This window comes from Oceanobacter sp. 5_MG-2023 (assembly GCF_030548165.1).
Taxonomy (GTDB): Bacteria; Pseudomonadota; Gammaproteobacteria; order Pseudomonadales; family Oceanobacteraceae; genus Oceanobacter.
In genome coordinates this window covers 1-57,671 of sequence record NZ_JAUORS010000022.1, presented here as the reverse complement: position 1 = coordinate 57,671, position 57,671 = coordinate 1, and the positions used below count along the sequence as shown (strand labels likewise).

Here is a 57,671-nt window from a genome sequence, read left to right as displayed (position 1 = left end):
ATACTGCGATCATCTACAACAAAATAACACCTACTTATACCAAAAAATGAAAAACCGGCCATAGCCGGTTTTCTTAAGGTAAATCTGTGATTTTACTAGCAATTGATTTTTAAACTTAAAAAACAATTAAAACACCCACTTATTATCTTCAAAATCACAATTCATCCGCCCCAAACATAAAAATCAGTTCCTTTTACCCTAACCGTAAAACTATCCAGATCAGTATCTTTTGGTACTGGATATTTAAATCCTGACATCATTATATCTGTCATGTTTTTTTCTACGAGATCTGGGCGTTTTATATTTAGATTACACTCTTCTTCTTCGTCATTATAAGCTATCACAAGCACTATGTCGGCCATTGAATCAGAAATCACCCAACCCGCAATATTTTCAGCGGATTTATCAATAGCAAACTGAATATACGAGTAATAATGAGTTTTCTCTGCCAATTCTTTAATCAGAAAAGATATCCCAGTACGAATAGATAAAGAGTGTTTAAACAGATCAAATGATATGGCCTGATTCAAATCATGCTCTTTAAAATATGCCAATCCTTTCTCTCGAGTCGCTGAGCCTGCACCGGATCCTTTTCGACTTTTCTTATCGAAGTGTTCTTTATACGATTTAACAACAAAGTGAGCGACGTAAAGTTTTTTATTATTAATATTTACCGTAAATGGAGATGGTTGATCAATCACATTAGCAGATCGTTCTAACATTGCTGATGAAAAAACTGCACGTTCAATGTTCTCATTATAAAAAGAGCCCGATGTAATAGCACAATGATGTATCCGCATATCACCAATAAGGTCACATTTAACCAGTGTTTTTATATGAGAATTCCGTGGCTCATTAACCCTGGAGCAGCGACTGAACCTTTCAACAACAAGCCCTTGCCCAGGCAGTTTTCGACCAGATGATCCAAATATTCTCCAATTTAATACAAACCCAGCGAAATCATCATTATTTTCCGCTCGTTTTATCCAGTCTTTTAAACCCTTACCAGTTTCATTAACCAAAAACTCATCGGCATCCAGAAACAAAAAGTAATCATAGTCTTTTGAATACTCTTTTATAATTCTGTCATATGCTGGTTTTTGAACACCAATTTCTTGAGAAACACGCGGATGATGGATACGATGTATAATCCCTGCCTGATCCAATGCTTCCAGCAACTCGCTGCTACCATCATCACTGACATTATCAGCAATAAAAAAATCATCTACACCGAGCACATAGCGATGATACGCAATCCACTCCAGTATATATTCTGCTTCATTTTTAAGAATTGAAACTATTGCAACCTTCATCTATCACGCCCCTAGCAAAGATATATCGGTATAATCGAATCGGCAACCATAAAGGGACTTTTCACCAATCAATGAAAGATTATTATTATAAAATTCATCTGTTTTAAGACGGTCTCCCCATTTATTCTGCATAAACTCAACCTCACTGGCAAAACGCTGCTGTTTCTCCGGAGTATCTTCGTATCCCCGACTCAAAGACTCATGATGATACAAAAGTACATGGGGAGTCCAGATATTTCGGTAACCGGAAAAATGCACTTTGACGCAAAAGTCTACATCATTGAAGGCGACAGCAAGATGATCCTCATCAAACCCTTCCACCTCATCAAAAACGGTTTTTTTCACCGCAAGACATGCAGCCGTCACCGCGCTGGTCTGCCGAACGACTGCTAACTGTGCATCTTCACCCGGAGAATCCTGGGGTAGCAGCTTGAATTGATGCCCTGCAACACCTCCTGATCCCAAAAGAATGCCAGCATGCTGAATCAGCCCATTGCTGTACAGTAACTTTCCGCCCACGCAACCCACCCCGGGACGCATGGCATGGGCAACAAGCTCTTCAAGCCAGGCACCGTCAATCACCTCTACATCATTATTCAACAGAACAACAACGTCACCCTGAGCATATCGAACGGCATAATTATTAATCGCAGAATAGTTAAATGGGTGAGGATACTCCAGCAGTCTCACCATTCCTTTTGAATCAAGTTCTTTGAAATACGCAATATCCTTTGGATCATCAGAATTATTATCGACAAGGATTATTTCAAAATTATTATGCGTTGTTTTCTCATATATAGACTCAACTGCACAACGAACCAGATCGCCACCATTTTTTGTTGGCATTATAATAGATACCTTGATATCGGGGCGCCTTTTCCATATCACCCGATATGTATTTGGAACATCACCAGGTTCCACGCTATCAACCAAAGTATTACTGGAAAGTACATCCGATACCGCTTTCAAACCAGACACAGCAGTATAACTTTTCTGATCGGATGCCAAGGCTGTAGAGCCTTCAACCATACGCCAATGATATAAAATAAATGGAATATGAATAACACCTTTCCGATTCCAGTTAATGGCATCAAGACACCGCAAAACAAGATCGTGATCCTGACTCCCTTCAACTCCTTTTCTAAGCCCTCCAACACGACGCACCAAATCCGTTCGAATCACAGACATATGCGACATATAATTTTGAGCCAATATTCGCTCAGGATCAAAACCAGACTTGAAATGGGGATCTATTCGACGCCCCAAAGCGTCTATTTTATCTTCGTCCGAATAAAAAATATCCGCCTCAGGATTCCTGACAATTTCATCTGCGACAACCTCCAGAGCATACGGCGATAATTCATCATCATGATCCATAAATACAATATAATCACCTGTTGCCAATGCTAGTGCATCATTGGTTGCGACAGAGATATGACCATTTTGCTCCCGAAAAACGACTTTGACCCGATTATCTTGGCTTTGAAGGTCAACCATCATTTCCTTCAACTCATCCAAACCAGAGCAATCATCTGCCAAACACAGCTCCAATTTCTGATAGCTCTGCGATAGCACCGATTGCACACATCGACGAAATAATTCCAGGTCCGGTTTATACACCGGAATCACCACAGACAACATTGGCATATCAGTATCTGATGCCAGCGTATTACATTGCTCCAATCGTTTTTGAACGAGTCCACCCTCTACCAGGGCCATCCACTCTGAATACCCGGAAAATTTGAGTTTAAATATTTCATTATATTCTGACATGCCACCCGACAATTTTCTGGATGCCAATTTTTTGTCAATCAAGCGCTTGGCATTAGAAGAGCTTAGCTTCACCATAGAGAAGTGCTCAATATCGAAATTGCACTGACAGCTCATAGGATCAAATCTTACCCGTGAGCCTTTGGGAAAATAGGCAACGCGTTTGACAAGTTTTCCTGTCATGTAAATCAAGTTATAGCTGTTCTCTTCCGAACAACCATCTCCGACATCGTAATAGAATTTCGACTCTTGAGCAGGAATATCTGAGTTAATGCATAATTCTATCATGTACCAACCACTTAAAAGTTTCGGCAAATAGAATTGAGGATCCGATCCAGTAGCTGTGTAATGGCCAACATCTCGCTCTGCCAGATCTCCACCCATCTCCATGGAAAATCTGAAATCTATTTCAAAAAACTTCTTTCTAATTCCTTTCAACATAAAACCAATCCCTTTACAAGGCAAGTGCGACAGCCGCAGACACTGCAATTTGATATATAACCTGACTTATATCCTTGGTCAGCTGCAGAGCCTTAAGCTTGGGCTTGGCAAGAACAAATATTTCATCACCGGGCCGGACTAGTTTTCTATCACCCAAATCAGATGACGCTTGAACAAAGGTACCATTACTTTTCATAATTAAAACATTTAGTCCTGATAATTTACTCATTGCGCCACCAGCCTGATCTACATAATTTTTAACATTCATTTTCGGCTGGTAAGAAACAGCAGTAGGAAACAGAACCTCCCCATGAATCATGACGAGGTTTCTTTTAATTGGCACAACAACTTTATCACCCTGGTCAAGCACAATTTGAGCTGGATCATACCCGTCAAGCAATACAACCTGCCCTTTCGGCTGTATTTTTTTTGCCCGCTCAACCCATTGCAAAACTGTCTCTGCTTCCGCTTTTCTAAGTTCTGCGGTTTCTTTTGTTGCCGATCTGGCGGTCAACACACTTTGCTCAAGAGCAGATAGCGATGCCATCAGCATTTCTTTCTGACGATTGGCCACAGATTTCCGATAAAGCTGAAGGGAATTACGATCAGACAGAGTCGAAAATTCAATTCTATTAATAAGGTCATCCAAGGTACTGCCCCATGGGAGCACCATTTCTGTAGAAGAGTTGTGCTCACCGAGCACCTCAACACTGATACTCTTAGGCCGCAATTGAGATGATATTTTCACGGTTGAACCAGCTTTGACAACCACATCATTTATATCATCAAGAGAATACTGATAGGCATTGATATCCGTCCCACTTGGCTCAAGCAGAGTAACGTGTGTCGCTGACTCGTTTAACGCTACATAATCTATAATTGTTGTTAACAGCTCCCTGTCATCCCTCAATTCAAACTTGCCATTAAACCCGGCTCCACCTTCAACTTCTATATAACCAGAACGAGAGCCAACTAAAATCAAATCTCCGTTCTGAAGTTGAACATCGGGCATTTCCCCTCTTTTCAAAAACCGATACAGGTCTATTCTGGAAACTTCATCCCCCTGACGAATAACCCGTACGTTTCTATAACCACCAAGATCTCTTTTAATCCCGCCTGCGGCGTCAATATATCGTAGAATGCTATCGGCACTTTGCCCTTCATATACACCTGGTTTCTCTACCATTCCGGACACAAATACTTTCACCGTTTGGCTACCCATCAAGGTAACATAGGCATCGACATTAGACTTGAAAACGCGCTTTATCGACTTGAGAACGACCTCGTTAAGTGATTTATTCTCTACTCCCTGAACATTAATAGGACCAACTCTGGGAATAAATATATTTCCTCTCGGGTCAACGATAACTTCCCCTTGAAAGTCAACTCCTCCCCAAATTTGGACTAACAAAGTATCACCCTGGCTCACCTTGTAAACCGGGTTAAGCCCATTAAAAGAAGTCTCACCAAACCCTCCCTCAAATAGCCAATCAGCGTAAAGCGGTGCAGAGGGAGTGGCATCCAATTGCATACTGGATTCAGAATCATCTACCCCTTGGGATACTTCAAGAGCATTAACGACCACCCCGAAAAACAACAGCATTGAAGCCAACAGAAAATTCATCATTTATTCCTTATGCTCCCTGATAATAGCCACCAAAAGAGAAATCAGACCAAATATTAATATTAGAATAAGTAACCATGTCACCAACTTATGAAGCTTATTAGGATATTTCGGCTCATCCGTCACACTAGGATTTTCTACAATAAGCAGATGCTTTAATTTTTGAACAGCCTGACTCCTGACAGAATCCAGACTGACTAGCGCCGAGCGATATAAATCAGATGTCATTTCTACCGACATCGAAAGCTCCTGATACTCAACAGTAAGGCGATTTAAACCATTATTATCTGAATCAGTCACCTTCTTTTTCTCCTCTTCTAACTGACGATTCAAAGCTGAAAGAAGATTTTTCTGTGCCAATACCTCGGTTGTATTATCATGCATAACAGCCTGAAGCTCTTTAAGCTTGGCCTTCTGTTTGATAATCGAGATTTGAAGCTCGTTTATACCAGTTACGATACCCCCACCTTCTTCTTGAGGACTCAACAGTTTATTAGTTTCCTGAAAAACAATCAGCTTTGTCTGCCATTCAGATAGCAGACCATGAGCGCGAACAACCTCTTCTCTGGCATACTCAACTTGTTCTTTGAACATTTTATCGCCAATATTATTGATAAACACTTCACTGAGATCAATTATTTTATCGGCAACCAATTTCGCATATTCCGGATCAAAAGCCTGAACTTCAACCGTTAATATACCCGACACTTCGTCATGGGAGATGAGAATATGTTTCTTATAATACTCATAATATTTCTCCATCGTAGAATCGATTGGCAGTTTACTAAAAAAATCTATATTTTCATTCTGGTAGTGAGCTCTCAAGCCCACTTCTGAATCCAGTTTCAGAGCCAAATTTCTTGAGCTAATATAGGCTTTGACAAGCAGTGCGTCATTGGTACCGGAACCAAATCCAGCAAAAATTGACAGACCACTCACACTGGATTGAGAACCCGATTCTTTAACCACGAATTGAGATTCTGAAATAAACCTTGGAGAAGAAAAGGCCAAGTAATATATCGCAATCAAGGAATACAAAACAAAGAATGCAATAAAAAACATATTCTTTTTAAAGAATACCCCCATCCAATTGCTTTCATTTTCCTTGCTTGCATCTTCTTTGATCACATCTGCCTTAACATTATCCTCACGCACTTTTTCATCATCGGCAGGATCTTTAGAAACATTAAATTCTGGGTGTACAAAACGTTCCCGGATCAGCTTGGCACGCTCATACTGATTTTGTTTATGTGTTCTATTCTGCTTCATAATAGCAATCCACCCACCTCATTATGAAGCATTTCCATAATAACTAATTGCATCATCAATATTTTCAAAATATTTAAGCCCACCATTATGTATAACCAACCCGGCACTACAAAAGTTCTTAAGCTGGCTAATAGAATGATTAACCATAACAATACGAGTTGAAGCAAATCGTTTTTTAAGCAAAGTCGCTGCTTTATTTTTAAATTTCGCATCCCCAACTGCGGTTATTTCATCAATCAGGAGTACATCAAAATCAAAATCTAAAGCTATAGTTATTCCCAACAAGACCCGAGATCGCATACCAGACGAATAACTTTTCATTGGCTCATCAAAGTATGATCCAATTTCAGCAAACTCTTCTACCTTGGCTTCCATTTGACAGGTATTTTTAATACCATGAATACGGGCAACAAAACGAGCGTTTTCTCTACCAGTCATGCTACCTTGAATCCCCCCCTGAAGACCAAGAGGCCATGAAATCCTTAAATCAGAGATAATATTTCCAGAACTTGGATACTCAGACCCACCCAGCATTCTAATAAATGTGGATTTACCTGCGCCATTCCTGCCAAGAACACCAATATTCTTATCCATTGGTATTTGGAAATCAATATTTTTGAAAATATAATGACGTCCAGATTTTGTTGGATACCATTTTGATATATTTTCAAGCCTTATCATGATGAAACCAACTTCGTTCTATAAGAAACAAAAAGAAGCATCCCAATAAAATCAGCAATAATTACAACTTTCACAACAAATTCCAATGAGGAGAATCCAGGATCATATCCATAAAAATAAGATTCTCGAATCAATTCAAGACAATGAAATGCTGGATTCCAGTCAAGTAACCCCCAGTATTGAGTCGGGACCATGGAGGCACTAAAAAACACACCAGAAACAATCATCATTGGTGTCATTATAACGCCTACAACTTTAGACATATCTGGAAAATATTCAAATAAAACACATAAAATAAGAGCAATTCCGACCGCCAGAGCCACCAATAAAAATATTGCCAGCAAAACCCCAGGGAGAGATACGGGTGTAACCTTGTACCCCAAAAACCAGTACATTGAAAACATAAGTGTTACAAAAACAATTGCCATCGTCGCCAACTCGATAAGTAAGCGTGTAATAATTGGATCAATAGGCTCGACTTGCCGGTATGCCATAAGGCCTTTATTGGACAGAACGGCATTACTTAATTGAGAAATAAGTTTGGTGAACAATTTAAAAGGAACCAGGCCTACAAGCATTAAAACCGGAATCTCTACGCCTGACAGACTGGTACGCCCCATTAGAGAAAAGATAGTCGTCAACACAGCCGCCTGCCCTGCCGGCTCAGCAATGGCCCAGAAATAACCCAAACGACTTCCACCGAAACGAGTACGTAATTCCCGGATAAAAAGCGCGTACACCGTATCTCTCATAATCTGCAACGATGATCGTGTTGGTCGGCGTTCAATCACAGATTTTTTCAACCTTTATTGGATCTCTTGGCATCAAGCAGGCTTCAAAGCACAAATTCTTTCAATTTACAAACCATAATCAGTATCCGCTTTGAAAATAATTGTCGCTGAGTATACACAAAAATTTCCTGCCAAAAAGTGTCAAGTAATATCAATTACTACAATTAGGTAGCCTGATTCACAGTATGGAATACAAGAGAAGCTGAGTTTATACAGAACCTCAGTCCGGTGGGGGCTGGGCCATCATCAAACACATGCCCGAGATGTGCATCACAGGTTGCACAAAGCACTTCCGTTCGCACCATACCATGAGATCGGTCGGTACGCTTGTCCACAGCACCGTCCAGCTCCTGATAAAAGCTGGGCCAGCCGCACCCGGCATCGAACTTGGTATCGGACACAAATAACGGCTCACCACAACAAGTGCAGCAGTACACCCCCAGGTCTTCTGTTTTATAGTACTGGCCAGTAAAAGGCCGCTCGGTTCCAGCTTCCCGAGTGACAAAGTAGGTATGAGGATCAAGTAAAGCTCGCCATTCCTCTGCGCTGCGCTCTACTCTGCGGCCGCTTCGCTCTTTTTGGGTGTTATCGGTCTTGCTGGTCATCGCTCATTTCCTCTTACTTGTTACGCCACAGGTGACATCAAACCTTACCTTTCCGGCAGACAATATCATCCTTCCAGATTTCTGGTCGATCCATTGCCATTACCGCAACCATCCCCTCTCAGGGACTTTAAGCTTTACGATCTCGGGAGTATCATTTCTGCCCTGCCGATCAGGCGTTACACGACGACATCGGCTGATTCCCTACTTTTTATTCGGTTGCACTGTAGCTTCTATACACCTACAGAACCCGATTCATACACAGGCCCCCTTTAATGCAGGAAGTTCGCAAGTCCAACAAGCTAGCCAATGTTTTTTACGACCTCAGAGGCCCGGTTCTTCAGGCCGCCAAACGGATGGAAGAAGAAGGTCACCGCATCCTCAAGTTAAATATAGGCAACCCTAAACCGTTTGGTCTCGATGCCCCCGAAGAAATCATCCAGGATGTTATTCATAACCTGCCTGATTCCGAGGGTTACGCCGACTCCAAGGGACTTTTTTCTGCTCGTAAAGCCATCATGCAATACGCCCAGCAGAAAAACATTGCTAACGTTGGTTTGGAAGACATTATCGTTGGTAATGGCGTCAGTGAGCTGATTGTCGCCTCAATGCAAGGCTTGTTGAACAACGGTGATGAAGTGCTGGTTCCCGCTCCGGATTATCCGTTATGGACGGGTGCAGTTGCCCTCGCTGGAGGACGGGCCGTCCATTACATCTGTGACGAGCAATCGGAGTGGTATCCCGATCTCGACGACATACGTGCCAAAATCACAGACCGTACCCGCGCCATGGTGCTGATCAACCCCAACAATCCAACGGGGGCGGTGTACCCGACCGAGTTGCTGCTGGGTATGCTGGAGATCGCCAGAGAGCATGGGCTGATCGTATTTTCAGATGAAATCTACGACAAAATCCTTTTCGATGGCGTCACTCACACGTCAACAGCCTCCCTGGCGGATGACTTGTTGATTATCACGTTTAACGGTTTATCCAAAAACTACCGCCTGGCGGGTTTTCGTTCCGGCTGGATGATTATCAGTGGTGCCAGACACAAAGCCAGAGATTATATCGAAGGCTTGGAAATGCTGGCTTCAATGAGGCTATGCGCCAATGTACCTGCCATGTACGCAATCCAGACTGCGCTGGGAGGTTATCAAAGTATCGACGACCTCGTAGCAAAGGGCGGCCGGATTTGCCAACAACGGGACATTGCCTGGGAAACGCTCAATAATATCCCCGGGGTCAGCTGCGTCAAACCCAAAGGAGCCTTGTATTGCTTTCCCAAAGTAGATAAGGATAGATTCAACATTCTGGATGATGAGCGCATGGTGCTGGACTTGCTGGAACAGCAAAAAATCCTGGTCGTGCATGGCACTGCCTTTAACTGGAAGTCGCCCGATCATTTTCGTGTGGTATTTTTACCAAGACCAGAGGATCTGTCACTGGCAATGAGCCGGATTGATCAATTTTTCCGGGGTTATACCCCTGTCTGAAATCATTATTTGACCCATTGGAATCGGCCATGCTTGACGTTCATATCGACGATTTTTTCAAGGACTGCGCAACCATCCTGCTGATAGGCTTCAAGCATTTCCCCCGGCCCCATACCCTCTTTGTTGAGGATATTTCCGGGCCGGACCAGATGGACGATTTTGGCCTGCACAGCAATCGCCATCTGTCGGCCATGGGCACTTTGAGCTGGTTAAAAGAGGAAGGCTACATACGTTTCAGCGGCCAGGATCGGCAAGAATCCATCGATGACTTTGTCTTGACCAGCAAGGCGCTGATGCGACTGCTGTCCCCATCCCAAAGCACCTCTCCAAGCGCTGACAATACAACAGCAGAAACACCAACACCGGTGATACAGGTATTGGAATTTGCTCGCTTGCAGAATGACACGACCTGGATCAGCCAGATCATTCAGACCAACCTGATCACTCCCTGATCCAGCAATAGCCACCCTGTGGTGTTATTTGGTCCGGACGGCAAACCCGGCTGATGCCAGCAGTTGCTGCAAATCAACACACTTGGCTGGCACGCCAACCTTCATGGTAGGTATATCACGACGTAACGGATAATCCCGGCGCAAGCGATCAAACGTCTGCTTTACATTCTCTGCCCGCGACATGGCCGAGCGCATTTTGCCGTCATCAACCCGTATTTCATAGGATGCACGAATGGCAGTCCGTAACGCCTGGTTTAACGGCACCTGATCAGAAAAATTGACGCGCCGAATACCCGGTTCTGGTAAAAACTGTGCCAGCTTGCGCCGTATTGGCAACCCGAGAAAATCACATACAGCCTGATAGATCATTTCCGTACCACGCATTTTTCCATCCAGAGAATAACCAGCAATATGCGGTGTCGCCAACATGCACCGATGCATCAAGGCAATATCCAGATCGGGCTCTTTTTCCCACACATCCAGAATCGCTTCAAAATCACCATGCCCCCGGAGGTGTGCCAATAGTTCCGTATTGTTAACTACTGCCCCCCGACTACTGTTGATCAGACAGGCATCCGGCTTCATCTGATCCAGCTGTTCAGCCCCAATCAGGTGATAAGTAGGAAATTCGCCATCGCGGACCAACGGCGTATGCAAGCTGACAATGTCCGCCTGCAATACTTCCTCCAGTGACGACAGTGGCCCGACGTCGGCTGCCTCTTTGAATGGATCGGTTGCAACCACGGTGACACCCATTTCCTCAAGTCGTCGGCGCAGGCACAAACCAACATTACCAACACCAATAATGCCCACTGAAAGATCAGCAAAGACGATGCCACGCACATCCACCAGCACACTGATAGCACTCAAGACATAATCCACTACCGCTTGTGCATTACAGCCAGGCGCACTGGCAAAACCGATGTTTTCCTGCTGTAAATAATCAAGATCAACATGATCTGTACCAATGGTGGCGGTACCAACAAATTTGACCGAAGTCCCTGCCAACAAGGCTTCGTTGACCCGTGTCACCGACCGTACCAGCAAAATATCGATATCCAGTAATTGGTCTGATGTCAGGTTGCGGCCATCAAGGCGCCGAATCTCACCAAATTCAGAAAAAAAAGAATCGACAAGAGGGATGTTTTCGTCAGCGGCTATTCGCACAAGGGTATTATCCAATTGAGGTACAGACAAACATTCTGTCAAGCCACACCCGTCATTACAATGGTCACCGGGTCCGACCAAAGAACAAGCTGGCAGTCTCACCGGAGTGTATTGCGAATAACAATCATCCCGGCGCAGCCCATTTCCCCGGTGAATAATCGTTATCGGTAAGAACCCTGACATCAAAAGCAATTACGACTATTGGATTCCTTAACCGAAAGGCTGTAATCGAGTATACTGCCGCCCCTGAATTCCCAATGGAACAACACAATCTGAAGGTTGCCGGCACCCTCACAAGGGGAACCCGGGTGAATCTGAAGATTCATAGAGATGAGGAAAACACCGTGTTAGAAGCTTATCGTGCTCACGTTGCTGAGAGAGCAGAGCAAGGCATCCCACCCAAAGCGCTGGATGCTGAACAGACCGCCGCTCTGGTCGACCTGCTGAAATCGCCACCTGCTGGCGAAGAAGAAACTCTGGTTGATCTGCTGGAAAACCGCATTCCACCCGGTGTTGATGAAGCCGCTTATGTTAAAGCCGGTTTCCTGAGCGCCATTGCCAAAGGTGATGCGACCTCTCCTCTGGTTTCCAAAGAGAAGGCCGTCCAATTACTTGGCATGATGCAAGGCGGTTACAACATCGCCACTCTGGTGGAACTGCTGGACGACGCTGACCTGGCTGAACTGGCCGGAAAAGAGCTGAAATCCACTCTGCTGATGTTTGATGCCTTTAACGACGTCAAAGACAAAATGGACGCTGGCAACGCCGTTGCCAAATCCATTATGGAATCCTGGGCCAACGCCGAATGGTTCACCCAAAAAGATAAAGTCGCCGAAAGCATCAAGATGACCGTATTCAAGGTCACTGGCGAAACCAACACCGATGACCTGTCTCCAGCTCCAGATGCATGGTCCCGCCCTGATATTCCTCTGCATGCGCGCGCAGCCTATAAAATGACTCGCGACGGTTTGACACCTGAAGAACACGGCGTCACCGGCCCAATGAGCCAAATCGAGGAAATCAAGGCCAAAGGCCTGCCAGTTGCTTTTGTTGGTGACGTTGTGGGTACTGGTTCTTCCCGTAAATCCGCCACCAACTCCGTACTGTGGTTCTTTGGTGACGACCTGCCTGGCGTTCCCAACAAACGCGGTGGTGGTGTGTGTATCGGTTCCAAAGTAGCACCTATCTTCTTCAACACCATGGAAGATGCCGGCGCGCTGGTCTTCGAAGCACCTGTTGACAATATGAACATGGGCGACGTGATTGATATCCGTCCATACGAAGGCAAAATCCTGAACGAAGCCGGAGAAGTCATCTCTGAATTCAAATTCAAGTCAGATGTTATTCTGGATGAAGTTCAGGCCGGTGGCCGTATTCCACTGATCATTGGTCGTGGTCTGACTACCAAAGCACGCGAAGCACTGGGTATGGGCGCGACTGACCTGTTCCGTCTGCCAGTTGATCCTGTCGATTCCGGCAAAGGCTTCTCTCTGGCCCAGAAAATGGTTGGTAAAGCCTGTGGTCTGGAAGAAGGCCAGGGTGTACGCCCAGGCACTTACTGCGAACCCAAAATGACTACTGTCGGTTCTCAGGACACTACCGGTCCAATGACCCGTGATGAACTGAAAGATCTGGCTTGTCTTGGTTTCTCTGCCGACCTGGTAATGCAATCCTTCTGTCACACAGCGGCCTATCCAAAACCGATTGACGTTGCCATGCAGCACAGCCTGCCTGACTTCATCATGACCCGTGGTGGCGTTTCACTGCGTCCTGGCGACGGTATCATCCACTCCTGGCTGAACCGTATGTTGCTGCCAGATACCGTTGGTACCGGTGGTGACTCACACACCCGTTTCCCAATGGGTATCTCTTTCCCTGCCGGTTCCGGTCTGGTGGCTTTCGCCGCAGCAACCGGTGTGATGCCTCTGGATATGCCTGAGTCCATCCTGGTTCGTTTCAGCGGCACCATGCAACCAGGCATTACCCTGCGTGATCTGGTACACGCCATTCCGCTGTACGGTATCAAGCAAGGCATCCTGACGGTTGAGAAGAAAGGCAAGATCAACGAATTCTCTGGTCGCGTACTGGAAATCGAAGGTCTGGATCAGCTGACCGTTGAACAGGCATTTGAGCTGTCCGACGCCTCTGCTGAACGCTCCGCTGCAGGTTGTACTGTAACCCTGTCTGAAGAGTCCGTTGCTGAATACCTGAAATCCAACATCGTTATGTTGCGCTGGATGATTTCTGAAGGTTATGGCGATCCACGCACTCTGGAACGTCGTGCCCAAGCCATGGAAGCATGGCTGGCAGATCCAAAACTGATGCGCGCAGACGCAGATGCCGAATACGCTCACATCGTTGAAATCAACCTTGACGAAATCAAAGAGCCTATCGTTTGCTGCCCGAACGATCCGGATGATGCCAAAACATTGTCTGACGTTGCTGGCGTCAAAGTCGACGAAGTATTCGTTGGTTCTTGTATGACCAACATCGGTCACTTCCGTGCCGCTGGTAAACTGCTGTCCCAGCACAAAGGTGGTTTGGCCACTCGCTTCTGGATGTCTCCACCGACCAAGATGGATGAAGCCCAGTTGATGGAAGAAGGCTACTTCAACATCTACGGTACTTCCGGTGTTCGTACTGAAATGCCAGGGTGTTCTCTGTGTATGGGTAACCAGGCACGGGTTCAAGCTGGCACCACCGTACTGTCTACCTCTACCCGTAACTTCCCGAACCGTCTGGGTGATGGCGCCAACGTCTACCTGACCTCAGCGGAACTGGCTTCCGTTGGTGCGATTCTGGGCAAACTGCCAACCACCGAAGAGTACATGGAATACGCCAACAAGCTGAACAGCATGTCGGCTGATATCTACAAGTACCTGAACTTCGACAAGATGGACGAGTACACCAAAAAAGCAGCCACCGCTGTTATCGCTTCTGACAAGTAATCCCGCCAACAGCACCGGCCTTTGCCGGTGCTGTTGACTCGATAAAAATCACAGGCAAATAAAAAACCCCGATACTGACTTCAGCATCGGGGTTTTTTATTGCTTGCCCACTGGCCCCTCAAGGGTAACGGAGCAATCCTGACCGCGCAGGGTTAATCAATATCCCGCACCGCACGAGCGACCGCGGTGTAGTCATACTCCCCTTTCGATACCGCTTCTTCACCGCCACTCTGGAAGTCAACCACCCGGGCCGTATCCGGCGATGAGACATAGGTGGTCGATGACCAGTACTTCACCACATAATTGTCCGTATCGATCCAGATAACCGCATCATTGATTGCAAAGCTCGAACAGTTACGCTCCACCAGCGTTCTGAGTTCATTGATGTTAGGCAAACGCCAGTCGCTATAGTCCCCCAGAACCAGCTCGGAGGCGTAATTCAACGCCAATGACCAGCTGAGGTAACCCTGTTCGTCTTCATCCTCACCAACACAATCGCCGTCCGTCCAGGTCATGTTCAAAGGACACATGGACCACATCAACCCGGCGTCGGCGTCGGTCACTGTGCCATCATCGTTATCCGTCAAATCTCCCAAAGACAGACACTCATTATCAGAATCAGCCACTGCCACTGAAGACAACAGCGCAGCCATAGCAAGACACCCTATATTTAATCGCACAAGCTATTCCTCTCCAACGACCAGACGAATCGATCGATAAATTCCGACCGAGGAACTTTCCATCGACGTCAATGTGACATCACCATCCGAGAAATCAACCACCCAGGCCTTGACGCCGTCATAGTTGATATCCGACGTCCAGTAGCCTTGTTTTGATACATAACGGGTATTAGGGAACAGGTCAGTATCAATCGTTGGCGAGGTTTCACCATGATGAACAATAGTCACCAGCTCATCCACCGTTGGCAAACGCCAATTGGAATAGCCACACAATTCCAGATCGTTTATATAGGCAATATAGTTCTGGGTATTACAATTCATGTCGATATAACACGCACTGGTATCTCCTTCCTCGCCCAAAGTGCCACTCACCAGGCTGTTATCCGTACTGTACCAGGTGAAGCGCTCATCAACACTTTGCGCAACATATTCGTCTTCCAGCTTGGATTCCCACAACAATCCGGTATTGACATCAAAAACACAGCGCCAGTCCTCGACACTTTCTCCAACAGCGTTGCCTTCACTGTCGATTTTCAGAAAATCAAAGCCCGCATCGCCATATCCGGTTTTGACCAGGTCATTATCCGCATCCCGGCCTTCGTCGCCATCCTGCTGAGGGAAATCATCAATCGGGCAAGAAGTACCGGCTTCAGATTCTTCATAGCAGGTCGTCAGACCGGTATCATTACGGTTTCCGGTTGCCCCCACCGTCACCGCGATCGTGGTGGATGCAATGACCTCGTCACTGGCACTGCTTTCATAATCATCCCGGGCGGCGGTGACCCGAAAATAATAGGTCAATAAATCATTGTCCGACTCCAGCAAAAAGCTGGTGGTCGTAATATCCATCTCCAGCGTACCACCCAGATAACTGCTGTAATTGGCGATATCATCCGACGGAATAGTCTCCCGGGCATAATAAACATTATAGGACTCCGCCGAATCCACCTCATCCCAGGTCAGGGTAATGCCGTCTTCATCCGACTCAGCCGCCAGATTATCCGGCGCAGCCAGATCCGGAAATATGGTAATCAGTACCTCGTCGGAAGACACCGCCCCCTGCTCATCGGTGACTTTCAATACCAGAGTCACAATACTGTCTTCGGTGACATCAGGGGCCACAAAAGTGGCCTCCGGATCTGTTTCATCGGATAGCGTAATATCGGTTCCGGTCGACTGAATCCACTCATAAGAGACAATATTACCGTCCTGGTCAGACGCCTCCCCTTCCAGATAAACGGTTTCTCCAACATTGACCTCCTGGTCCTTGCCAGCGTCTACCGTTGGTTCCAGGTTGCCCGTTTCATCATATTCAACCGCGACACTCAGGGTCATGGTATCGGTATCACTGGCACCGTCATCATCCGTCACCGTCAGACTGAAAATCATGTCTTCGGCCACCGTCAAATCCGGCAGCACCACTGACGTATTCGCTGAATTCGGGTTCACTATCTCGGCATCAGTACCACTGAGTTGAGCCCATTCATACAAGACCACAGTGCCGTCTTCATCGATACCCGAGCCAGGCAAGGAAACCGTAGCCCCCTCATAACTGGACTGGTCGCTGCCAGCATTGGCAACAGGCGCAATATTATCGCTGTCACTGTCCTCATCATCAGTGTCATCGTCGTCATCAGTGTCAGTATCGGTTTCCGAACTGTCATCACTATCACTGGTCGATTCCGGGCCGCTCTGTGAACCACAGCCGGCCATAACCCCCACCAGCATCAAGATCAGGATATATTTCACCATGCCGACTCCGGTACTAGCATTCATCATTTCAGCCGCCTGTCTGTCAGAAGGGTCTTCTTGGGTATCACATATAGATTAGAGGCCATCACATATCCCTCACCAGAATCAGGTAGCCATTAAGATACAAGGTATCCCGTACACGACCATTATAAAAATCCACCATCAAGGTTGTTGGCTGGTCACTGCTGTTGTTTCTGGCCGAAGCACTCCAGAAATAGCCACTGGTGATTTCCGGGAAATAATCGGTATCGATCGCCGGACTGACACACTGCCACTCCACCAGACTTTGCAACTCATTGATATTGGGGAGCCGCCAACTGTCATAACCCGCCAGAACCGCCTCATCGGCATAAAGGTAAGCTTCCGTCAGTGTCAAACCGGTGGCTGTACCGGAGCACTCGCCGTCATCCCAGGTCTGGCCATAAAGACAGCTAAACCACAACAAACCGTAAGTAGCGTCGTAAACCGAGCCATCCTGCTGTATTTCAAAACGATCGTCACTGATGCTAGCCGCTACGGTATCAAGACATTGTTGTTCAGCAGTCACCAGAGCGCTGAACAGGGTTCCCGAGCCAAGGCACAACGACAGCGACAACCGCTTCAGCCAATATTTATTCATCTGAAGTACCATCACTCACCATAATCACACGGGCACTGGCCTGCTTGTCGTAAGAGGTGTCAGCCTTACCGTACAAATTGACCATCCAGGCCTGATCCGGGGAATCAGCGCGTGTGGTGGCAGTCCAATAGTAATAATCCAGAGCCAGCTTGCAGCCGCCACCATCATCCAGGCAAGCACCGGCAATATCGGCAACCGAGCGTAATTCTGCGACCACTGGCAAACGCCAGTCACTTGCACCACAGAGAGTCTGAAGATTCAGAGCAGCCGCATAGGCACTGGTATTGCACACACCGGAAACACATTCAGGGCCGTCTTCCAGCCCGGCATAACCGCCATTCAATGTGTCATCGTCCTGATACCAGCTGAACTGATGGACCGGATCACGCAAATTCGTGGTCGAACTTTTCAGCTCTATGGTCATGCCAGTGACATTGTCACGAATACATTCCGCCAGCTCACTGCCCGGAGACAGCTCACTGCCATCCTCATCCAGCAAAGTCCAGTCAAACCCTCCCAGACCAGTACCGGTTTTGGTCAGGCTACCGGCTTCTTCCTCTGCAGTGCGGCCATATTCGGCATCCTGCCCTGGCCGGTCATCAACCGGACAGCTGGCCCACTCCCCTTCGGTGTCCACACATTCAGTGACACTGGTATCATTCAATTCATCCGTGGCCGAAAAATCCTTGCCAATAACTCGCGCCACCTCCGCCGTGGGCTGGCTTTCTACTGCCAGCGTGTCACTGACATAGGAAGCCGTCAGCAAAAAATAGTATTGCTCACCGTTCGAGAGGTCCATCTGATAGCTGGTATCCGTGATATCCGTCTCGACCCCGGCACCGTCCAGCTCATCATAGTCATCCAGATCACTGAGATTCTGAAAAGTCTCCTGAGCGTAATACAGGGAGTAGCTTATCTCGCCATCGGCATCATCCGACAAACTGATGGCATCCCAGCCAAACACAATGCCAGCAGAGTCCACGGGAGAACGCACCAGAAAATTATCGGGGGACTCAATCCCCTCAGCCACGGTCACGGTTACGGTTACACTGGAGCTGCCTCCTTCGTTGTCCGTTACCGTGATGCGGAACTCCAGCTCATAACCGCTCAGCCCTGCAGGGGCATCAAATTCAAGCGTATCGGTGGTTTCTCCTTCCAGCTCGACATCGTCACCCGAGACTTGCTCCCAGAGATAGGACTCAATAGTGCCATCGGAGTCACTGGCCACCACAGTCAGGGTTACACTTTCGCCACCCGCTACCGAGAGCTCAGACGTTACCGTAACAGAAGGGGCAATATTTGTGTCGTCACTGGAAGAAGCGCAACCGGAAAGAATATATAAGCAGCCAGACAGGCAAAGGGCACGCAATAACAAAGTTCACACCTGAAGTGTCGATGAATAATCAAATTATAGCGACAATAAAGCAGAATTCGACCAGACAAGCGATAGCCGACATAAATATACTGCCAGCCATCACCAGCCGATACGTCGTCGTGTCAGCATGACATACAAAAACGGGAGCCTGCATTCACAAGCAGGCTCCCGTTCTTCATCACAAAGCAGCAATCACAAACACAGCAACCAGGCTGGCTTATTCCGCCGCAGGCTCTGCCTTGGGCTTGTCACGCAGGCGGATGTGCAAATCGCGCAGCTGAGTATTACTCACTTCACCCGGTGCCTTGGTCATCACACAGGCCGCTGACTGGGTTTTCGGAAAGGCAATGACTTCACGAATCGAGCTGGCACCGGTCATCAGCATGATCAAACGATCCAGACCAAAGGCCAAACCACCGTGCGGCGGGCAACCAAATTTCAGTGCATCCAGCAGGAAGCCAAATTTTTCCTGCTGCTCTTCTTCGCTGATTCCCAGGGCACGGAACACCGCTTCCTGCATGGCTTGATCATGGATACGAATCGACCCACCACCCAGCTCACAGCCGTTCAGCACCATATCGTAGGCACGGGACAGAGCTTCCAGAGGCTTGGCTTCCAGTTCTTCAGCGGAACAGCTTGGGGCGGTAAACGGGTGGTGCAGAGCTGAAATCGAACCGTCGTCATTAGCTTCAAACATCGGGAAATCGACCACCCACAATGCCGCCCACTCGCTGGTGTACATGTTCAGGTCTTCACCCAATTTGCAGCGCAGCGCACCCAGTGCTTCGTTAACCACCTTGGTTTTATCGGCACCGAAGAAAACGATATCGCCATTTTGCGCTTCGATTTTCTCCATGATTTTCATCGTATTATCATTACCGATAAACTTGATGATCGGAGACTGCAGGCCTTCAACGCCTTTCTCGATATCGTTGACCTTGATCCACGCCAGACCCTTGGCACCGTAGATGCTGACAAACTTGGTGTATTCGTCAATCTGCTTACGGCTCAGCTCGGCACCACCAGTAACTTTTAACGCGGCAACACGGCCATGTGGATCTTTCGCCGGAGCGGCAAAGACCTTGAATTCGATGTCTTGCAGGAATTCTGCAACATCGACAATCTCCATCGGAATACGCATATCCGGCTTGTCGGAACCGTACTTGTTCATTGCTTCAGCGTACGGCATGCGAGGGAAATCACCCAGGTCAACGCCCAGCTCCTGCTGGAAGATGCCTTTGATCATATCCTGGGTCAGATCCATGATGGTGTCTTCGTTGATAAACGAGGCTTCGATATCAATCTGGGTAAATTCAGGCTGACGGTCAGCGCGCAAGTCTTCATCACGGAAACACTTGGCGATCTGATAATAACGGTCGAAGCCAGATACCATCAGCAGCTGCTTGAACAGCTGTGGCGACTGCGGCAAGGCAAAGAAAGAGCCTTCATGAGTCCGGCTCGGCACCAGGTAATCACGAGCGCCTTCAGGAGTGGCGCGAGTCAGAATCGGGGTTTCGATATCCAGGAAGCCGGTATCATCGAGGTAACGGCGCACTGCCGATGTCACCTTGGAACGGAAACGCAGCTTGTCTTGCATTTCCGGGCGGCGCATATCCATATAACGGTATTTCAGGCGGATATCTTCGCCCACATCGGTGTAACCATCCAGAGGAAATGGCGGCGTCAGGGCCTTATTCAGTACCACAACCTCTTTACCCAGTACCTCAATCATGCCCGTTTTCATATTGGCATTGGTGGTACCTTCCGGACGACCACGAACGCGACCGGTGATTTGCAAAACATATTCAGAACGCACGCTATCAGCGGTATTAAAAGCGTCAACGGTATCCGGGTCAAAAACCACCTGAACCAGACCTTCACGGTCGCGAACATCCAGGAAGATAACGCCACCATGGTCACGGCGACGGTGAACCCAGCCACAGAAAGTAACGGTTTGATCGATCAAGGTTTCGTTGATATCACCACAATAGTGAGTGCGCATCGTATGGTCCTGCTAACGTGTGAGTGTCACGGCGCTGACATATCGAATCAACGACGTACAAATTTTAAAAGGCAGGCATTATAACGGAATTCAGCCCTATCGACACTCCTACCCGAGTAACCGGTGCAAAATACTCCGGCTCCGGGGCAGACAACTTCAAGCAGGAATCTTGCGGAGAAATTGATATGACAACCCACAGCAACACGCAGACACCGACATCGCCAGCGCGACAGAATCCACAGGAACGTATGAGTACCGACCAGACATTAACCCCGGAACCATCAGCCCCACTGTCAGTACAGAGCCTGCCGGACTTGCTGCAGCAAGTCCGGCAATGCCAGCTCTGTGCCGCACATCTGCCCTGCCCACCACGACCGATAATTCAAATCAGCGCCAGCGCCCGCCTGCTGATCATCGGCCAGGCACCGGGCAGCAAGGTGCAAGTCAGCGGTATTCCCTGGGATGATGCCAGCGGCAAACGCTTACGTGAATGGTTACAGCTGACGCCGGAGCAATTTTATAACGAGGAGGAGATTGCCATCGTGCCGATGGGCTTGTGCTACCCCGGCAAAGGCAAAAGTGGTGACTTACCGCCCAGAGCGGAGTGCGCACCCCGCTGGCATGCAGATCTGCTGGCACGCATGCCCGAACTGCAACTGATATTATTGATTGGCCAATACGCCCAGAACTACTACTTGCCGAAAGCTTTTCTGCGCCAATACAAAACCCTGACAGAGCGAGTCAAGCATTGTCAGGATGTGCCCGAGCCATTTTTTGTGCTGCCCCACCCATCACCCAGAAACCGACACTGGCTCAGCAAGAACCCCTGGTTCGAAGCCCAGACGATCCCGACATTAAGGCGGCAGCTGGACACCTTACTTTTCTGACAGAATCCACCTCGGCTGTGCCCAATCACTCTGCTGTCTGCACACTCATTCCACACTGGAAATACTTGACACCACAACACGGCAGCACTACATTACACTTTGGTTATATATAGATATACTCATACCCATATCAAAACCAGTAACCCATTGTAGCCATAGCCATCAGCCATCAGCCATCCAGCAAAATCTGGACAACACACAACCAGAACAGGCTTCCAAAAGTGTTACACAATGTCTCTCAGCGCTCAGCAAAAAACATTCATACACATTGGAAAACCCTGATCTTTTCAACCAGAGATACGGTGGCAATCAATGTTGGGTTACCCGTTACACTAAATCAGTGTAACGCCTACCATCATAGGGCTAGCGAACCTGCTGATAATACTGACAGCCGCTCACCAGCCATCCCGGCGGAGAGAATGCCAAGTGTAAAAGACCTCACGCGCTGCTACTCATCACTGATAAGTAAAGGGCGAAGCATATAAACATGGAACTCCCCATAGCCGACTGATCGGTAAACACCTGTCAATCTCAATTTGTCAGCTCTTTATTCCCTTTATTTTTCAATACCGTCAAAATCCCGGATTAATCACCTATAGAGAAATCTTCACGCCCTATGGTCAAGTGAGGATTGTAGTATCTATCAAAGTACCCGTCTGTTTCCCAGGTTGTTCTCATATAATCAATTTCTTTTCTAAAACGTTCAAGTTTTTCTGGATTATCTTCTTCACCACGGCTAATAGACTCGTAGTGATACAACTCAGCATACGGTGTCCAAAGGTTTCGGTAACCAGCTTTGTTCACTTTCAAACAAAAGTCCACATCATTAAAAGCAACGGTCAGATCTTTTTCATTGAGACCATTCACTTCATCAAACACACTCTTGCGAATAAGCAAACAGGCAGCAGTAACCGCAGTCAAATTTTGCACTGATTGCAAACGGCGGAAATAACCTGCGTGATTTCTAGGGAAGTGTTTATGGGAGTGCCCTGCTACCCCTCCCAAGCCTATAATGACACCGGCATGCTGAATCGTGTCATTATGATAATACAACATGGCACCCACACAACCGATGTCTTCCCGCTGAGCATGAGAAACCATTTCCGTTAACCAATCTGGCGTAATAACCTCTACGTCATTGTTAATAAGCCCTATGATACTGCCTTTTGCTTTTTTGGCTGCAAAGTTATTGATCGCCGAGTAGTTAAAAGGATAAGGGTATTTCAGCAGAGTCACTTTTGGATGCTGACCAACTTCATCAAAATAAGCCAGAGCCTCTGGATCGTTTGAGTTATTGTCTACCAATAAAATTTCGAAGTTTTTATAAGTACTTTTTTCCAGAATTGAATCAATGGCTTGCTGAGTAATATCTCGACCATTGTGGGTCGGTATAATCAATGAGACCAAAGGTTCCTTGCCATTTTCATCTACTGACGGCCAGCTTATCTTATAAAGGTTGGCATACTTACCTTTTTCAACCTTCACATTTTTACCTAATGCGGCAAAGTGATCCTCCAGTGCTTTTATTCCTGCATCGGTAGTGTAGGGCTTTTCATCAGAGCCCATAGCCGTAGAGCCTTCCAGTATACGCCAGTGATAAAGGACTCGTGGAATATGTACAATATTCTTTTGGTCAATCTCTCGAGAATACCGCAATAACAAATCGTAATCCTGGCTACCTTCATAGCCAACTCGAAAACCACCGATCCGCTTAATTATATCCGTTTGATATACACCCAGGTGAGACACGTAGTTTTGACCATAGAGTAAATCCGGATTCCAATCGGATTTAAAATGAGGGTCAATACGATTACCAGCTTCATCAACCTTGTCTTCATCACTGTAGACAAAAGATACATTCTCATTATCATTCAAAGCTTTTACGACATAAAATAACGCATGCTGTTGTAGTAAATCATCGTGATCCAAAAGAGCTGTCCATTCGCCAGTTGCTACTTCAAGAGCACTATTACTGGCTGCAGATATATGACCATTTTTTTCGCGAAATACTACCTTGATACGAGAATCTATTGTTTGATAGCTTTCCAGTACTTCTCGTACATGTGGCTTGGTAGATTGATCATCTGCCAAACACAGCTCCCAGTTCTCATAAGACTGAGCCATAACAGACTCAATACAGGCCGCCAAAAACTCTCTATCCGGATTATATACAGGCACTACAATTGAAATGAGCGGCTGGATAGCAAAAGATCGCTGTTCTTTAACAATATATTGAAAAGGCTCTGACTCATGTTTGTTTATCCATTCATCATATGGACTTGCGGCCTTTTTAGAAACACTGACAGAGTCTGAGTAGAATCGTCCTTCCTTACGCCCGTAAAGATGATAATGGCGCAGCAGTGTTTGACCAAAACTTTCCAAATCCGGATTCAATCTAAGGTAAGCACTAGGGGAAAAAAAGGCATTGGGCGCCCTTCCTTCTTTTTCTCCATAACATATATAGTGATACAAAGGGTTAACACCACTATTTTTAACATCAGCATTACTAGCCAAATAATATGTTGTTGAAAAGTATTGGGATGGATTATAGTATTTACTTGCCCCTTCCATCAGGTAATGAAGAACAGCATCTTCATAAGGGGCGCAATCACCATAAGCTGAAATATAATAATCTTCCTCAAGCAAACCTGATTCTTTTATAACATTATAATAAGCAGTTATTTCATTAGGCAACGTGGATATCCTTATAACATCACTTGATTCGACAACTTTTTCCTGGTCTGGCACTTCTGCAGCACCACCAGATTCGACAACTTTTTCCTGATCTGGCACTTCTGCAGCACTACTGGATTCGACAACTTTTGCCTGATCTGGCACTTCTTCAGCACTACTGTATTCGACAACTTTTTCCTGATCTGGCACTTCTTCAGCACCACCAGATTCGACAACTTTTGCCTGATCTGGCACTTCTACATCGCCACCAGATTCAACTACTTTTTCCTGACCAGGCACTTCTGCAGCATCACTGCATTCGACTACTTTTTTTTGGCTAATATTAGATTCCATTCCTAATATTCTTTTAAGCGTGACTCTTATACCCAATCCCATTGAAATTTCTCTTTTTGAGGGTCCAAAATTTTGCAATCAATTGTAATGTTTTGTTTATACTTCAGTCAACTATCCGATCTGTAGCAGTCAAATAATGGTTCAAATAATGACACTTACAATGAAAGGACACTTACAATGAAAGTTGAGTAATAGACTGTCAGCGCTCAGATACTTACCTAGATCGTAAAAACCGTCCCGACACTAGTTTGGCATACCTAACACATATCTTCCCTGTTAAACACCCAGAAAAAATAAATAACTGACTAGTCACCACGCATCCCTGAGAGCACGCAAAGCGCGGAAAACATCCCGGTCCGCCGCGGCGACCTCCATCTCAGGAAACTGCACCTGTAATTGCGCCCGGATTTGCGGCTGATGCAAACGCAAAAACGGGTTATAAGTACGCTCCTGCCCCAGTGTCATCACCGGCATCTCTTCGGCGGAAAATGCAGCCACCTGATCCAGCCAGTACTGGGCCATGTCATTATCCGGCTCACGACTCAACGCAAAACCGAGGTTGTTTTTCATGTAGTCGTGACCCGGATACATCAGGGTGTCATCCGGCAACGGCTGGAATTGCGACACAAAAGTATCGTACATGGTGTCCACATCCCCACCCCGGCTGCAGTTGCCAGCACAGGCATTAAACAGGGTGTCACCAGAAAACAGTAGCGGCTGGCCATCCGGCCCACCATCGTCACTCAGCAAACACAAATGCGCCATGGTGTGACCCGGAGTAAACAACACCCGCAAACGAATTGTGCCCAACTCAACCACATCACCGGCCACCAGCCAACGAGCTACATTCGGGATACGATCCGCCGCGTTCTTATGCGCCCAGATAGCCGCCCCTGTGACTTGCTGAACCCGCGGGTTGCCGTCAATATGATCGTGATGCTCATGGGTATTAAGAATCAGCTTGATCTCATACCCTTGCGCCTCTGCCAGTGCCAGCATCTCATCGGCACCCAGCGGATCCACGGCAATCGCCTGACGCGTCTCTTCGCACCCGATCAGGTAGTTGTAATTACGCAGATTGTTATTCATATAACGTCGTAACACGATCATAACAGCCTCTCCCTTATCCGTTACCAGTAGATGTTATTTTCAATATCATCTTCGCCCGTCATATCTTCAATAAAATGACTGGATAACAAGTCTTTCAATTCATGCACCCGTTGCTCCAGCGCATCCACACCATAAGGGACAGCGGGGCTGTGACCCCATACCGGGCCGGGCCAGGCAGGATCGTTTTCATTACGCACCACATGGTGTACGTGTAACTGTGGCACCACATTACCCAGCTCCGCAACGTTCATGGATTTGGCCCCATAATGATCGGCCATTTTTTCGGCCACCCAGGCAGACTCCAGCATCATCTGGGTCTGATCGGCAACCGACAAATGGAAATACTCTCTGGCATCTTTGCGCAAAGGCACCAGAATCACCCAGGGGTAACGACTGTCGTTCATCAGCAACACCTGACACAATGGCAGGCGTCCAACAAATACGGTATCAGCCTGAAGGCGGCTATCGAGGGAAAACATAGTACTTTCTCCTTGTTCTTGACGTTCGGTCAGCAGCGTTTCCAAACCATCAGCAAACCGATCAGTCTGAAGCGCCCACCGCCCGGGCAAGCATTTATCTTCTTACATTTTATCTTCATAGTAGGCAATCTCCACACTCAGGTCACTGATTCATGGCGACATTTCAAGTTATATCGCAGATAGCCGACATCCCGGCAAACGACTGGCAAGCCTTACTACCAGGGCGCTACCCTTTTTTGCACTACGCTTTTTTGCAAGCACTGGAAGACAGCCGCTGCATGGGTGACGATTCCGGTTGGCAGCCGGAATATTTGCTGCACCAAGACCACAACGGCCAGACAGACTGGATCTTGCCGCTTTTCCGCAAGCAACACAGCTATGGCGAATACGTCTTTGACTGGAGCTGGGCCGATGCCTATCAACGCCACGGTTTTCGTTATTACCCCAAGCTGTTATGCGCCGCCCCCTTTACCCCGGCAACCGGCCCACGTCTACTTTATCGTCACCGCGACTCAGCCCCTCCCTGGCAATCCGCGATACAGGCACTGCAGCACCATACCCGCGATCAGGAAATGTCCGGTTGGCATCTGAATTTCCCCAATGCCAGCGACCTGGCCGAACTGGCCACTCTCAGTGAACCACAGGGGTTGTTAATCCGGCGGGCTTGCCAATTTCATTGGTTTAATCGCCAATACAGCAGCTTCGACCATTTCCTCAGCTTTTTTACCAGTCGCAAACGGAAAAGTGTGCGCAAGGAACGGCAGCGCCTGAGCGATATGAATATCCAGCTCTGTCGCCTGACAGGGGAACAGCTGACACCCGCCGCCATAAAGCGGTTTTATCGGTGTTATCAGCTGACGTACCGGAAACGCGGCCAGCAGGGTTATCTGAACAATGCCTTTTTCTTACAGCTGGCAGCCACCATGAACCAGCAAATGATGCTGGTCGAAGCCAGCCATAATGGACAACACCTGGCCAGCGCCCTGTATTTTTTTGATGACCACACCCTGTACGGTCGTTACTGGGGATGCGTAAAGGAAATAGACGGACTTCACTTCGAAGCCTGCTATTACCAAGGCATCGAGTTTTGCCTCGAACAGGGGTTAGATCATTTTGATCCCGGTACCCAGGGCGAACACAAAATCAGTCGTGGCTTTGAGCCGGTGATTACCTCCAGCCTGCACCAGTTACAGCACCCCGACTTCCAGGCCGCTGTAGCTAATTTTATTGACCAGGAAACGCCCCAGATACTGGCCTATCAGCAGCAAGCCACCACTTTACTGCCATTCCGTGAAAATGCCTTTGACGAGCTGCCAACGACATCGCACACTTCGCCACCCAGCCCCCTGTCTGATAACGAGCAAACGCCACCATGAGCCTGCAAGCCTACAAAGTTGAGCATATTCTGGTTTTTACCAACAAAGGAACCGAAGCCAAATTGCTGGCAGCGCCGCGTTTAAGACCAATGGAAGAATGGCGTGAAGACGTTGCCGGATGGGTCGCCTTGCGGGCAGAGCGCACCCCGGAATTCGACCATCTGGCCGACCCGACAGCCACCGAGCCCTACATTCATCAAGCATAAGGGCCACAGCCAATCAGGATGAAAAGCGCTCAAGACCAAAATAAATCTGGATACCGGCCAACACGGAATTAACCGCAACAGCCGCCAGAATCAACCCCATCACCCGGCTGATCACACTGGCCCCGCCTTCGCCTATGATTTTCAGAATCCGGCTGGCAAGCAGCATAAACACCAGGGTAATCATCAGCACCGAAAGAATCACCATACTGGTGCCTATCTGGTGAACGAAGGAAAAGCGATGATTATCCGTTAGCAACACCGCGGCCATCATCGCTCCAGGAGACGCAACCGAAGGAATCGCCAGCGGGAAAACCGCCGTTTGCATTCCCTTGGCGACCATACTGATTTCTTCCTCCGGCTTGCTTTCACCAAAAATCATCGACAAAGCAAACAGAAACAAAACCAGGCCACCGGCCACCTGAAACGCCTCCAGAGGAATGCCCATCGCATCCAGCAGCATTTCGCCCATCATCACAAAAAACAGCATTACCAAGGCCGCAATCGTAATGGCCTTGTACGCGATATGCCGGATCATTACCGGGTTCTTTATTGAGGCTGTTACCGCAATAAATACCGGTATGGTGCCAATCGGATCGATCACCGACCACAACAGCACAAACTGCTTGATCCACTCGTTCATAGATATCCAGAAAACAGAGGAATAAAAATACCGGTGGGCAGTTCCCGACACCACTCAGGATGGCGTCAGGAAACAACACAGGTGTGAGACAAGCGTGGACAGAAAGCCTTAGTGAGCCTTGCGAGTAATCTTGTCGAGCATCCCCATCGCCACCGCCGACGATACAAACGTGAGATGGATCACCACATACCAGAGCAATTTGTCATTATTGATATTCTCGGCATTCATAAACACTTTAAGCAGATGAATCGAGGAAATTGCAACAATGGAAGCAGCCACCTTGTTTTTTAAGGAACCGGTATCCAGCTTGCCCAGCCAATCCAGTTTTTCCGCGCCTTCATCCAGATCCATACGCGAGACAAAATTTTCATAACCGGAAAACATCACCATCACGATCAACCCACCCACCAGGGCCATATCCACCAATGACAGCAACACCAGCACCATATCGGTTTCACTGACTTCAAGAATATGCGGCAGCAAATGCACCAGCTCAGCAAAAAACTTGATGGCCAGAGCCACCAGCGCCAGACTCAACCCCAAATAAATCGGTGCCTGAATCCAGCGTGATGCATAGATAAGACGTTCAAACATCTGCTCAATCACGGTATTAACTCCTTTGTGTTATGCCAGGCGTCCACAACAGACAGTGCGCTCCAATAGCGATTAGCGATACCTGGCTCGGCTCCCTGCACAGAAACACGGTTGGCAGTGCCTAGAGGAAGGACATTACCACAATCAACATCTCTGCCAAAACTTCTCGGCAATTTCCAGGCCAATTATTAACAACCCCAAAGCAGTGGTTTACTGGCCAACAACACCTGTCTCACCAGATAGCAGGCCGGGATTCCCCAAGCTGCCATCGCTTTGTCAACCGATTAGTAACATCTCCGTTGTAGTTAGCGTATCCATAATTCAACACGCCTCATAAGGAGACGACCACATGACCGGTAGCAAACCTTCCCTCATCACCACAAGCCTAACCACACTGGCGCTGTCCATATCATTAATCGGTTGTGGTAGTGACGACGACTCAGACTCAAACCCCAACACCGAATACCAAGTCTCCCCCCTATTAAGCGATACCAGTGTCACACTGACCGAGGGCAGCGACAGCCTGAGCATTAACCAATACGTCGAAGGCAACCTCAGCAGCACCGATGAAACCGACCTCTATACCTACACCGCAGCAGCCGATGGCTGGGTGATGATACTGCTGGATGGCTCGACCGACTCCAATTTGGATCTGCTGGTATACGCCGATGACGAGCTGATTGATAATTCCAGCTACATTACATCCACCGAAGCCATCCTGATTGACGTCAGTGCTAACAGCGACTATGTCATTGAAATTGAGGCTATCATCACTGGCAGCTACACCCTGACCGTCGCCGAACCAAGCCGGGCTCTGATGTCCCTTGATGACAATGACTATCTGGCCCTGAGTTCCAGTAACTACACCCTGACCTGCGACTCCGGCACTAGCGATGGCAGCTACAGTGATCTGTTTATCATCAACTTTGATGAAGCCACCATGCGCTGGCCCGGGTCCGACAGCCATAGCATGAGTCTGGATGGCGACAGCGTCACCATCGCAATTGACGAAGAGTACCAGCAGACCATCAACGGCATCGTTTATCTATACGATAGTGACGGCAATCTGGATGCCGAGCTGGAGCGCAATGACGACAACGCCATCGTCTCCGCCACTTACAGCATGGAAGACGATACCGTCATCACCATTGGCGGAAACAATGACAGCTGCCATCGAACCGAATCCGGTACGTTCAGCTTTATGCTGTAAAGACCCTTCTGCTACCAGCCATCTTCAGCCTTCTTGCCCTGTCTGGTAGCAGCATAAAAAAAGCCCGGCAGAGCCGGGCAAAAGTCGCTGTTGCAAATCGTAGAGTATCAACAAAAAAGGCGTTGCCCGGGAGGGTTCACCACCCGGCAACACACCCACTCTCTGGCGTTAGAGACCATCCAGATAGTTAGGTAACCACAAGCTGATTTCCGGTATAAAGGTAATCGCAATCAGGCACACCAGCATCAGCAGCAACCATGGCGCACAGGCCTTGATCGCCCAGCCAATGCTCTTGCCGGTAATACCCGCTGTTACAAACAGGTTCAGCCCCACCGGCGGTGTCAGCATCCCCAGCTCCATATTCACCACCATGATGATACCGAGGTGAATCGGGTCAATACCCAGCTGCAAGGCAATTGGCAGCAGAATCGGCGCCATGATCAGCAGAATCGCAGACGGCTCCATAAAGTTACCCGCCATCAGCAACAAGATGTTCATCACAATCAGGAAGCCCCAGGCTGGCAGCCCCCAATCGGTAATTGTTGCCGCCAACTGATGAGGAATCTGCTCAGAAGTCAGAACGTGAGCAAACAACATGGCATTGGCAATAATAAACAGCAGCGTAATGGACACCCGAGCAGCATCACGAACAATCCCACCCACTTCCGGGTGATAAACCGAACGGAAGATACCTACCGGTAACAACACCATATTACGCGCCAGCATCGCCACGGTATTTTCACCGTCCTTATGCCAGGGCTGACCTTTCAGAGGGCCAATATCCCGGTATCCCCAAATAGCCACCAGGAAACCATACACTGCCGCTACAGCCGCCGCTTCGGTTGGTGAAGCCACACCCGCGTAAATGGACCCGAGCACCAGGATAATCAGCATCAGACCGCCGGATGCGCTCCACGCTGCTGTCAGAATGGCGGTAAAACCAACAAAGGGTTCAGCAGGCAAGTTTTTACGCCGGGCAACAATATAAATAGTCACCATCAGAATCAGACCAATCAGAATGCCCGGTACAAAACCCGCCATAAACATACGAGAGGCCGACACTTCTGTCGCCGCAGAGTACACCAGCATCACAATCGATGGCGGAATCAGAATACCCAATGTACCAGCAGTAGAAATCGCACCTGCTGCAAACGACAACGGATAACCTGCGCGCACCATACCGACCAAAACAATCGAACCTACCGCGGCTACTGTCGCCGGGGAAGAACCGGATACCGCGGCAAACAGCATACAGGCCAGTACTGACGCCATCGCCAGACCACCACGAACGTGACCAATCGCCGCCGTAGCGAAATCAATCAAACGACGGGCAACCCCACCAGATGACAAAAAAGAAGACGACAGGATAAAGAACGGAATCGCCAGCAAGGTGTAGTGCTCAGAAACTGCTTCAAACAGCTTGAGCGCAATCGACGCCATGGAATCATTGGTAAACAGCAAAATGGCGGTCATGGAAGAGAAGCCCAGCGCCACAGCAATCGGCAAGCCCAGCGCCATACCGACAAACAACAACAAGAACAGGGTTAACGCGACCATTATGCTTTCTCCTCTGCTTCATCACAGCCATCTTCATGCAGCAGTGATTCCCGGTGTTCATGGAAACCATTGGCCTCGCCTTTCCAGACGGCCACGCCCAGCTCAACCAAACGCAGAGCCAGCAGGCTGAACCCGACCAGCAGACCAGACACCACGGTCCACTTGGGAATAGGAATATCTTCCAGCTCGATACCGATCAGATGTAACTTGGAGACATACACCCAGGAACTTTGTAAAAACAAAGCGCAATAAACCAGCGCGACAGCAATGGAGAACAACATTACCCACTTACGGGTATTGGCAGAAAATCGTTCCAGCAGAGCATCAACACAAATATGGGAACGTTCTCGTACTGCCCAGGCAGCCCCCAGCAATACCATCCAGGCCGACATAAACAGCGTCGTTTCCTGAGCCCAATGAATACCGGTACTGAAACCAAAGCGCATAACTACTTCAGCAAACACCAGCAAGGTAATACAGACCAGCAATGAGCCAATCAATATATCTTCCAGACGATTGATAAACTTCACCATCTGTTCTCCTTTTATTGTTTTCGGCCGAGGTGGCCTGCGGGAAAATCGTACGTATTGTTATCTCCACGGCATCAGCAATAGCTATGCCAATAAATAAATCAATAGCGCGATATTGCGAGGGTTTTTGCAACAAACGAGAACCAGACCGAACCCAGGACCACAACAACGTGGCTGCATCAAGGATAAACCCTGACTTTTAACGCGGCATTGGCCGCAGGACCGGTTAAATGGCAAAAAAATAGCGAAGAGGAGATTTCTGCCCCGGACACGGGAGTGCCCGGATAAATTCAGCCGAAAAGCCGTCCAGTGTTTTCAACCGAGAGCCATTTACCTCCAAAAATGGGTGGAAAATCACCCATCCGAAGCGTCATTTGGGTATTAGTCATCCCCTGCCTGCTTGAACATTTCCTTGTCCAAACCAAATTTTTTCATTTTTTCATACAGGGTCTTGCGCCCCAGCCCCATCTCTTCCTGGGCGTCTTTCAGTCGTCCCTGATGGCGTGAGAGGATTTCCCGCAACAGCATTTCTTCGTAACGACTGACTTGCTCCGACAGCGAAATTCTTCCTGCCGTCCCGCCAGACTTCAACAAGCTATCGAACGCCCGTTCGCCACCCAGCAGCACAAAACACTCCGCCAGATTACGTAGCTCACGCACGTTACCGGGCCAGTCATGGGCCAGCAGGTTCTGCCGTTGACCCGCCGTCAGGGCATTCACTTCCGAGCCGTAGCGGTTAGCGGCCGCCCAGACAAAATGCTCAAACAACACAGGAACATCTTCACGCCGGTCGCGCAGCGGCGGAATATGCACCTGAACCATATTCAGGCGGTAATACAGATCGAGCCGAAACTCTCCCCGATCACTCATTTCCTTCAGATCAACCTTGGTCGCCGCCACCACACGAACGTCCAGATCAATCTGCTGATTCCCCCCCAGAGGCTCGACCTTGCGTTCTTCCAGCACCCGCAACATCTTGATCTGCAGCACCATCGGCATACTTTCAATTTCGTCCAGAAACAGCGTCCCGCCATTTGCGTACTGGAATTTACCTACGCGCTTTTTCCCGGCTCCGGTAAAGGCTCCGGCCTCATGACCAAACAGCTCGCTTTCAATCAGGCTTTCCGGAATCGCACCGCAGTTAATCGCCACAAAGGCCTTGTCGCTGCGCTTGCTATGGGTATGCAGATAACGCGCAACCAACTCCTTGCCGCAGCCGGTATCACCATTAATCAGCACGTCCGCCGGTGTATCTTTAATATGATTCAGGGTGTCGCGCAGCTTTTTCATATCGATATGATTACCGATAATGCGAGGCCCCGGCCGCGACTGCACTTCGACTTCTTCACGCAGTTTGCGGTTTTCCAGGGTCAGCAGGCGTTTTTCGTGGGCGCGCTGCACCGTCTCCAGCAGATGGTCGGTTGAAAACGGCTTCTCCAGAAAGTCATACGCCCCCTGACGCATGGCTTCTACCGCAATCGACACATCACCATGGCCGGTTAGCAGGATGACCGGCATATCGGCATCCACCAGACGGATTTCATGCATCAATTCCATGCCATCCATCACTGGCATATTAATGTCTGTGATCACCACGCCCGACCAGTCTCCTGTGACGTGCGCCAACGCTTCTTTGCCGTTGGCGGCGGTGATCACCTCAAACCCTTCGATTTCCAATGTTTGAGCCAGCGCCTTGCGCACGCCTTCTTCATCATCAACGACCAAGACTTCGATCATTCATCCACTCCCTTATGTTTGCGCAGCGTCATCACAAAAACCGTTCCGCCATGGGTATCAGACTCGGCGACCAGACTGCCCGACAGGGTTTCCAGAATCCGCCGTGACAATGCCAAACCGATTCCCAACCCTTTGCTCTTGGTGGTAAAAAAAGGCTGAAATATCTTGCTTTGCAGCTCTTTAGCAATCCCCGGGCCATTGTCGATCACCAGAATACGGATCTGGCCATCACAATCTTCCACCCGTACCAGAACCCTGGCGTCGTCGATGCCTTCCATGGCCTCCGACGCATTGGTTAACAAATTGATCAATACCTGCTGGATCTGCACCGGCTCACACAGGATCATTTGCCCATTTGGGGGTAATTCCACCCCAATACCCACACCAGCCTTCCTTAACAGAGGTTTCATGATCATCAGCGCCGCCGAGATGATTTCATTAACATCCACCAGCCGGGGGTCCGGCGGCGAGCGCCGCGCAAACACCTTGAAGCGCGACACAATGGCGTGCATGGAATCGGTAATCTGCAGGATTTCATGTAAGTTATCGGCCACCAGCCCAAAACGCTCCCGGGCCAGCAATTTCTGACTGTTTTCGGCATACGTCTGCAAGGCCAGAAGCGGCTGATTCAGCTCATGATTGATACCGGCCGACAACTCTCCCAATACCGCCAGCTTGGCTGTCTGGATTAGCTGATCCTGGGTCGCTTCCAGTTCACTCTGGGTACGCTGGTAATGCGCCACCAGTTGCTGCAGCTCGGTATTGGACTCGGTCAATTCTGACGTCAGCGACGACACCCGCCGCTCCAGCTCCATATTCATACTGTTAACATGTCGCTGCACCTCGGTGCGCTTGCGCCAATACAACCAGAACAGAACCAGCAAGCCGTACACCAGCGTGTAATAAACACAGAACTGCAAGATACGCTGCAGCAACGCCACCCGCGGCATCAGGGCAAATACATGCCAACCGGCTTGCCGCACCAGCGCCCGCCCTACCAGGTAACGCTGCACCACACCCCCGGAAGCCAGCTGAACATAGGTATCGTTAAAGACATCGGGCGTACGGTCAGAATGATTGGCGATGGGAGACAGCGAATAATCACCATACCGGCGCGACTGCCGGATCGCCTCGCGCTGTGCTTCTGGCAAGCGCTGCAGACTGCGCATTTGCCAACCCGGATTCGAAGAAGCAAAAATAATCGAGTCGTAGCCCACCAGCAAAAAGTCATTCTGCCCGGCAGCCAGACGCTCAAACACCGACTCCAGCAGAACATGCACCACCACCACTCCCAGGACCTTACCCTCTCTGCGAATCGGCGCGGCAAAATAATAGCCGCGGCCTTTGGTAATCATACCCACGGCGTAATAACTGACGCTTTCCCCCAGTGCCGCCTGTTGAAAATAAGGCCGAAAGGCAAAGTTATGCCCAACAGAGCTGTTCTCGGTGCCGTAATTGCTCGCGCCAATAACCTCGCCATCCAGACCCAGAACAAACAGGGTATCGCTGCCCAGGCTGCGATTGGTTTGCTGCAGAAACCGGTTCAATTTATCCAGCCCAGCAGGAACCGGCGCACCCAGCACGGTTTTCAGCGTGCGCAAATTCGACACGGCATCAGCGATGCCACTGTATTGCTGCAAGCGCTGACTGATACTGCCTGCCATTACCGTCGCGTCTGCCGCCAGCTCCTCCAGCGCTTCTTCCTCCTGCACCTGCCAGACCGCGGCAATCACCAGCACCACACTGATCACCCAGCCCAATAGCAACGCCGTCAACAAAAAAGTCATGGAACGCCGCTCACCTTCATGTACCAGATGTAGCGACTCATCTTTCGAGTCATGATCAAATGCCGATATCATGGGTGGCATTCCACCCATTTGATATATTCAACGTGCATAAAAACACCCTTAAAAACAAAAAACAGACCGGACATTTACTCTGGCGCACTGCCCGTCATGGCCACAGCAGGTGACGGACCAGCTCCTGGAGCCTTAGCCCAGCCCCGCAAAATACCGGGTTGAGCCAGTACAAGCCCCGCAGCAACGGCATTTTAAGCATTCGCTCAACGATAGCTACCGCAAGGCAGAGGCATTAGCCAAACGGCTAACATCCCCATTCAGACCAATTGATTGGCATACTGGTTGCTTACCCTCCCACCCTAATGAAATCGTTCTGGTCACACACTTATTCCAGGACATTTCCAGAATATTCAACATCCAATACACCAATAAAAATTAAGAGTGAGGATCGTCCATGAAAACCTTAGTCGCCACTATTCTGGCTTGCGCCAGCCTGGTAACGTTTAATCAGGCCGCAGCCGCGCCGATTGAAATCAAGTTTTCCCACGTCGTGGCAGAAAATACGCCCAAAGGCCAAATGGCCCTGAAATTCAAGGAGCTGGCAGAATCGGCTTTACCAGGTCAGGTTGAAGTCAAGGTATACCCTAACTCACAGCTGTTCACTGACTCCAGCGTCCTGCAAGCCATGCAGCTGGGTGATGTTGAAATCGCTGCGCCAGCCTTGTCCAAGTTCCAGAAGTACACCGACCAACTGCAAATTTTCGACCTGCCTTTCCTGTTCAAAGACATCAACGCTGTTGATCGCTTTCAAAAAGGCCCTGAAGGTCAGAAACTGCTGAAATCCATGGAAAACAAACTGCTGGTTGGTCTGGGCTACCTGCACAACGGCATGAAACAGCTGACCGATAGCAACCCGATCCGTGTGCCTGCGGACATTGCCGGTCAGAAATACCGCATCATGACGTCCGATGTATTGCAGGCTCAGTTTGAAGCCGTACAAGCAATTCCGCTGAAAAAGCCGTTCTCTGAAGTATTTACCCTGCTGCAAACCAAAGCCATTGATGGTCAGGAAAACACCTGGTCCAACACCTATTCAAAGAAATTCTTTGAAGTTCAAAAATACGCTACCGAAACCAACCATGGTCTGCTCGACTACATGGTCGTGACTTCTGCCGAATTCTGGTACGGCCTGTCTGACGACGTTCGCGCCAAGCTGAAAGCCGCCATGGATGAATCCATCGCATACGGCAACACCATTGCCCTGCAAAAAGATGCTGAAGATCGTCAAAAAATCATCGATTCCGGCAAAACAACCGTACTGACCCTGACAGATGCCGAGCGTCAACAGTGGGTTGATGCCATGAAACCTGTCTGGAACATGTTTGCCGACGAAATTGGTCCAGACCTGATTGGCGCCGCTCTGGAAGCCAACAACCAGTAAGACCTTCTACTTGTACGACCTTGTATGACCCTGCCCATTACCGGCCCTGAAACATTCAGGCCGGTAATGACGCACATGTGTTGATAACGAAGATCGGCCATAGGCCAATAACAATAATGAGAGTGAAACAATGAAACTGACCAGGATCGCAACAGCCATTTCCCTGAGCCTGATGACCACCGCTGCCTTCGCCGCAGAAGCCAACGTGGATTTTTACGGTTCTCTCCGGATTGCCCTGAATAAAGACGACAAAGCCATCGGCAGTGATGACGAACTGTCTCGTATTGGTATCAAAAGCAGCAAAAAGCTGGACCACGGCCTGACCGCTGTTGCCCAGCTGGAATACGAAGTTGACCACTACCACCAAAAAGAAGGCCTGAGCCTGCGTCTGGGTTACGTCGGTATCAAAGGCAAGTTTGGTGAGTTGTACCACGGTTCACAAACCACGGTATGGCACAAATTTGTTCGTGGCGCTTATTTCAGCAATGGTTCAGACAGCCTGCGTATGTACAGCATTCGTGATGACGGCCTGACCCATTACTACTACAAAAACGGTGGCCTGACGGTCGGTGCTGGTATCCAGACCGAAAATACCGGTTCCGGCAACAGCTCTGACGGCAACAACATCGACTCATTACAAGCCGGTGCCGAATACAAGACTGGCAATTTCAAAGGCCAGGTTGCGCTTTTGAAAGACAAGACCGGTGACAACGAAGGCATGCTGCTGGGTGCTCGCGTCTGGTACACCGCAGACCAGCTGACACTGTCTGCCTTTACCCAACGCGCCCAAAGTGACTATGACTTCACCACCAGCAACATTTGTTCAGGTGAAGCAACTGCCACTAACGCGGTATACGGTGCTTACAAAATGGGTGTCCATAAAGTACACGCCCGTTACGCTCTGAACAGCTGTGATGACAGCGGCGATCTGGCCTCCAAAAAAGTGGAATACGTCAACGCCCTCGACAAGCAAATGCAAGTCTGGCTGTCGGTTGAGCGTCTGGATACTGTCCGCGACCATGGCGATGCCAAAACCCTGGCTGAGCTGGGTGTGCGCTACGACTTCTAAGTCGCTAACAGAAATCATCGGCCCATACTCCCTCCGTCGTAGTACAGGTAGTAACACGGATACGGAGAGCACTTAAGACCTGTGTGGTATGGGCTGACGCAATCTGATGAGCTATCGTAGCCCCCATAAGCCCACTCTGCTGAGTGGGCTTTTTGGTCTTTGATACTGACACGATACCAGCGCCATCCAGTACCTCACCGGTATACGGTCAGAAGACTCCACCCAAAGGCATTACCAGACACTACCCAATACCTGCTACTGAAGATTGTGTACTAATGAAAATTCTGCAAGCCATATTCGTTGCCATGACCTCCCTGCTCTGGGCCTGCTCGGTCTCCTCCGTGCAGCCGTCGAACGACCTCCCTACCCTGGGCCAGGGCGATGTCGAGGTCATTGTGCCGTCAACCCTGCGAGTACTGGCAATCAATGGTCAGAATGTCGACTCACCCAACCTCTACACCGGCCAATACCGACTGTTGCTCACCGAAGGCAGCCAGCGCATCGTGGTGCAGTACGAAGAAAACTGGAATACGCCTGACGAATCCGGCTATCTGATTCGCTGGCAACCGGTTGCCATCGACAGTGATTTTCGTGCCAGCCAACGCTATGTTTTGACCCATGCCCCAGTCAGGGACCGAGACCAGGCCGAAGAATTACAAAGCAGCTCTCCGATCTGGCTGATTGGTGATAATCACAAAATCACCGGCCAGCCGGTTATCAAGCAGAAAGATAATGTCACCTACGTCGCAGCCGACAGCATTCAGGGCGGTGTCACCCGATTGGAACAGCTACAGGATATCTGGGCCGCCAGTAGCGACAATGACAAGGCCGCCTTCCAGCAGTGGTTACAGCAGCAGCAATAACATCCCGCAAGGCAACTCCCCACCGATTAGGAGAGTTGCTGCGTTTATGCGCTTACTGCCCATCAATACTCTGGTTAAGCAACCACTGCTGCCAGCCTTCACTGGCCAATACTGTCGCGACCGTATCCGGCTGACAGACCCGATACTCTGGATCATTGGCCAACCATGGCCGCAACAGCAACTCAGGCCTGGGTTGACCCAACAGCCCGACCAGACAACGTCCGGCAGCCACCATATCGCCAGGTGGATACCGACACATTGCCGGATACTGCTCGCGATAACACAACGCATCCGGCACCAAGGGGATAGCTCCCATCGCAGCAGCCTCCAGTACCGACACGCCCTGAAACTCATGTATAGCAGTACTGACCACCACATCCGCCTGGATTAACCAGCCAATATACGCTTCCCGACTGACCCGACCATCCACCACAATGGCCTCGGCAAACTGTTGCCGAATAGCCGTCAGCGCCGCCGGCACCCGTGACGGCCGAGGCCCCAGCAAGGCCAAACGAAAAGCGATACCCTGCCCCTTCAAAACAGTCAGCAACTGCAGAAAATCTTCCGGCTGCTTATCGTATTCCCAGCGATGATTCCAAAGCAGCAATGGTGTACTCCGCGGGACTGCAGTGACATCGGCATTGGCACCCGCCTCCGCTGTAGAAGATAACGGTATAATATTGTTTTGAGCATTCTCAGTTGGCTCCGGAACCACCACAGGCACTGGCAACCAACGGCATTTTTTCTCCAGCCGGATAGCAATATTTTCGGGCAAATGATCCGGCAGACGCTGCAACAGTGCATCCACACCATCAAGAAAACTCTGCTGATTAAAACGGGAGTTAAACAGCAGTTCATCCGCCGCCAACGCGCCATACAGCTGTACCATCAAGGGATCAATGGAGCTGTGCTGCCCACTCGCCACCGGGTACGCAAACTGGTTCTCATGGAAATAATAGCTGCAGGGCACACCGGCCAACGCTGGAAACAACCCCTTGAGCGTCGCCAGGTCCACCATGCTGGTGGCTAAAATCCGATCGGGTTGCCACGCTGTCAGTAACTGAGCCAGTTCATCCAGCCACGACAAGGGATTGCCGCGGATACGCCAGCGAAAATAGCGTCCGGGCAGTTCCAGTACCCGCCAGTCGGCATCCAGCTCCTCCTGTAACCAGTCGGCCCAGTAACCATGACTGTCCGAACGATACGCCGACAACAACAGTATTTTCGGGGCTGCAGACATACTCACTCACCTAGCCACTGTGTCTGGTGCAACATTCGCTCAACGCTCGCTCGACAATTGATTCAACTCTGATTGATACGCCTCAATACGCTGGGTTAACGCCTGTCGTTGCGACTCATATTGCTCTGTTTGTGCGTTAATCTGATCATCCAGTTGCTGGCGACGATTAGCAGCATTGGTACCAGCAATGCCATCGCGGGTTTGCTGCAATGCCGCCAACGCCTGCGTTTGTTGCTGTGACAGCTGCGACAACCTTTTTTGAGCCTGGGCCAGCTGACGCTGCAATACCAGACGCCGATTATTGGCAGTCAGGTTTTTAAGCCCTGGATTATCATCACTGATCTGACGATCCCCGGCACTGGCAGCATCCGGTGACAACAACGCCCCGGTATTCGCCGGTACTTCATACGATTGTGCTTGTTCCGATGGGTAATGATCCAGGCAAGGCATTTGCGAAAACAGCTTTTTACCCGCCGCGTCCGTGCAGATATAATACTCGCCAGCCCATAACGGCTGCACCAGCGATACCCACAGCAACAGTCCGCCCACCACACCTCGCCCGGCCCCGCGTCCTGCATCCACCTCTACACTCATTTCCTGTTCCCTCTTTGCGTAACACATCGCCTGCACACCCTTGACCATATTTCTGACAACCGCCGCCGCGGACAATAGCAGAGCCTCAGCGCGGTTGCAGACTGCCATGACGAGAGCGCTGCAGTCAGGTAAACTGACGCACTTTTTTGAATCAGAGCCCGTCGTGATACTTGTTCTACCCGAACGGTGTCGCAGGCTTACTTTTTCCTTCGGCTTACAGAGACGACGCATGACAGACCACTCCGACACAACTCCTTCCGTCACCCCGTCTACCGGCTCAGGGACGGCTGGCCGCAGCGGCAAAGTAGGCTTTGTAAGCCTTGGCTGCCCGAAGGCGCTGGTCGACTCCGAACGCATTCTGACGCAACTGCGCATAGATAACTACGATGTGGTCAACAGCTACGACGATGCCGACGTGGTGGTAGTCAATACCTGCGGTTTTATCGACGACGCCAAACAGGAATCACTGGAAGCCATCCGCGAAGCCATGGCCGAAAACGGCAAGGTGATCGTGACTGGCTGTATGGGCAAGGGCAAAGACGCCGAGACCATCCGCGAACAAAACCCGAATATTCTCGCCATCACCGGCCCCCAGGCCTACGAAGAAGTCATGACCGCCGTCCACGAGTGGGTGCCACCGGTCAGCAAGGAACACGACCCCTTTACCGACCTGCTGCCACCGCAAGGCGTCAAGCTGACCCCGCGTCACTACTCGTACCTGAAAATATCTGAAGGCTGCAACCACAGCTGTACTTTCTGCATTATTCCCGACATGCGCGGCAAACACGTCTCCCGCCCGATTGGAGACGTACTGGACGAAGCCAAACGCCTGGTCGAAGCCGGTACCCGTGAAATCCTGGTGATTTCACAAGACACCTCCGCTTATGGCGTTGACCGTAAATACCGCACCGATTTCTGGAACGGCAAACCGGTTAAAACCCGACTGTTCGACCTGTGTAACGAACTCGGCAATCTAGGTGCCTGGGTACGCCTGCACTATGTTTACCCCTACCCCAGCGTTGATGACGTACTGCCGCTGATGGCCGAAGGCAAAATCCTGCCGTACCTGGATATTCCGTTCCAGCACGCCAGCCCACGTATTCTGAAACTGATGAAACGGCCGGCTCACGCTGAGAACACCCTGGAACGGATCAAAAAATGGCGTTCGATTGTCCCTGAACTGGTGATCCGCTCCACCTTTGTGGTGGGTTTTCCCGGTGAAACTGAAGAAGACTTCCAGCTGCTGCTCGACTGGCTCGAAGAAGCCGAACTCGACCGCGTCGGTTGTTTCAAATACAGCCCGGTCGACGGTGCCAAAGCCAACGACCTGCCCGACCACGTTGACCCCGAAATCCAGCAACAACGCTTCGACCGTTTTATGCAAACCCAGCAAGTTATCAGCACCCGCAAGCTGGCCCGCAAGATTGGTCAGCGAATGCCGGTTATTATTGATGAGATCGACGACGAAGGGGCCGTTGGCCGCACCATGGGCGACGCCCCCAATATCGACGGCATGGTGTACCTGAACGAATTCCATGAGTGCGAACCCGGCGATATCATCGACGTGGAAATCGAACACGCCGATGAATACGACTTGTGGGGCTCACCCGTTATGGAAGCACCACAAAGCCGGATCGATGACTGAGCCTGGCTCCCAGCGTCATAACAACGAGCCGCTGCGTCCTCACGGCGGCTCGTTAGTTCAATCGGGCAGCCCATCGAACTTCGCCACCTCCTCCAAGCCCTCTTCCCAGGTCGCTTTGCTGGATAAAAAGAGATGCGCGGTTGGTAACATGGTGATGTCCGTGTCCAGACACCCTGCTGGAACAACAAGCAAACCTGCGCTCTGAGTGCAGGGTAATGCGGAACCACAACGCTGACAAAAACTCTTGTTATGGCGAGTGCCAGGAAGCGTAAAAGAGGTCACAGCCTCGGCTCCCGACTGCCAGACCAATTCAGCGGTATAAGAAAACAGATTGGCCGCATAAGCCGACCCTGTGTCTTTTTGGCAGTGCTGGCAATGACACAAGTAAAAACGATCAAACTCACCGGTTATGGTAAAACTCACAGCGCCACACAGGCACGAACCCGAATAATTCGTCATCAGCACTCCTTCCATGGTTATGGTTATGGTTATGGTTAGCAGGGAAAACAGTTAACGCCTGCCGCTGGGCAGGCTTCGGTAATGGTATCCCCTTTGATCCCTCAGCAAGGATACACTTTGTGTTTGAACTCTGGAGTAACAACCAGACGTTTTCTGTTTATAAACCTTCCTTTGTTGAAATAACGCAACCTGCCCCTGCCATCCGCACACCTGCCATCCGTGCCCATGGATACATGCCCGGGTTACTGAACTGCGACATTGTTATATTCAATACATATTCGAGTCGGCTAGCGTACATGACTGGCCTGCTCCGAGTTCACCAGCATGCCGGTCGCGACAGCGCCAGGCCACAGCCTGCCAGCCCTGCAGGCACAATCGGTGGTTATCCTTGTTCTGGTTTTTATCTTGCAGGTGCCATGTCATCCACGCATCCAGCAGAGGCATTCAGCTATGAATCAAGTAGGCATCTTTTTTGGTACGGACACCGGTACAACCCGCCTGATCGGGAAAAAAATGGCCAAATTACTGGGCGATGAACTCGCGGCCAAGCCGTTGAACATCAACCGGGCCAGCCTCGACGACCTGCTGCAATATCCAGCCCTGATTATCGGCACAGCGACTTATGCTGAAGGGCAATTGCCTGGCACCGCCACCAATATCCGCAGTGGCAGCTGGCTGGATTTTTTGCCACAACTGGAAGGGGCCGATTTCAGCGGTAAAACGGTCGCGATTTATGGGTTGGGTAACCAGGTCAAATACGGCGATCGTTATTGCGATGCCATGTTTGAGTTATACAGCCTGTTCAAGGGCCTGGGTGCCAACATCATTGGTAGCTGGAGTACCGATGGCTACCTTTATTCGCATTCCAGAGCCGTCATCGATAACCGCTTTGTCGGCCTCGCCCTCGACAATAAAAATCAGGGGCTGGAAACCGAACAACGCATGCGAGGCTGGATCAGCCAGATCAAACCGGAACTCCAGGCCGCTCTGGAGCACAACACCGCTCTTGCCTGAGTCGTTTTCGTGAGCTGCCTGGCGGACAGGCTTTTGTCGCAAAGCCGACAAAAACCTGTCCGCTGCCATACATCACCGCCTCAATGCTCGTTCTTTAAATAATAACCTTTTGATTTTATTAGAATAAATATTCCTCTGTCGCTCCGCCTTATGGCCTGCTGCTTGCAGCTTCTGTCAGCAGAGCCCCAGTATGATTGAGCCTTCAGCAGCGGAGAGAGTATGAACGAATTGACAAGTGTCGCCTGTGTCGCCGACGTACCAGCGGACCCCCAATCCATACTGGTTGCCTTCGCCTCGATGGATGGCGATATGGTTGATCAACACTTTGGCTCGGCCCAGGCGTTTTATCTGTTTGCGGTAAACGCGGACTCGGCCGAACTGCTGGCCAGCCAATCCTTTGGCTACGAAAAGAAAGATGGTAACGAAGACAAATTGAAGCCCAAGCTGTCCTGGTTGGTCGGAGCCGACGTTGTTTACTGTGGTTCGATTGGCGGGTCAGCCTCCCGACAACTGATCGCGCTGGGAATCAACCCGATCAAGGTCAGTGGTGGGCCGGATGTGGAAGATCTGATTGCCGATATCCAGCAGCAGTTAAACGGCACGCCAGAGTTCTGGCTGGCCAAGATCATCAAAGACAAATCCCAGAACAAAACCGATAGCCGCTTTGATGATATGGATGACGAAGGCTGGGACGGCTAAACCACCCCCCGCCTTATTGCAGCATTAGCCAGCGGCGTACTGCTGCAACTGCTGCTCAAATGCCTGCTTGTCGGTTTCACTCAGAAAACTGGCCCGGAAGCTGTTCGCCGCCAGTTGCACGGCTTGCGCCTTGGTCATACCCAGGTCGTCGGCCAGTGCGGTGAAATTTTCATTGATAAAGCCACCAAAATACGTGGGATCATCCGAATTTACCGTCACACACAGGCCCTGCTCCAGCATGGCCAGAATATTGTGGTCAGCCATGGTGTCGAACACCCTCAAACGCACGTTAGATAATGGGCATACTGTCAGCGGCACCTGCTCGTCAACCAAGCGTTGTACCAGGGCAGCGTCTTCCACACTGCGCACACCATGATCCACACGATCCACTTTCAGTATATCCAGCGCTCCCCAGATATATTCCGGCGGCCCTTCTTCTCCGGCATGGGCAATCAGCTGATAGCCTTGATCTTTGGCGGCCTGATACAGGCGGGCAAATTTTTCCGGTGGATTGCCTTGCTCGGCACTGGCCAGGCCGATGGCGACAAAATCATCGCGATACGGCTTTACGCTTTCCAGCATGGCCAGGCCTTCCTCTTCACTCAGATGGCGCAGCAGGCTCAGAATCATCAGCGCCGACTGGCCCCACTCTGCCTTGGCATCCTGAATCGCTGCCCGAAAGCCGTTTAATACGGTTTCAACCGCCACGCCATAAGGCAGGTAGGTCTGAGGCTCTACCATGATCTCGGTATGAACAATATGCTGCTCACGGCACTTATCCAGGTAGTCCTTCATCAGGTGGTAAAAGTCTTCCTCATCACGCAGAACCGAAGCGCCGAGGTAATACAAATCCAGAAAGCTTTGCAGATCCTGAAAGTTATAAGCAGCCTCGACCGACGCCACGCTGTCGTAAGGAATCGCCACTCCGTTTTTGGCGGCTAACTGCAGCAGGCGGCTGGCCTGCAGGCTACCGTCGATGTGCAAATGGAGTTCTGCTTTTGGCATGGCGCACAGCCATTGATTGAAATCAGTCATGTTGCTCTGTCGGTTGCCTCAATTACAAAAAAACAATCGCCTAAAAAGACGCGACCATCAAGCCGGTTATTGTCTCGTGCCCGGCGTAACAGAACCAGTCGGTCAGTCGAGGAATCTGCCAGAAAGACAGGATCGTCCAGTTTGTTGACCAGTCGGTCAGTACTTTGGCCAGCATCACTATCGTTATACAGGCAGAATACTCAGGCACCGCCCTGATGGGCAAAGCGTTGGGGCGGCTGCCCAAAATAACGCCGGAAAGCGGCCACAAATGCGCTGCTGCTGGCATAACCCAACGACAGTGCAATGGCTGCACTGCTCTCACCTTTACCCAGTCGTTGCACCGCTTCCATCAGTCGCAAGCGTGCCCGCCACTGGCGAAAACTCAGCCCCGCTTCACTGCGAAACAGGCGTTCCAGGGTACGGGGACTGGCCCCGGCAACGGCGGCCAATTGCGGTAATGAACGACTGTCAGCCGGGTTGTTGATCAGGATGTTCATCACTGCCAGCAGACGTCTGTCCTGGCCAACAGGCAGGTGTAACGGTGACGTTTCCAGACCAGCCAGTTCGTCCAGCAACACCTGAATCAGGCGGGCCGGTTTGCCTTGTGCCGGTACCGACAAGTCAAACGTCAGAAGCCTCAGAATCAGTTCACGTAACAGCGGCGTCACCGACATCACCTGACAGACATCCGGCAAACGCTCACACACCGAAGGGTCGACAAACAAATACCGGATGGAAGCCGGGCTGACCACCAGAATTTCATGGCGCAAGCCACCCGTAATCCAGACCGCATGACTCGGTGGTACCAGCCAGCTACCGGCGTCGGTATTAACCCGCAAGACGCCGGTGGCGGCCCAGGCCAGTTGCCCCCGCACATGTTCATGCGGCAATCGTAACGAGCCGGATGGCAGGTCTTCATCCAGATACAGCACCGGCCGCTGTGGGTCGAGGCAGCTGCTCATTTGTCGGCCAAACCCTTCCACCAGACACCGCGTATCAGGGGGCGATGACTCAGCCAGCTGATGATGGGCCAATCCTGGCGTAATTTCGATATTCATTGGCGTTCTGTCGTCTTTTTACACAAACAAAGCGTGACACAATAGTCGCCGTATTCGCAACACCTACTCTCGGTACCGGTATCAGTACCGACAGATGTAATAGACGCAATAAATGGAGCAACATCCGGTGTTACTCAAACATCCCAAATATTTGTTTTTACTGGTTATGGCAGGGCTGGCAACCTTTGTACTGCTCTCCCCGCTGGACTCGCTTGACAGCACCCAGAATCAGACTCTGGCGCTGGTGCTGCTGATTATTCCGCTCTGGTCGACCAGTGTGATTCCAGAATTTCTGACAGCGCTGATTTTTTTTCTGGTGGTGATTCTGTGTGATCTGGCCACTCCGATTGATGTGTTCTCGGGCTTTGCCTCCACCGCGCTGTGGCTGATTTTTGCTGGTACCGTTATCGGAATGGGCATCAAGAATACCGGCCTGGGGGATCGTCTCGCCCGTGTTCTGCAAACCTTGCTGGCTGGCAGTTATCAACGACTGATTATTGGCCTGGTTATAATGAGCCTGCTGCTTGGTTTTTTAATGCCGTCCTCGATGGGGCGACTGGTCATGATGCTGCCGATTGTCATGGCACTGGCCAGTCGGCTTGGCTTTCAGCCCGGCAGCCCTGGGCGCTCCGGCATTCTGATCGCGGTGGCTATTGGCTCTCATATCCCGACCGTTTCCATTCTTCCGGCCAATATCCCCAATATGGTACTGAGTGGCGCGGCCGATTCGCTGTACGGTATCCAGTTTGGTTTTACCGATTTTCTGCTGTTGCACTTTCCGGTGCTGGGAGTGGCCAAATCCGCCCTGTTGATCGCGATTATTCTCTGGGCGTATCCAGCACGGGAATCGAATCTGATTTTGGCGCAAGGCCATTCTGCCCGCACATCCCCGTCAGACCAAGCGCCGTTGACCGGAGCACAGCGGCATATGCTGGCGATTATCACCATTGCGCTGGGCTTTTGGCTGACCGATAGCTGGCACGGTGTGAATCCTGCCTGGGTTGGGTTGGCCGCGGCCATTATTCTGCTGCTGCCTCGCATCGGCCTGGTGGATGCCGAGAAATTCAATATGAACGTTACCATGCTGGTATTTATTGCCGGGATACTTGGCATCGGGGCGCTGATCAACAGCAGCGGACTGGGACAGTGGCTTGGGCAACAACTGGAATACGCCATGCCCATGGTCCCCGGCGAGCATTTCCGTAACTATTTATCCCTGGCTGCCACGGCGTTTCTGTCTACCCTGCCAACCACACAGGCCGGTACTCCGGCCATGCTGGCACCGATGGCTCAGCATCTGGCGGATTCGTCCGGCTTTGCGCTGGAGACGGTATTGATGACTCAGGTATTGGGCTATTCCAGCATTATGTTCCCCTATCAGTCGGGGCCATTATTGCTGACCGTTGGCATGACCGGGGAGTCGGTCGGTCGCATTCTCAAGGTACAGCTGCCGCTGTCACTGGCGAGTCTGCTGATATTGATACCGCTGGATTATTTCTGGTGGGATTTTCTGGGCATGTTTGAGCCGTTATAGGCTCTGCTGCCAGCAACACACTCCCCCCCTGAACGCAAAAAACCGGAGGCCTCGCGGCATCCGGTTTTTTATGATCAGCCAATAGCAGTCAATATGGCGCTATCAACCCAGGGCTGATTAACCCTGACTGCTGTTGCTCTTGCGTGGTGGACGGCTGTTACGGGCAGCACCTTCCGGACGACGGCTGTCACGACGCGGTGCATCACCACGACGATTGTCGTTACGACCACGACGCGGCGCTGCACCGGACGGTGCCAGAGCCAGCTCAGAGCGGTAAGGACGAATCCCCAGTGCCTGACCACAAACCCGTGCCTTGCGCAAAACGGCCATGGCCGGTTCTGGCATGCCATCGGGCAGATCAACAACAGAATACTGTTCGAAGATCTCGATATGACCAATAAAGGCACTTTCCAGATCCGCTTCGTTGGCGATGGCACCGACCAGGTTACCAGGCTTGAGGCCATGGTCGTAACCAACACCCACCCAAAAGCGCTGCATATCCACGTCCGGCTTGCCTTTTAATGGCTTGGCACGAACATCAGGTGCGGCTTTACGGGGTTCGCGCTGTTGACGCGGAGAGCGTTCATTGCGGTCGTTACGATCACGCGGCTCGCGGGTATCACGACGGGCACGCAGGTCTTCGTTTTCGTCCAGGAATAACGGCTTGTCGCCCTGCGTCAGTTTTGCCAGTGCGGCAGCCAGATCCAGTGGGTCGACTTCGTGTTCCTGTTGCAGGGATTCAACCATTTCACGATAGAAGGTATTTTTCTCTGGGTTAATGGCCGCCATAATACGTTCCTGGAAACGTGACTTACGTTTGGCATTAACATCTTTTGCGGTTGGCAGCTGCATTTCTTCAATTTGCTGACGGGTCGCACGTTCGATATCACGCAACATGCGTTTTTCACGACCACGAACAAAAGCAATGGCGGCACCTTCACGTCCGGCACGGCCAGTACGGCCAATACGGTGAACGTAAGATTCCGTGTCTTGCGGAATATCGTAGTTGATTACGTGAGAAATACGCTCAACGTCGAGACCACGTGCGGCAACATCCGTCGCGACAATCATATCCAGACGGCCAGCTTTCAGTTTCTCAACCGCTTTTTCACGCAATTGCTGTGGAATATCGCCGTTCAGCGGTGCACAACGGAAACCGTGTTGCTGCATGAATTCGGCCACTTCTTCAGTCGCCTGTTTGGTGCGTACAAACACCATCATGGCATCAAAGTCTTCCACTTCGGCGATGCGCAACAAGGCATCGTTCTTGTGGGCGCCATTCACAAACCAGTAACGCTGGGAAATATTCGAGTTGGTGGTGGTTTTGTTCTGGATCTTGACCTGTACCGGATCTTTCAGGTGCGTTTCGGCAACCCGCTGAATCTCTTTCGGCATGGTCGCAGAGAACAAGGCAACCTGACGGGTGCGTGGTGTGTGTTCCAGAATCCAGTTAACGTCGTCGATAAAGCCCATACGCAGCATTTCATCGGCTTCGTCCAGTACCACAGCCTTGATATCGGCCAGGTTCAGACTGCCACGACGCAGGTGGTCCATTACACGACCCGGCGTACCAACAACCCACTGAGGGCCACGTTTCAGGTCACGCAACTGCATACCGTAATCGGTACCGCCATAAATAGCGGTGACGTTCACGCCATCAACATGGCGGCTGTAAGTCTTGATGGCTTCAGAGACTTGCTGAGCCAGCTCACGGGTAGGTGCCAGCACCAGTACCTGTGGTGTTTTATGGTCGGCTTGGGTACGTGCCAGCAATGGCAATGCAAAAGCGGCGGTTTTACCGGTACCGGTCTGAGCCATACCCAGTACGTCTTGACCAGCCAGTAAAGGCGGAATACCAGCGGCTTGAATCGGTGATGGTGCTTCGTAGCCCAGTTCTTCCAGGGTACGCAGGATAGTAAAAGGCAGGCCCAGGCTGGCGAAACCAGCGGGTGTCGTATCGGTCATATATTACCTATAGCAGTACAGAGGCAGGGCGTTGGCCGTGTCTTTCAGAACAATGTCTGAACTGTGAGCTGATTCCTGCACCAATCGGTAGTGATGGTGGTCTCTGGTATCAACTATCTGCATTCGGCCTGGCCCGACATGTTTGTTTGTCGAAAGGGTGGCGGACTATACAGGATAGAAAAAATAATTTCCTGCTCTTTCTTGCCTGTGTAACAAGATTTACACGCTATTCTGCTTTCGGCGGCAACTCGCTATACTCCCGGCTCATTTATTTGCGGAGTAAACCTGATGCTGAAAGTGAACCAGTATTTTGATGGCAAGGTCGCCTCAATTGGCTTGCAAACAAGCACCCTGCCAGCCACCGTTGGCGTCATGCTGCCGGGCGAATACGAATTTGGCACCAGCCAGAACGAAGTCATGACTGTCGTTTCCGGCGCCATCGAAACCCTGTTGCCGGGTGAATCAGAATGGCAGACTTTTGCCCAGGGTGAATCCTTTGCGATTGCGGCCAACCAGAAATTCCAGGTTCGTATCGCGGTCGACACCGCTTACTTCTGCACCTACGAGTAACCCTGTCGGCCTGCCGGGTCACCCGTTCGATTTATTCAGATGGCGGCCCGGTTGGTAACGCAACCAACATCCTTTCGATACTTTCAGGATCCAGCGCCTGGTCATACCAGAACCCCTGATGCACCACACAGCCGGAGCGACTCAGGAAATCCGCCTGATAGACATTTTCAACCCCTTCCGCCACCAGCCCAAAACTCAGTTCTTGTGCCATTCTAACAATCGTTCGGGCAATCACCCGATTATCCCCAGCGTTGTCTACCCCGGCCACCAGACTGCGATCGATTTTCAGTTTCTGCAAGGGAAACCGGTGCAAGTAACCCAGCGATGAATAGCCGGTACCAAAATCATCAATCACCAGGCCAATACCCAACCTGTTGATGGCTGCAATCAACGCCAACACCTGTGGCGTTGGCTCCAACAAGGCTTCTTCCGTCAATTCTATTTCGACGTCACCGGCTTGTAAGTCAAATCGCTCAACCAGGGATTGCAAGTGCTCCAGCAAATTACCCGCCACAAAACTTTGCTGCGACACATTAACCGCCACCGGTACCACCGCCAGTCCCTGATCCCGCCATTGCCAGATCTGCAGCGCGGCCTGTTGCAGGCTAAAGCGGTCAACCTCCAGCATCAGCCCGGCATCATGGGCATGACTCAAAAACCGGTCGGGTAACAACAGGCCTTCTTGCGGGTGTTGCCAGCGAATCAGCGCCTCCAGCCCCACCAGAGCCCCTGTTGTGGCGTTCACCTGGGGTTGATAAAACAGTCGCAACGCCTGGCCATCCTGCAACGCCACCCGCAACTGGTTGATCCGCTCCAGCCGGGCAGCAGCCCTCAGCGTCATATCATTATGGTAATAACACACCGAATCACGCCCACTGCGCTTGGCAGCATGCAAGGCGGTATCGGCATTGTTCAATAGCTGCAAGGCGGTGTCGCCGTGTTGTGGGTACAAGGCTACCCCCAGGCAAACACTGACATAAACTTCAAAGCCGGCATCCAGGTCGTAGCATTGCTGCTTCAACTGACGGATACGCTGAATCACGTCCGTGGCATCATCGGCACAAGACAGGTTCGGGATCAGTACACAAAACTCATCACTGCCCAGCCGGGCCAGATTGCCGTGTTCCAGGCCACAACGTACCAAACGCTGGCCAAACGCTTTCAGTAATTTATCACCGTACACATGGCCAAGGCTGTCGTTCACCGGCTTGAAGTCGTCGATATTGATGACCACAACACCAACCTGAAGACTCTGCGGGTGCTGCCCGATCAGTACTGCGATCGCCGCATCGATCCGTTGCAACGCCAGATTACGATCAGGCAGACCGGTGAGTGCATCACAATTTCCCTGCCGGATCGCTGGCATCGCCGGTGCCGGGTCGGTCACAACCCCTTGCAGCAACACCGCCAGATAACGCACCGATGCTCCCTCCTGACGTATGGCTGTCACCCGCACCTGATAAGTCACCGGATCACCCGACACATGCTGGCTACGAACCTCACCAACCCAGCTACCAGAGCGACAGCTACGGATCAGGACATGACGATAAAAAGCTGGAGGATGGCGGGATACATGATGGTTTTTCACGTGCTGCCCGGCCAGTGTTTCGGCGCTGTAGCCGGTCATGCGACAAAATGCCGGATTCACAAATTCGACCAGCCCGACACTGGACAGCACCATCACCCCTTCGGTCATTTGTTCGATCACATGGTGATACAGCGGCAACTGATTCTCCAGCTGGCGGGTCAAGCCAACCTCCTGAATCAATCCATGACGCCATAATTCACCGTTGACCTGACGCTCTACATTGGATCGCACCAGCACACGACGCTGACGACCATCCGGCAGCAGCAGCCGGCATTCCAATTGGTAACCCTCCCCCAAAGCCAGGCTGGAGGTAATCTGATCCAGAACCCGTTGCCGGTCGTCCGGGTGCAGACAACGCGCCAGATACGGTAAATGAATGGCATCGTTTTCCTGTAATCCAAAAATCTGTTTGAGCTGCGGCGAGACCCGCAACAGCTTGGTCGCCGGGTAAAAATCCCAACTCCCGGTGCCGGACAACTGTTCTTTTTCTGCCACTCGCTGCAACTGGCATTGCAGCGCCGCATCCAGCACCCCGACATCCGTAAAAACCACCGCCATATGTGCCAGCGTCAACAAGGCCGACCGGCCTTCCCTCGACAGCACCAGATCATCCAGCTCGAACGCAAATGCCATCACGGCTTTAAGCTTGCCCTGATTAATCAGTGGCAACACCAGACCCGGCTTGCCGCCCAACAGGTATTGCCAGTCTGACATCGACTGACCTGCCAGCACCTCCTGACAGTGATAGATATCCGGCAGCTCTGTGGCAGACGACATCAGGGCATCCAGCGAAAACCCGGCCAGCCGCTCACGTACCGGTTCTGGACCTTGCTGGCTTGCCACCGCCTCGATACGGCCATCCTGGCCACCGCCCGGCATTAACACCAGCAACAGGGCATCCGCAGCCTCAATGGCATCGGCCACCAGAAACAACATGCTTTCCAGATCACCCTGAACCGTGTCTCCTTTACTGGCAACAAACGCACGGGCGCAACGCTCGGCAGTCTGGCACAAACGACGATTACGATGACGCTGGCGGGTGTATTCCTCCCCCGCCTTGTTCAAATCGGCTGGAGCGGATTCGGATAAATATCTGACCACTGTTATTCTCCTGCTGGCAATTCAGTGAGCGAGCTGCCATCCATAAAAATACTATCTGGTGATTTGATTGCCAGTACACTGACCATCAGGAACTCACCTGTTCGCCTGACAGAACAGTCTTTCAGCCACTGAAAATATATACTGTACGACTGATCAGCATTCAGTTATATAACAAAATTAACCACATGCGCCTACTTAAACAGCATAAAGAGTTCTATCAAAAAACAGCCTCGACCAGCCAATTACGGTTACCAGACCCCTGCTATCTTTGCTAATTTATGTAACAGCGACATAACAGCCACACCACCAGGCACTGTTTATATGGCCTGACACAGCGCCCACATAACAAGATCGTCCGCCACCTAGCGAGAAGATGCACCATGTTCGACAAAACCGATCTGATTCGGCTGATTTCCAATACCATGCCATTTGGCAAATATCAGGGCCGGGTCCTGATGGACTTACCGGAAGAATATTTACTCTGGTTCGTTAACAAAGGCTTACCCGACGGTGAACTGGGCAGATTGATGGCTTTGGCACTGGAAATCCGGATCAACGGCCTGGAAGACTTACTGACCCCTTTGCGGCAGTCGGTCCAGCCCACACCCAACACGCAACAGGAAATACGACATTGATACGGCTTGGCCTGCTCGAAACGGATGAGCTGTACCCCGACCTGGTAGCCGACTACCATTCCTACGGGCGTATGTTCGAACGGTTTTTTCGCGCTATCGACAGCGCACAAGACTGGGAATTCCGTTATTACCGCGTTACCCGGGGAGAATTGCCCGCAACGCTGGATGAGTGTGACGCCTTTCTGATTACCGGTTCCAAAACCGGCGTCTACGATGAGGTTGACTGGCTGGCTCCCCTGACACTCTGGGTGCAGCAGGCGTATGCCGCACACAAGCCCCTGATCGGCATCTGTTTTGGCCACCAGCTGTTGGCTCATACTCTTGGAGGCATTGCGGCCCGCAGCGACCGTGGCTGGGGGATTGGTGTTCGTAGCAGCCAAGTCATGACGCAACCGGAATGGAGTTGCCACTCGGCAGAACAGTTCCGGCTGATCTACAGCCACCGTGATCAGGTTGAACAACTGCCAGCTCGCGCCACCCGACTGGCCTGCTGTCACTTCTGCCCGAACGCAGCCTTCTATATCGACAACCGGGTACTGGCTTTTCAAGGGCACCCGGAATTTACCGCAGAGTACACGCGCCGCCTGTTACCCCGCCGCCAGCGGTGCATCGGCGAATCCCGCTTTCAATCAGGCATGGCCACGCTGACACAGCCCACCGACACTCGCCTGGTTGGTCAATGGATGCTGGATTTTCTAACCAACCAAACAACCCGTCCCTGATCCGGGCTATCCGGCTTATCAACACCAGCCAACCCGTCAGGTTCGGTAAGCCGTCATCTCGATCGATTGCAACGTCAGGCCTCGCATATGCACCTTACCGGTGTAGCGGTGCTCCCCGGTTGAACTGAATTCAAAACCATAACAGCGCTGCCAAACCAGCAAGCGATTGCGATCGACAACAGGCTTCATACTCTCCAGCACCAGGGTATCATCCAGCCACTGCACGCCGTCGGCCTTGCAACGCTGGCGGACATGTTTATGCGCCAGCAAGCGCACTTTTTGCTGCACCGCCCAGCCCCACCAGATCATTGCCAGCAAAAGCAGAACCACCAGCCCATCCAGAGTTATTCCCACCGTCAGACACCTCGTTTGTTTCAGGTCGTACCTACCACCGGCCGCCAGTGTGCCCGGCAAGTGCCAGCGATTCAATCGTATTCAAATCCCAGCCATCCCCACCGTCCGAGCTGATTTCTGCTATTCTATGCGGCTGCCAACACCACCCTGTCATCGTCCTGTTATTTTTGGAGTTACCCATGCCTCGCGCCTGCGCCCGCCATATTCTGGTAAAAACCCGCGAAGAAGCCGACAAACTCAAGGCCCAACTGGATAAAGGCGCTGACTTCTCACGCCTGGCGCAAAAGTTTTCCCAGTGTCCATCCAAAAAAAATGGCGGCAGCCTCGGCGAATTCAACAAGGGTGATATGGTCAAAGCCTTTGACGATGTGGTTTTCAAAGGGCCATTACTCAAGGTTCAAGGCCCGGTAAAAACCAAATTCGGCTTTCATTTGATTGAAACCATTTATCGCAACTGACCCGCAAGCCACCAACCAGCAGCGCTGTCAAACAGCCCCCTGTTATTTTATTTATTCTTCGTATTCGCACTGTTGAGACACCACCATGTTACAAGCCGGACTGTTCCATACCCTGACCGTGATCGACCAACAACCCCAGGGGATGTACCTGGATGACGGCTTTGGTGGCAAGGTGTTATTACCCAACCGCCAGGTCCCCGAAGGTACCGCGATTGGCGATTCACTCACGGTGTTTGTGTATCTCGATTCTGAAGATCGCATTATCGCGACCATGCAACGACCGCGCATCCAGCTCGGGCAAGCTGCCTGCCTGGAAGCCATTGATATCAACAACACCGGCGCCTTCCTCGACTGGGGGCTGCCCAAAGACCTGTTTGTGCCCTTTGCTGAGCAGCAACAGCGTATGGAGCAAGGCAAGTCGTACGTGGTGTACCTTACCGAAGACAACACCGGACGCCTGATTGGTAGCGCCAAACTGAATCGTTTTATCAAGGATCAGGCCGTCGCCAACACCATTTACAACAAAGATGCCGAGCCACCGCTTAAAACCGGAGACGCCATCAAGCTATTGCTGGCCCAGCGTACCGATCTCGGTTACAAAGCCATTATCAATCACCAATGGTGGGGACTGCTGCACAACGACGACATTCGTACAGCCGTCCGTATTGGCATGAAACTCGACGGATACGTCAGAAAAGTCCGCGAAGACGGCAAAGTTGATATCAGCCTGGAACGAATTGGCCACCATCGTGCCGACGGCCTGGCAGAACGCATCATGAAAAAGCTGAAAGACAAAGGCGGCGTCTTGCATATCAGCGACCGCAGCCCGGCAGAACTGATTGAGATGCACTTTGGCACCAGCAAACGGGCCTTCAAAATGGCGATTGGCAAACTGTATAAAGAACGCCGCATCCTGATCGAACCAGATAAAATCTGCATAAATGGCGACGGCACCGCCATCGCCGTACCGGCTACCAAACGCCATCATTACAAGCCCACTGCCAAACCGCAGCCAGCACAACAAACAGCGCCAGACCAAAATACCGGTAACGCCAACAGCCACAAAGCACAAGCCAGTGCTGACCAACAACGCCCACACACGTCAGCCGCTGGCAGTAACGACTCCAGGTCCAGTGGCAATGCCAATAGCCGCGATGAAGAAACACAAAAGCCCAAAGCGCCACCTGCGAAAAAAGTCTTTCACAGCAACCGCAAGCCACGGGCTTCGACCATGAAATTAAAAAGAGACTGATTGACAGCGCAGGAAGGGAAGACTCAGGTTGTTCCGGCTGGCGGAACCCTGCCGTCTGCCCTGTACCGACCACGACCAGCGTGGTGCCATTAAAAGCCAGCACCTGCGCTGACAACCTGATTGCCTGATGCAGGTTTCATTTTTGATGATGGGCTGAGCCTCTCCTTATGGGGACATCTATTTAATCCTGCACGGCTCTGCGCGAGTGTTGCCGTTGTTCAGGGCAAGGCGACGAATGCAGCGA

The 57,671-nt window shown here is 50.6% G+C and carries 49 protein-coding genes; 19 read left to right on the top strand and 30 right to left on the bottom strand.

The features are described 5' to 3' along the window. Positions 1-161 precede the first annotated feature (161 nt). The 7 genes from Q4551_RS13675 to msrB form a co-directional block, all read right to left on the bottom strand. Positions 162-1,313, bottom strand: a complete 1,152-nt coding sequence (locus Q4551_RS13675) for a glycosyltransferase family 2 protein (protein ID WP_303434426.1) — start codon at positions 1,311-1,313, stop codon at positions 162-164. Between the two features lie 3 nt (positions 1,314-1,316). Continuing rightward, entirely contained in the window at positions 1,317-3,524 is a 2,208-nt protein-coding gene (locus Q4551_RS13670) for a glycosyltransferase family 2 protein (RefSeq protein WP_303434425.1), read from the bottom strand. Positions 3,525-3,537: 13 nt separating this feature from the next. After that, entirely contained in the window at positions 3,538-5,148 is a 1,611-nt protein-coding gene (locus Q4551_RS13665) for a polysaccharide biosynthesis/export family protein (RefSeq protein WP_303434424.1), read from the bottom strand. A 3-nt stretch (positions 5,149-5,151) separates the two neighbouring features. After that, positions 5,152-6,417 (bottom strand): lipopolysaccharide biosynthesis protein, encoded by a 1,266-nt coding sequence (locus Q4551_RS13660; RefSeq protein ID WP_303434423.1) that lies wholly within the window; start codon positions 6,415-6,417, stop codon positions 5,152-5,154. A 21-nt stretch (positions 6,418-6,438) separates the two neighbouring features. Continuing rightward, entirely contained in the window at positions 6,439-7,098 is a 660-nt protein-coding gene (locus Q4551_RS13655; protein WP_303434422.1) for an ABC transporter ATP-binding protein, read from the bottom strand. After that, a complete protein-coding gene (locus tag Q4551_RS13650) occupies positions 7,095-7,901 on the bottom strand; it encodes an ABC transporter permease (protein WP_303434421.1) in 807 nt (268 codons plus the stop codon). The genes Q4551_RS13655 and Q4551_RS13650 overlap by 4 nt, the downstream gene beginning before the upstream one ends. 152 nt (positions 7,902-8,053) lie before the next feature. Beyond that, the gene (gene msrB / locus Q4551_RS13645; protein ID WP_303434420.1) at positions 8,054-8,494 is read right to left on the bottom strand and encodes a peptide-methionine (R)-S-oxide reductase MsrB; all 441 of its coding nucleotides are present in this window, start codon (positions 8,492-8,494) and stop codon (positions 8,054-8,056) included. A 272-nt stretch (positions 8,495-8,766) separates the two neighbouring features. Here msrB and Q4551_RS13640 point away from each other — a divergent pair, with 272 nt between their 5' ends. Further along, complete coding sequence (locus Q4551_RS13640) at positions 8,767-9,984, top strand: pyridoxal phosphate-dependent aminotransferase (protein ID WP_303434419.1); 1,218 nt, start codon at positions 8,767-8,769, stop codon at positions 9,982-9,984. Between the two features lie 29 nt (positions 9,985-10,013). Then, positions 10,014-10,436, top strand: a complete 423-nt coding sequence (locus tag Q4551_RS13635) for a hypothetical protein (RefSeq protein ID WP_303434418.1) — start codon at positions 10,014-10,016, stop codon at positions 10,434-10,436. 24 nt (positions 10,437-10,460) lie between these two features. Here Q4551_RS13635 and pdxB read toward each other — a convergent pair whose 3' ends face one another. Beyond that, complete coding sequence (gene pdxB / locus Q4551_RS13630; protein ID WP_303434417.1) at positions 10,461-11,603, bottom strand: 4-phosphoerythronate dehydrogenase PdxB; 1,143 nt, start codon at positions 11,601-11,603, stop codon at positions 10,461-10,463. Between the two features lie 344 nt (positions 11,604-11,947). On the opposite strand from pdxB, the gene acnB reads away from it, so the two are divergent. Beyond that, positions 11,948-14,551 carry a bifunctional aconitate hydratase 2/2-methylisocitrate dehydratase gene (gene acnB / locus Q4551_RS13625; RefSeq protein ID WP_303434416.1) on the top strand — a complete coding sequence of 868 codons (2,604 nt, stop codon included), beginning with the start codon at positions 11,948-11,950 and terminating at the stop codon, positions 14,549-14,551. A 152-nt stretch (positions 14,552-14,703) separates the two neighbouring features. Here the strand turns inward: acnB and Q4551_RS13620 are convergent, their stop codons facing one another. From Q4551_RS13620 to aspS, 5 genes are all read right to left on the bottom strand, one after another. Beyond that, positions 14,704-15,204, bottom strand: coding sequence for a DUF1566 domain-containing protein (locus tag Q4551_RS13620; RefSeq protein WP_303434415.1), 501 nt, complete (start codon positions 15,202-15,204; stop codon positions 14,704-14,706). Positions 15,205-15,234: 30 nt separating this feature from the next. After that, the gene (locus tag Q4551_RS13615) at positions 15,235-17,010 is read right to left on the bottom strand and encodes a DUF1566 domain-containing protein (protein WP_303434414.1); all 1,776 of its coding nucleotides are present in this window, start codon (positions 17,008-17,010) and stop codon (positions 15,235-15,237) included. A gap of 58 nt (positions 17,011-17,068) precedes the next feature. Next, positions 17,069-17,602, bottom strand: a complete 534-nt coding sequence (locus tag Q4551_RS13610) for a DUF1566 domain-containing protein (protein ID WP_303434413.1) — start codon at positions 17,600-17,602, stop codon at positions 17,069-17,071. Continuing rightward, positions 17,595-18,977, bottom strand: coding sequence for a DUF1566 domain-containing protein (locus Q4551_RS13605; protein ID WP_303434412.1), 1,383 nt, complete (start codon positions 18,975-18,977; stop codon positions 17,595-17,597). The genes Q4551_RS13610 and Q4551_RS13605 overlap by 8 nt, the downstream gene beginning before the upstream one ends. Before the next feature lie 217 nt (positions 18,978-19,194). Then, on the bottom strand, positions 19,195-20,979 hold the full coding sequence (gene aspS / locus Q4551_RS13600; RefSeq protein ID WP_303434411.1) for an aspartate--tRNA ligase: 1,785 nt from the start codon (positions 20,977-20,979) through the stop codon (positions 19,195-19,197). 185 nt (positions 20,980-21,164) lie between these two features. Between aspS and Q4551_RS13595 the strand changes: the two genes are divergently transcribed. Beyond that, positions 21,165-21,866 carry a uracil-DNA glycosylase family protein gene (locus Q4551_RS13595; protein WP_303434410.1) on the top strand — a complete coding sequence of 234 codons (702 nt, stop codon included), beginning with the start codon at positions 21,165-21,167 and terminating at the stop codon, positions 21,864-21,866. Positions 21,867-22,451: 585 nt separating this feature from the next. Here the strand turns inward: Q4551_RS13595 and Q4551_RS13590 are convergent. The 3 genes from Q4551_RS13590 to Q4551_RS13580 form a co-directional block, all read right to left on the bottom strand. Further along, entirely contained in the window at positions 22,452-24,893 is a 2,442-nt protein-coding gene (locus Q4551_RS13590) for a glycosyltransferase family 2 protein (protein ID WP_303434409.1), read from the bottom strand. Positions 24,894-25,202: 309 nt separating this feature from the next. Beyond that, positions 25,203-26,003: a hydroxyacylglutathione hydrolase C-terminal domain-containing protein gene (locus Q4551_RS13585; protein WP_303434408.1), complete on the bottom strand. Its 801-nt coding sequence runs from the start codon at positions 26,001-26,003 to the stop codon at positions 25,203-25,205. Between the two features lie 20 nt (positions 26,004-26,023). After that, positions 26,024-26,482 (bottom strand): HIT domain-containing protein, encoded by a 459-nt coding sequence (locus Q4551_RS13580; RefSeq protein WP_303434407.1) that lies wholly within the window; start codon positions 26,480-26,482, stop codon positions 26,024-26,026. A gap of 152 nt (positions 26,483-26,634) precedes the next feature. Between Q4551_RS13580 and Q4551_RS13575 the strand changes: the two genes are divergently transcribed. Both Q4551_RS13575 and Q4551_RS13570 read left to right on the top strand, forming a co-directional pair. Beyond that, a complete protein-coding gene (locus Q4551_RS13575) occupies positions 26,635-27,858 on the top strand; it encodes a GNAT family N-acetyltransferase (protein WP_303434406.1) in 1,224 nt (407 codons plus the stop codon). Then, a complete protein-coding gene (locus Q4551_RS13570) occupies positions 27,855-28,064 on the top strand; it encodes a hypothetical protein (RefSeq protein ID WP_303434405.1) in 210 nt (69 codons plus the stop codon). The genes Q4551_RS13575 and Q4551_RS13570 overlap by 4 nt, the downstream gene beginning before the upstream one ends. Positions 28,065-28,077: 13 nt before the next feature. Here the strand turns inward: Q4551_RS13570 and Q4551_RS13565 are convergent, their stop codons facing one another. After that, positions 28,078-28,704 (bottom strand): MarC family protein, encoded by a 627-nt coding sequence (locus Q4551_RS13565; protein ID WP_303434404.1) that lies wholly within the window; start codon positions 28,702-28,704, stop codon positions 28,078-28,080. 108 nt (positions 28,705-28,812) lie between these two features. Beyond that, on the bottom strand, positions 28,813-29,307 hold the full coding sequence (locus Q4551_RS13560; RefSeq protein WP_303434428.1) for a TIGR00645 family protein: 495 nt from the start codon (positions 29,305-29,307) through the stop codon (positions 28,813-28,815). A 340-nt stretch (positions 29,308-29,647) separates the two neighbouring features. On the opposite strand from Q4551_RS13560, the gene Q4551_RS13555 reads away from it, so the two are divergent. After that, a complete protein-coding gene (locus Q4551_RS13555) occupies positions 29,648-30,508 on the top strand; it encodes a hypothetical protein (protein ID WP_303434403.1) in 861 nt (286 codons plus the stop codon). A gap of 168 nt (positions 30,509-30,676) precedes the next feature. Here Q4551_RS13555 and Q4551_RS13550 read toward each other — a convergent pair whose 3' ends face one another. The 4 genes from Q4551_RS13550 to Q4551_RS13535 all read right to left on the bottom strand — a co-directional run bounded on the left by Q4551_RS13550 (position 30,677) and on the right by Q4551_RS13535 (position 36,191). Further along, on the bottom strand, positions 30,677-32,065 hold the full coding sequence (locus tag Q4551_RS13550) for a TRAP transporter large permease (RefSeq protein WP_303434402.1): 1,389 nt from the start codon (positions 32,063-32,065) through the stop codon (positions 30,677-30,679). Further along, positions 32,065-32,598, bottom strand: coding sequence for a TRAP transporter small permease (locus Q4551_RS13545; protein WP_303434401.1), 534 nt, complete (start codon positions 32,596-32,598; stop codon positions 32,065-32,067). The genes Q4551_RS13550 and Q4551_RS13545 overlap by 1 nt, the downstream gene beginning before the upstream one ends. 378 nt (positions 32,599-32,976) lie before the next feature. Next, positions 32,977-34,332: a sigma-54 dependent transcriptional regulator gene (locus Q4551_RS13540; RefSeq protein WP_303434400.1), complete on the bottom strand. Its 1,356-nt coding sequence runs from the start codon at positions 34,330-34,332 to the stop codon at positions 32,977-32,979. Next, positions 34,329-36,191, bottom strand: coding sequence for an ATP-binding protein (locus Q4551_RS13535; RefSeq protein ID WP_303434399.1), 1,863 nt, complete (start codon positions 36,189-36,191; stop codon positions 34,329-34,331). Before Q4551_RS13535 ends, Q4551_RS13540 begins: the two co-directional genes overlap by 4 nt. A 394-nt stretch (positions 36,192-36,585) precedes the next feature. On the opposite strand from Q4551_RS13535, the gene Q4551_RS13530 reads away from it, so the two are divergent. From Q4551_RS13530 to Q4551_RS13520, 3 genes are all read left to right on the top strand, one after another. Further along, on the top strand, positions 36,586-37,572 hold the full coding sequence (locus Q4551_RS13530) for a TRAP transporter substrate-binding protein (protein WP_303434398.1): 987 nt from the start codon (positions 36,586-36,588) through the stop codon (positions 37,570-37,572). Between the two features lie 130 nt (positions 37,573-37,702). Further along, the gene (locus Q4551_RS13525) at positions 37,703-38,641 is read left to right on the top strand and encodes a porin (RefSeq protein ID WP_303434397.1); all 939 of its coding nucleotides are present in this window, start codon (positions 37,703-37,705) and stop codon (positions 38,639-38,641) included. Between the two features lie 275 nt (positions 38,642-38,916). Further along, on the top strand, positions 38,917-39,504 hold the full coding sequence (locus tag Q4551_RS13520) for a DUF2057 family protein (RefSeq protein WP_303434396.1): 588 nt from the start codon (positions 38,917-38,919) through the stop codon (positions 39,502-39,504). Positions 39,505-39,556: 52 nt separating this feature from the next. Here the strand turns inward: Q4551_RS13520 and Q4551_RS13515 are convergent, their stop codons facing one another. Both Q4551_RS13515 and Q4551_RS13510 read right to left on the bottom strand, forming a co-directional pair. After that, entirely contained in the window at positions 39,557-40,744 is a 1,188-nt protein-coding gene (locus Q4551_RS13515) for a DUF3524 domain-containing protein (RefSeq protein ID WP_303434395.1), read from the bottom strand. A gap of 39 nt (positions 40,745-40,783) precedes the next feature. Continuing rightward, a complete protein-coding gene (locus Q4551_RS13510) occupies positions 40,784-41,338 on the bottom strand; it encodes a PspA/IM30 family protein (protein ID WP_303434394.1) in 555 nt (184 codons plus the stop codon). Between the two features lie 229 nt (positions 41,339-41,567). On the opposite strand from Q4551_RS13510, the gene rimO reads away from it, so the two are divergent. Next, entirely contained in the window at positions 41,568-42,983 is a 1,416-nt protein-coding gene (gene rimO / locus Q4551_RS13505; RefSeq protein WP_303434393.1) for a 30S ribosomal protein S12 methylthiotransferase RimO, read from the top strand. Between the two features lie 57 nt (positions 42,984-43,040). Here rimO and Q4551_RS13500 read toward each other — a convergent pair whose 3' ends face one another. Beyond that, positions 43,041-43,442: a GFA family protein gene (locus tag Q4551_RS13500; protein WP_303434392.1), complete on the bottom strand. Its 402-nt coding sequence runs from the start codon at positions 43,440-43,442 to the stop codon at positions 43,041-43,043. Positions 43,443-43,892: 450 nt separating this feature from the next. Between Q4551_RS13500 and Q4551_RS13495 the strand changes: the two genes are divergently transcribed. Further along, positions 43,893-44,456, top strand: coding sequence for a flavodoxin (locus Q4551_RS13495; RefSeq protein ID WP_303434391.1), 564 nt, complete (start codon positions 43,893-43,895; stop codon positions 44,454-44,456). A gap of 219 nt (positions 44,457-44,675) precedes the next feature. Beyond that, entirely contained in the window at positions 44,676-45,155 is a 480-nt protein-coding gene (locus tag Q4551_RS13490) for a NifB/NifX family molybdenum-iron cluster-binding protein (RefSeq protein WP_303434390.1), read from the top strand. Positions 45,156-45,179: 24 nt separating this feature from the next. Here the strand turns inward: Q4551_RS13490 and Q4551_RS13485 are convergent, their stop codons facing one another. After that, entirely contained in the window at positions 45,180-46,190 is a 1,011-nt protein-coding gene (locus Q4551_RS13485) for an adenosine deaminase (protein ID WP_303434389.1), read from the bottom strand. Between the two features lie 200 nt (positions 46,191-46,390). Continuing rightward, positions 46,391-47,248 carry a helix-turn-helix domain-containing protein gene (locus Q4551_RS13480; RefSeq protein WP_303434388.1) on the bottom strand — a complete coding sequence of 286 codons (858 nt, stop codon included), beginning with the start codon at positions 47,246-47,248 and terminating at the stop codon, positions 46,391-46,393. Positions 47,249-47,375: 127 nt separating this feature from the next. On the opposite strand from Q4551_RS13480, the gene Q4551_RS13475 reads away from it, so the two are divergent. Continuing rightward, positions 47,376-48,782, top strand: a complete 1,407-nt coding sequence (locus Q4551_RS13475; protein WP_303434387.1) for an SLC13 family permease — start codon at positions 47,376-47,378, stop codon at positions 48,780-48,782. A 117-nt stretch (positions 48,783-48,899) separates the two neighbouring features. Here the strand turns inward: Q4551_RS13475 and Q4551_RS13470 are convergent, their stop codons facing one another. Continuing rightward, on the bottom strand, positions 48,900-50,747 hold the full coding sequence (locus tag Q4551_RS13470) for a DEAD/DEAH box helicase (RefSeq protein WP_303434385.1): 1,848 nt from the start codon (positions 50,745-50,747) through the stop codon (positions 48,900-48,902). A gap of 288 nt (positions 50,748-51,035) precedes the next feature. Here Q4551_RS13470 and Q4551_RS13465 point away from each other — a divergent pair, with 288 nt between their 5' ends. Beyond that, positions 51,036-51,317: a pyrimidine/purine nucleoside phosphorylase gene (locus tag Q4551_RS13465; RefSeq protein WP_303434383.1), complete on the top strand. Its 282-nt coding sequence runs from the start codon at positions 51,036-51,038 to the stop codon at positions 51,315-51,317. 31 nt (positions 51,318-51,348) lie between these two features. Here the strand turns inward: Q4551_RS13465 and Q4551_RS13460 are convergent, their stop codons facing one another. Then, positions 51,349-54,006, bottom strand: coding sequence for a bifunctional diguanylate cyclase/phosphodiesterase (locus tag Q4551_RS13460; protein WP_303434381.1), 2,658 nt, complete (start codon positions 54,004-54,006; stop codon positions 51,349-51,351). 380 nt (positions 54,007-54,386) lie between these two features. On the opposite strand from Q4551_RS13460, the gene Q4551_RS13455 reads away from it, so the two are divergent. Together Q4551_RS13455 and Q4551_RS13450 are read left to right on the top strand one after the other, a co-directional pair. After that, positions 54,387-54,641 carry a DUF3820 family protein gene (locus Q4551_RS13455; protein ID WP_303434380.1) on the top strand — a complete coding sequence of 85 codons (255 nt, stop codon included), beginning with the start codon at positions 54,387-54,389 and terminating at the stop codon, positions 54,639-54,641. Further along, a complete protein-coding gene (locus tag Q4551_RS13450) occupies positions 54,638-55,363 on the top strand; it encodes a GMP synthase (protein ID WP_303434378.1) in 726 nt (241 codons plus the stop codon). The genes Q4551_RS13455 and Q4551_RS13450 overlap by 4 nt, the downstream gene beginning before the upstream one ends. 36 nt (positions 55,364-55,399) lie before the next feature. Here Q4551_RS13450 and Q4551_RS13445 read toward each other — a convergent pair whose 3' ends face one another. Next, the gene (locus Q4551_RS13445; protein WP_303434376.1) at positions 55,400-55,792 is read right to left on the bottom strand and encodes a DUF3301 domain-containing protein; all 393 of its coding nucleotides are present in this window, start codon (positions 55,790-55,792) and stop codon (positions 55,400-55,402) included. A 104-nt stretch (positions 55,793-55,896) separates the two neighbouring features. Here Q4551_RS13445 and Q4551_RS13440 point away from each other — a divergent pair, with 104 nt between their 5' ends. Further along, entirely contained in the window at positions 55,897-56,175 is a 279-nt protein-coding gene (locus Q4551_RS13440) for a peptidylprolyl isomerase (RefSeq protein WP_303434374.1), read from the top strand. A gap of 85 nt (positions 56,176-56,260) precedes the next feature. Beyond that, positions 56,261-57,427: a S1 RNA-binding domain-containing protein gene (locus tag Q4551_RS13435; protein ID WP_303434372.1), complete on the top strand. Its 1,167-nt coding sequence runs from the start codon at positions 56,261-56,263 to the stop codon at positions 57,425-57,427. Positions 57,428-57,671 lie beyond the last annotated feature (244 nt).

Coding starts and splice junctions, on each gene's coding strand:
- Q4551_RS13635 (WP_303434418.1), top strand. CDS start 10,014: ATGCTTGACGTTCATATCGACGATTTTTTCAAGGACTGCGCAACCATC.
- Q4551_RS13495 (WP_303434391.1), top strand. CDS start 43,893: ATGAATCAAGTAGGCATCTTTTTTGGTACGGACACCGGTACAACCCGC.
- Q4551_RS13555 (WP_303434403.1), top strand. CDS start 29,648: ATGACCGGTAGCAAACCTTCCCTCATCACCACAAGCCTAACCACACTG.
- Q4551_RS13500 (WP_303434392.1), bottom strand. CDS start 43,442: ATGACGAATTATTCGGGTTCGTGCCTGTGTGGCGCTGTGAGTTTTACC.
- Q4551_RS13660 (WP_303434423.1), bottom strand. CDS start 6,417: ATGAAGCAGAATAGAACACATAAACAAAATCAGTATGAGCGTGCCAAG.
- Q4551_RS13520 (WP_303434396.1), top strand. CDS start 38,917: ATGAAAATTCTGCAAGCCATATTCGTTGCCATGACCTCCCTGCTCTGG.
- rimO (WP_303434393.1), top strand. CDS start 41,568: ATGACAGACCACTCCGACACAACTCCTTCCGTCACCCCGTCTACCGGC.
- Q4551_RS13590 (WP_303434409.1), bottom strand. CDS start 24,893: ATGGAATCTAATATTAGCCAAAAAAAAGTAGTCGAATGCAGTGATGCT.
- msrB (WP_303434420.1), bottom strand. CDS start 8,494: ATGACCAGCAAGACCGATAACACCCAAAAAGAGCGAAGCGGCCGCAGA.
- Q4551_RS13595 (WP_303434410.1), top strand. CDS start 21,165: ATGACAACCCACAGCAACACGCAGACACCGACATCGCCAGCGCGACAG.
- Q4551_RS13465 (WP_303434383.1), top strand. CDS start 51,036: ATGCTGAAAGTGAACCAGTATTTTGATGGCAAGGTCGCCTCAATTGGC.
- Q4551_RS13620 (WP_303434415.1), bottom strand. CDS start 15,204: ATGGCTGCGCTGTTGTCTTCAGTGGCAGTGGCTGATTCTGATAATGAG.
- Q4551_RS13675 (WP_303434426.1), bottom strand. CDS start 1,313: ATGAAGGTTGCAATAGTTTCAATTCTTAAAAATGAAGCAGAATATATA.
- Q4551_RS13525 (WP_303434397.1), top strand. CDS start 37,703: ATGAAACTGACCAGGATCGCAACAGCCATTTCCCTGAGCCTGATGACC.
- Q4551_RS13455 (WP_303434380.1), top strand. CDS start 54,387: ATGTTCGACAAAACCGATCTGATTCGGCTGATTTCCAATACCATGCCA.
- Q4551_RS13585 (WP_303434408.1), bottom strand. CDS start 26,003: ATGATCGTGTTACGACGTTATATGAATAACAATCTGCGTAATTACAAC.
- Q4551_RS13545 (WP_303434401.1), bottom strand. CDS start 32,598: ATGGTGAAGTTTATCAATCGTCTGGAAGATATATTGATTGGCTCATTG.
- Q4551_RS13510 (WP_303434394.1), bottom strand. CDS start 41,338: ATGAGTGTAGAGGTGGATGCAGGACGCGGGGCCGGGCGAGGTGTGGTG.
- Q4551_RS13530 (WP_303434398.1), top strand. CDS start 36,586: ATGAAAACCTTAGTCGCCACTATTCTGGCTTGCGCCAGCCTGGTAACG.
- Q4551_RS13490 (WP_303434390.1), top strand. CDS start 44,676: ATGAACGAATTGACAAGTGTCGCCTGTGTCGCCGACGTACCAGCGGAC.
- Q4551_RS13610 (WP_303434413.1), bottom strand. CDS start 17,602: ATGAATAAATATTGGCTGAAGCGGTTGTCGCTGTCGTTGTGCCTTGGC.
- Q4551_RS13655 (WP_303434422.1), bottom strand. CDS start 7,098: ATGATAAGGCTTGAAAATATATCAAAATGGTATCCAACAAAATCTGGA.
- aspS (WP_303434411.1), bottom strand. CDS start 20,979: ATGCGCACTCACTATTGTGGTGATATCAACGAAACCTTGATCGATCAA.
- Q4551_RS13670 (WP_303434425.1), bottom strand. CDS start 3,524: ATGTTGAAAGGAATTAGAAAGAAGTTTTTTGAAATAGATTTCAGATTT.
- Q4551_RS13435 (WP_303434372.1), top strand. CDS start 56,261: ATGTTACAAGCCGGACTGTTCCATACCCTGACCGTGATCGACCAACAA.
- Q4551_RS13515 (WP_303434395.1), bottom strand. CDS start 40,744: ATGTCTGCAGCCCCGAAAATACTGTTGTTGTCGGCGTATCGTTCGGAC.
- Q4551_RS13535 (WP_303434399.1), bottom strand. CDS start 36,191: ATGATATCGGCATTTGATCATGACTCGAAAGATGAGTCGCTACATCTG.
- Q4551_RS13575 (WP_303434406.1), top strand. CDS start 26,635: ATGGCGACATTTCAAGTTATATCGCAGATAGCCGACATCCCGGCAAAC.
- Q4551_RS13570 (WP_303434405.1), top strand. CDS start 27,855: ATGAGCCTGCAAGCCTACAAAGTTGAGCATATTCTGGTTTTTACCAAC.
- Q4551_RS13485 (WP_303434389.1), bottom strand. CDS start 46,190: ATGACTGATTTCAATCAATGGCTGTGCGCCATGCCAAAAGCAGAACTC.
- Q4551_RS13580 (WP_303434407.1), bottom strand. CDS start 26,482: ATGTTTTCCCTCGATAGCCGCCTTCAGGCTGATACCGTATTTGTTGGA.
- Q4551_RS13440 (WP_303434374.1), top strand. CDS start 55,897: ATGCCTCGCGCCTGCGCCCGCCATATTCTGGTAAAAACCCGCGAAGAA.
- Q4551_RS13665 (WP_303434424.1), bottom strand. CDS start 5,148: ATGAATTTTCTGTTGGCTTCAATGCTGTTGTTTTTCGGGGTGGTCGTT.
- Q4551_RS13565 (WP_303434404.1), bottom strand. CDS start 28,704: ATGAACGAGTGGATCAAGCAGTTTGTGCTGTTGTGGTCGGTGATCGAT.
- Q4551_RS13640 (WP_303434419.1), top strand. CDS start 8,767: ATGCAGGAAGTTCGCAAGTCCAACAAGCTAGCCAATGTTTTTTACGAC.
- Q4551_RS13540 (WP_303434400.1), bottom strand. CDS start 34,332: ATGATCGAAGTCTTGGTCGTTGATGATGAAGAAGGCGTGCGCAAGGCG.
- Q4551_RS13615 (WP_303434414.1), bottom strand. CDS start 17,010: ATGATGAATGCTAGTACCGGAGTCGGCATGGTGAAATATATCCTGATC.
- Q4551_RS13550 (WP_303434402.1), bottom strand. CDS start 32,065: ATGGTCGCGTTAACCCTGTTCTTGTTGTTGTTTGTCGGTATGGCGCTG.
- Q4551_RS13480 (WP_303434388.1), bottom strand. CDS start 47,248: ATGAATATCGAAATTACGCCAGGATTGGCCCATCATCAGCTGGCTGAG.
- Q4551_RS13470 (WP_303434385.1), bottom strand. CDS start 50,747: ATGACCGATACGACACCCGCTGGTTTCGCCAGCCTGGGCCTGCCTTTT.